This is a genomic window from Pseudomonas sp. DD1 (genome assembly GCF_044510355.1).
Lineage (GTDB): Bacteria > Pseudomonadota > Gammaproteobacteria > Pseudomonadales > Pseudomonadaceae > Aquipseudomonas > Aquipseudomonas shahriarae.
This window is the reverse complement of record NZ_MSAJ01000002.1, coordinates 1-57,671: the sequence shown is the minus strand read 5'-3', so window position 1 is coordinate 57,671 and position 57,671 is coordinate 1. Positions and strand designations below refer to the sequence as shown.

45 protein-coding genes and 2 pseudogenes (1 of these 47 running past the window's edge) are annotated in these 57,671 nt (G+C 61.8%); 31 read left to right on the top strand and 16 right to left on the bottom strand.

Annotated features, from left to right (window positions below):
- The 5 genes in view from PSFL_RS01345 to PSFL_RS01325 are tightly spaced (at most 28 nt apart) and all read right to left on the bottom strand, a layout consistent with a single transcriptional unit that may run on beyond the window.
- A protein-coding gene (locus PSFL_RS01345; RefSeq protein WP_115128036.1) for a CoA ester lyase crosses the window boundary here: on the bottom strand, positions 1-176 show its start. Its footprint begins 634 nt before the window's first position; only the first 176 of its 810 coding nucleotides appear in the window; the start codon lies at positions 174-176; its stop codon lies off the left edge, out of view.
- Positions 177-190: 14 nt separating this feature from the next.
- Positions 191-1,387 (bottom strand): CaiB/BaiF CoA-transferase family protein, encoded by a 1,197-nt coding sequence (locus PSFL_RS01340; RefSeq protein WP_057439647.1) that lies wholly within the window; start codon positions 1,385-1,387, stop codon positions 191-193.
- A gap of 9 nt (positions 1,388-1,396) precedes the next feature.
- A complete protein-coding gene (locus tag PSFL_RS01335) occupies positions 1,397-2,746 on the bottom strand; it encodes an MmgE/PrpD family protein (protein WP_169961387.1) in 1,350 nt (449 codons plus the stop codon).
- A 10-nt stretch (positions 2,747-2,756) separates the two neighbouring features.
- Positions 2,757-3,920 carry an acyl-CoA dehydrogenase family protein gene (locus tag PSFL_RS01330; protein WP_057439649.1) on the bottom strand — a complete coding sequence of 388 codons (1,164 nt, stop codon included), beginning with the start codon at positions 3,918-3,920 and terminating at the stop codon, positions 2,757-2,759.
- 28 nt (positions 3,921-3,948) lie between these two features.
- A complete protein-coding gene (locus PSFL_RS01325) occupies positions 3,949-4,767 on the bottom strand; it encodes a MaoC family dehydratase N-terminal domain-containing protein (RefSeq protein WP_397469573.1) in 819 nt (272 codons plus the stop codon).
- 131 nt (positions 4,768-4,898) lie between these two features.
- On the opposite strand from PSFL_RS01325, the gene PSFL_RS01320 reads away from it, so the two are divergent.
- Entirely contained in the window at positions 4,899-5,786 is an 888-nt protein-coding gene (locus PSFL_RS01320) for a LysR family transcriptional regulator (protein WP_057439675.1), read from the top strand.
- Between the two features lie 92 nt (positions 5,787-5,878).
- The gene (locus tag PSFL_RS01315) at positions 5,879-6,670 is read left to right on the top strand and encodes a MipA/OmpV family protein (protein ID WP_057959828.1); all 792 of its coding nucleotides are present in this window, start codon (positions 5,879-5,881) and stop codon (positions 6,668-6,670) included.
- 591 nt (positions 6,671-7,261) lie between these two features.
- On the opposite strand, the gene PSFL_RS01310 is transcribed toward PSFL_RS01315, so the two are convergent.
- Positions 7,262-8,542, bottom strand: a complete 1,281-nt coding sequence (locus PSFL_RS01310; protein WP_170045078.1) for an ATP-binding protein — start codon at positions 8,540-8,542, stop codon at positions 7,262-7,264.
- A 4-nt stretch (positions 8,543-8,546) separates the two neighbouring features.
- Entirely contained in the window at positions 8,547-9,254 is a 708-nt protein-coding gene (locus PSFL_RS01305) for a winged helix-turn-helix domain-containing protein (RefSeq protein WP_057439652.1), read from the bottom strand.
- 157 nt (positions 9,255-9,411) lie between these two features.
- Between PSFL_RS01305 and PSFL_RS01300 the strand changes: the two genes are divergently transcribed.
- Positions 9,412-10,611, top strand: coding sequence for an MFS transporter (locus PSFL_RS01300; protein ID WP_198792524.1), 1,200 nt, complete (start codon positions 9,412-9,414; stop codon positions 10,609-10,611).
- On the opposite strand, the gene PSFL_RS01295 is transcribed toward PSFL_RS01300, so the two are convergent.
- Entirely contained in the window at positions 10,567-11,169 is a 603-nt protein-coding gene (locus tag PSFL_RS01295) for a tRNA-(ms[2]io[6]A)-hydroxylase (protein ID WP_057439654.1), read from the bottom strand. The genes PSFL_RS01300 and PSFL_RS01295 overlap by 45 nt on opposite strands.
- Before the next feature lie 157 nt (positions 11,170-11,326).
- On the opposite strand from PSFL_RS01295, the gene PSFL_RS01290 reads away from it, so the two are divergent.
- Complete coding sequence (locus PSFL_RS01290) at positions 11,327-12,193, top strand: universal stress protein (protein ID WP_397469572.1); 867 nt, start codon at positions 11,327-11,329, stop codon at positions 12,191-12,193.
- 442 nt (positions 12,194-12,635) lie between these two features.
- On the opposite strand, the gene PSFL_RS01285 is transcribed toward PSFL_RS01290, so the two are convergent.
- Positions 12,636-13,106 carry a DUF1289 domain-containing protein gene (locus tag PSFL_RS01285; RefSeq protein ID WP_057439656.1) on the bottom strand — a complete coding sequence of 157 codons (471 nt, stop codon included), beginning with the start codon at positions 13,104-13,106 and terminating at the stop codon, positions 12,636-12,638.
- Between the two features lie 395 nt (positions 13,107-13,501).
- Between PSFL_RS01285 and acnB the strand changes: the two genes are divergently transcribed.
- From acnB to PSFL_RS01260, 5 genes are all read left to right on the top strand, one after another.
- Positions 13,502-16,111 (top strand): bifunctional aconitate hydratase 2/2-methylisocitrate dehydratase, encoded by a 2,610-nt coding sequence (gene acnB, locus PSFL_RS01280; protein ID WP_057439657.1) that lies wholly within the window; start codon positions 13,502-13,504, stop codon positions 16,109-16,111.
- A 315-nt stretch (positions 16,112-16,426) separates the two neighbouring features.
- Entirely contained in the window at positions 16,427-17,320 is an 894-nt protein-coding gene (locus tag PSFL_RS01275; RefSeq protein ID WP_057439658.1) for an alpha/beta fold hydrolase, read from the top strand.
- A gap of 25 nt (positions 17,321-17,345) precedes the next feature.
- Positions 17,346-18,617 (top strand): glycosyltransferase, encoded by a 1,272-nt coding sequence (locus PSFL_RS01270; protein WP_397469571.1) that lies wholly within the window; start codon positions 17,346-17,348, stop codon positions 18,615-18,617.
- A gap of 119 nt (positions 18,618-18,736) precedes the next feature.
- Positions 18,737-19,462 (top strand): autoinducer binding domain-containing protein, encoded by a 726-nt coding sequence (locus tag PSFL_RS01265; protein ID WP_115128031.1) that lies wholly within the window; start codon positions 18,737-18,739, stop codon positions 19,460-19,462.
- Between the two features lie 27 nt (positions 19,463-19,489).
- Positions 19,490-20,068: an acyl-homoserine-lactone synthase gene (locus PSFL_RS01260; RefSeq protein WP_057439660.1), complete on the top strand. Its 579-nt coding sequence runs from the start codon at positions 19,490-19,492 to the stop codon at positions 20,066-20,068.
- 42 nt (positions 20,069-20,110) lie between these two features.
- On the opposite strand, the gene PSFL_RS01255 is transcribed toward PSFL_RS01260, so the two are convergent.
- A complete protein-coding gene (locus PSFL_RS01255; protein ID WP_057439661.1) occupies positions 20,111-21,388 on the bottom strand; it encodes an HAAAP family serine/threonine permease in 1,278 nt (425 codons plus the stop codon).
- Between the two features lie 237 nt (positions 21,389-21,625).
- Between PSFL_RS01255 and PSFL_RS01250 the strand changes: the two genes are divergently transcribed.
- The 7 genes from PSFL_RS01250 to PSFL_RS01220 all read left to right on the top strand — a co-directional run bounded on the left by PSFL_RS01250 (position 21,626) and on the right by PSFL_RS01220 (position 27,834).
- Positions 21,626-21,820, top strand: a complete 195-nt coding sequence (locus PSFL_RS01250) for a hypothetical protein (protein WP_057439662.1) — start codon at positions 21,626-21,628, stop codon at positions 21,818-21,820.
- 317 nt (positions 21,821-22,137) lie between these two features.
- Positions 22,138-22,632: a DUF4822 domain-containing protein gene (locus PSFL_RS01245; RefSeq protein WP_169961410.1), complete on the top strand. Its 495-nt coding sequence runs from the start codon at positions 22,138-22,140 to the stop codon at positions 22,630-22,632.
- A gap of 79 nt (positions 22,633-22,711) precedes the next feature.
- Positions 22,712-23,143 (top strand): hypothetical protein, encoded by a 432-nt coding sequence (locus PSFL_RS01240; RefSeq protein WP_397469570.1) that lies wholly within the window; start codon positions 22,712-22,714, stop codon positions 23,141-23,143.
- Positions 23,144-23,299: 156 nt separating this feature from the next.
- On the top strand, positions 23,300-24,253 hold the full coding sequence (locus PSFL_RS01235) for a 2-hydroxyacid dehydrogenase (protein ID WP_397469569.1): 954 nt from the start codon (positions 23,300-23,302) through the stop codon (positions 24,251-24,253).
- Between the two features lie 129 nt (positions 24,254-24,382).
- Entirely contained in the window at positions 24,383-25,450 is a 1,068-nt protein-coding gene (locus tag PSFL_RS01230) for a phosphotransferase family protein (RefSeq protein ID WP_273872567.1), read from the top strand.
- 17 nt (positions 25,451-25,467) lie between these two features.
- Complete coding sequence (locus PSFL_RS01225; protein WP_057439666.1) at positions 25,468-26,235, top strand: SDR family oxidoreductase; 768 nt, start codon at positions 25,468-25,470, stop codon at positions 26,233-26,235.
- A gap of 165 nt (positions 26,236-26,400) precedes the next feature.
- Positions 26,401-27,834 carry a PLP-dependent aminotransferase family protein gene (locus PSFL_RS01220; protein ID WP_216312497.1) on the top strand — a complete coding sequence of 478 codons (1,434 nt, stop codon included), beginning with the start codon at positions 26,401-26,403 and terminating at the stop codon, positions 27,832-27,834.
- 29 nt (positions 27,835-27,863) lie between these two features.
- Here the strand turns inward: PSFL_RS01220 and PSFL_RS01215 are convergent, their stop codons facing one another.
- Complete coding sequence (locus PSFL_RS01215; RefSeq protein ID WP_252117854.1) at positions 27,864-28,493, bottom strand: DNA-3-methyladenine glycosylase I; 630 nt, start codon at positions 28,491-28,493, stop codon at positions 27,864-27,866.
- A gap of 232 nt (positions 28,494-28,725) precedes the next feature.
- Between PSFL_RS01215 and PSFL_RS01210 the strand changes: the two genes are divergently transcribed.
- The 3 genes from PSFL_RS01210 (at position 28,726) to PSFL_RS01200 (ending at position 31,521) form a co-directional block, all read left to right on the top strand.
- Positions 28,726-30,036 carry a C4-dicarboxylate transporter DctA gene (locus PSFL_RS01210; RefSeq protein ID WP_057439668.1) on the top strand — a complete coding sequence of 437 codons (1,311 nt, stop codon included), beginning with the start codon at positions 28,726-28,728 and terminating at the stop codon, positions 30,034-30,036.
- A 90-nt stretch (positions 30,037-30,126) separates the two neighbouring features.
- The gene (locus tag PSFL_RS01205; protein WP_057439669.1) at positions 30,127-30,828 is read left to right on the top strand and encodes a FadR/GntR family transcriptional regulator; all 702 of its coding nucleotides are present in this window, start codon (positions 30,127-30,129) and stop codon (positions 30,826-30,828) included.
- Positions 30,829-30,843: 15 nt separating this feature from the next.
- Complete coding sequence (locus PSFL_RS01200) at positions 30,844-31,521, top strand: GntR family transcriptional regulator (protein WP_200657002.1); 678 nt, start codon at positions 30,844-30,846, stop codon at positions 31,519-31,521.
- Positions 31,522-32,282: 761 nt separating this feature from the next.
- Here PSFL_RS01200 and PSFL_RS01195 read toward each other — a convergent pair.
- Positions 32,283-37,142, bottom strand: a complete 4,860-nt coding sequence (locus PSFL_RS01195; protein WP_057439671.1) for an NAD-glutamate dehydrogenase — start codon at positions 37,140-37,142, stop codon at positions 32,283-32,285.
- A 494-nt stretch (positions 37,143-37,636) separates the two neighbouring features.
- On the opposite strand from PSFL_RS01195, the gene PSFL_RS01190 reads away from it, so the two are divergent.
- The 8 genes from PSFL_RS01190 to PSFL_RS01155 all read left to right on the top strand — a co-directional run bounded on the left by PSFL_RS01190 (position 37,637) and on the right by PSFL_RS01155 (position 46,809).
- A complete protein-coding gene (locus PSFL_RS01190; RefSeq protein ID WP_397469568.1) occupies positions 37,637-39,274 on the top strand; it encodes a dermonecrotic toxin domain-containing protein in 1,638 nt (545 codons plus the stop codon).
- Positions 39,275-39,368: 94 nt separating this feature from the next.
- Positions 39,369-39,722 (top strand): hypothetical protein, encoded by a 354-nt coding sequence (locus tag PSFL_RS01185; RefSeq protein WP_057959831.1) that lies wholly within the window; start codon positions 39,369-39,371, stop codon positions 39,720-39,722.
- Positions 39,723-39,969: 247 nt separating this feature from the next.
- The gene (locus PSFL_RS01180; protein WP_057959832.1) at positions 39,970-40,929 is read left to right on the top strand and encodes a MoxR family ATPase; all 960 of its coding nucleotides are present in this window, start codon (positions 39,970-39,972) and stop codon (positions 40,927-40,929) included.
- A 5-nt stretch (positions 40,930-40,934) separates the two neighbouring features.
- Positions 40,935-41,867 carry a DUF58 domain-containing protein gene (locus PSFL_RS01175; protein ID WP_057438643.1) on the top strand — a complete coding sequence of 311 codons (933 nt, stop codon included), beginning with the start codon at positions 40,935-40,937 and terminating at the stop codon, positions 41,865-41,867.
- Entirely contained in the window at positions 41,864-42,358 is a 495-nt protein-coding gene (locus PSFL_RS01170) for a DUF4381 domain-containing protein (protein WP_057438644.1), read from the top strand. The genes PSFL_RS01175 and PSFL_RS01170 overlap by 4 nt, the downstream gene beginning before the upstream one ends.
- Positions 42,351-43,439, top strand: a complete 1,089-nt coding sequence (locus PSFL_RS01165) for a VWA domain-containing protein (protein ID WP_057959833.1) — start codon at positions 42,351-42,353, stop codon at positions 43,437-43,439. The genes PSFL_RS01170 and PSFL_RS01165 overlap by 8 nt, the downstream gene beginning before the upstream one ends.
- Positions 43,436-45,172 (top strand): tetratricopeptide repeat protein, encoded by a 1,737-nt coding sequence (locus PSFL_RS01160; protein WP_057959834.1) that lies wholly within the window; start codon positions 43,436-43,438, stop codon positions 45,170-45,172. The genes PSFL_RS01165 and PSFL_RS01160 overlap by 4 nt, the downstream gene beginning before the upstream one ends.
- Positions 45,169-46,809: a BatD family protein gene (locus tag PSFL_RS01155; protein ID WP_057959835.1), complete on the top strand. Its 1,641-nt coding sequence runs from the start codon at positions 45,169-45,171 to the stop codon at positions 46,807-46,809. Before PSFL_RS01160 ends, PSFL_RS01155 begins: the two co-directional genes overlap by 4 nt.
- Positions 46,810-47,386: 577 nt before the next feature.
- On the opposite strand, the pseudogene PSFL_RS01150 reads toward PSFL_RS01155, so the two are convergent.
- Positions 47,387-47,507 (bottom strand): annotated as a pseudogene (locus PSFL_RS01150) (nucleoid-structuring protein H-NS); the annotation flags it as partial.
- A 322-nt stretch (positions 47,508-47,829) separates the two neighbouring features.
- Here PSFL_RS01150 and PSFL_RS01145 point away from each other — a divergent pair.
- The 3 genes from PSFL_RS01145 to PSFL_RS01135 are packed head-to-tail and all read left to right on the top strand — an operon-like array spanning position 47,830 to position 53,308.
- Positions 47,830-49,071, top strand: a complete 1,242-nt coding sequence (locus PSFL_RS01145) for an exonuclease SbcCD subunit D C-terminal domain-containing protein (RefSeq protein ID WP_397469567.1) — start codon at positions 47,830-47,832, stop codon at positions 49,069-49,071.
- Positions 49,068-52,706 carry an AAA family ATPase gene (locus PSFL_RS01140; protein ID WP_397469566.1) on the top strand — a complete coding sequence of 1,213 codons (3,639 nt, stop codon included), beginning with the start codon at positions 49,068-49,070 and terminating at the stop codon, positions 52,704-52,706. Before PSFL_RS01145 ends, PSFL_RS01140 begins: the two co-directional genes overlap by 4 nt.
- Complete coding sequence (locus tag PSFL_RS01135; RefSeq protein WP_057959837.1) at positions 52,703-53,308, top strand: glutathione S-transferase; 606 nt, start codon at positions 52,703-52,705, stop codon at positions 53,306-53,308. Before PSFL_RS01140 ends, PSFL_RS01135 begins: the two co-directional genes overlap by 4 nt.
- A 13-nt stretch (positions 53,309-53,321) precedes the next feature.
- Here PSFL_RS01135 and PSFL_RS01130 read toward each other — a convergent pair whose 3' ends face one another.
- The 3 genes from PSFL_RS01130 to PSFL_RS01120 all read right to left on the bottom strand — a co-directional run bounded on the left by PSFL_RS01130 (position 53,322) and on the right by PSFL_RS01120 (position 55,109).
- Positions 53,322-53,501, bottom strand: a complete 180-nt coding sequence (locus PSFL_RS01130; protein WP_057438649.1) for a hypothetical protein — start codon at positions 53,499-53,501, stop codon at positions 53,322-53,324.
- A gap of 155 nt (positions 53,502-53,656) precedes the next feature.
- Entirely contained in the window at positions 53,657-54,832 is a 1,176-nt protein-coding gene (locus tag PSFL_RS01125) for a lactonase family protein (protein WP_057438650.1), read from the bottom strand.
- On the bottom strand, positions 54,819-55,109 hold the full coding sequence (locus PSFL_RS01120) for a DUF5629 family protein (protein WP_057438651.1): 291 nt from the start codon (positions 55,107-55,109) through the stop codon (positions 54,819-54,821). The genes PSFL_RS01125 and PSFL_RS01120 overlap by 14 nt, the downstream gene beginning before the upstream one ends.
- A 141-nt stretch (positions 55,110-55,250) precedes the next feature.
- Here PSFL_RS01120 and PSFL_RS01115 point away from each other — a divergent pair.
- Positions 55,251-57,671 (top strand): annotated as a pseudogene (locus PSFL_RS01115) (hypothetical protein); the annotation flags it as partial.

Here is a 57,671-nt window from a genome sequence, read left to right as displayed (position 1 = left end):
GCATCGGGGTTGGCCGTTAAAAACGCACCGAGGTTATCCCGGGCCTGGCGCTTGAGCGGTTCTTCCACCGCGTCTTCAAAATCCACGATCACCGCATCGGCACCACTGGCCAGCGCTTTGGCAAAGCGCTCCGGGCGGCTGCCCGGCACGAACAAGGCAGAACGAATCAAAGGCATCACTGAACTCCTTTTTAGATAACGCCGCGCGCGCGCAGGTTGTCGATGGCCTCGCCCGAGTAGCCAAGCGCTTGGAGAATCCCCTGGCTGTGCTGACCCAGCCCCGGTACACCGTCCATACGCGGGGTAAACGCGGCGTTACGCGCCGGTGGCAATAACGACGGCAACGGCCCGGCCGGGCTGTCGACGTCACGCCAGCTGTCGCGGGCCTTGAGTTGCGGGTGGTCCCACACGCCTTGCATATCGTTGACCCGCGCACTGGCGATCTGCGCGTGTTCCAGGCGCTGGATCACGGCTTCGGTGTCGAGTTGGGCAAAGCTGTCAACAATGATCTGGCGCAGCACTTCGCGGTTGGCCGAACGCTTGAAGTTGGCCGAGAAGCGCTCATCCGTCGCCAGCGTCGGGGTGAGCAGCACCTTGTCGCAGAACGCCGCCCATTCGCGCTCGTTTTGCAAACCCAGCATCACTGTGCCGCCGTCGCCCGTGGGGAACGGCCCGTAGGGGTAGATCGTCGAATGCGCCGCGCCAGCACGCGGTGGCTGCGGGGCACCGTCGAAGGCGTAGTACATCGGGTAGCCCATCCACTCCACCAGGCTTTCCAGCATGCTCACGTCAATGCGGCTGCCCTTGCCGGTCTTGCCGCGCAGCAGCAGTGCCGACAGGATGCCGCTGTAGGCGTACATGCCGGCGGAGATATCCGCGATGGAACAACCGGCCTTGGCCATCTGCTCGTCACCAGGGCCACCGGTCACCGAAAGAAAACCACCCTCGCTTTGGATCAGCAGGTCATAGGCTTTCTTCTTCTCGTAGGGCCCGCCTTCACCGTAGCCGGAAATATCGCAGACAATCAGCCGTGGAAAGCGCGCCTGCAGCGCCTCGAACGACAGCCCCATACGCGCCGCCGCGCCGGGCGCAAGGTTCTGCACCAGCACGTCGGCATCGGCCAGCAAGGTGTCGAGGATAGCGCCGGCCTCCTCCTGCTTGAGGTCCAGGGTCAGGCTTTCCTTGGAGCGGTTGGTCCACACAAAATGCGAGGCCAGGCCGCGCACGCGCTCGTCGTAGCCACGGGCAAAATCACCGCTGCCCGGGCGTTCGATCTTGATCACCCGCGCCCCCAGGTCGGCCAGTTGGCGGGTACAGAACGGCGCAGCAATCGCGTGTTCCAGGCTGACCACGGTGATGCCGTCCAGCGGTCGTTGATTAGCAGTCATGACAATTCCTCAAAGCCAATGGGCCATGGATACGGCGCTGCGCAGGTTCCAGACTTTTTCGATCAAGGCGCTGGCCTGGGCCGGTGTGCGGGCGCCGCTGAACTGGCAGAGGCGCTGGAACTTGTCCGCCAACTGCCCACGGTCCAGGGTGTTGCCGGGGTCGCCCTTGGGTTCGTCAATCGCGCCGTGCAACGTGCGGCCATCGACGCTGGTAACGGTGACGCGGCCCAGCCAGCGTTGCGGATAGGCATCGTCGACTTCGCGGTCGAGGCGCATGCTGACCTTGTCGCGGAACGCAGCGACGGCCGGATCGCTCAGGGCCAACTGGTGAAACTCAGTGAGCCCGGCCTTGCCATGCACAGCAATCAGGCCGAGCACGGTGCCCATGGAGAATTTGGCCTGGTGTACGGTGGCCGGCACTGTCACGCGGCCGAGCACATCAATGGCGCCTTGGTAGACGCGGGTTTCGACCTTGGCGATATCCGCAGCGGCCAGGCCTTCGCGCTGCATCAAGTCCAGCAACGCGTCGGCGGCCGGATGGGTATGGCGGCACGAAGCGTGGAACTTGAACGAGGTTTCCAGCAGCGCCCAGCGGCTACCGAGGCCCGCGGACAATTTGCCCGGCTCGGCGTCAGTGGACATGCCGGCCGCCAAACCCTGGTCGCCTTCGAGGATATTGCGCGCACCGCTCAGGCCATCCGCCGTCAGGTACGCGGCCAGCAAGCCATCCGCGGCAGCCTTGGCAGTGTGCAACTGCTTGGAATCAGCCGCATCGCGCAGGAACTCCCAGAGCCCGGCAGCCTGGGTGCCGGCGCTGCCGAGCAGGTTGATGAATTGTTCTTCGTTGAAGTCCAGCAACTTGCCCACGGCCACCGCCGCCGCCAGGGTGCCGACCGTCGCCGTGGTGTGGAAGATGCGGTAATGGGAACGGCCCATGAACTCGCCGATGCGAATCCCGGCCTCATAACCGGCCACCGAGGCCAGCAACAATTCGCGGCCGGATTTGCCGAGGTCTTGCGCGGCGGCCAGGGCGGCGGGAAACACCACCGTCGCCGGGTGCAGTACCGAGCTGTTGTGCAGGTCATCCTGCTCCACCAGGTGCGACGAGGCGGCGTTGACCAACGCGGCAAAATACGCGCTGCTGCTGCCACCGTTGACGATTATCTGCGAAGGCCCGGTGGCCGGGCCCATCTTTTGTGCATAGCGCTCAAACAAGGGAATCGGGTGCGAGCCTTGGCTGGCCAGCGCCGAGGCCAGCCAATCCAGATACAGTTCTTCGGTACGCGCCAGCACCGCGTCGGGCAATTGCGCGTCATTCAACTCGGCGAGGAACCGGCACAAGGCTTGGGTATGGCTCATGCTCAGGCCCTCAGAAGCTGCGTGGCAGCTCGAGCAGATGCTCGGCCACGTACGACAGGATCAGGTTGGTGGAGATCGGCGCCACCTGGTACAGGCGCGTCTCGCGGAATTTGCGCTCCACGTCGTACTCGCAGGCAAACCCGAAGCCGCCGTGGGTTTGCAGGCAGGCGTTGGCCGCTTCCCAGGATGCCTTGGCTGCCAGGTACTTGGCCATATTGGCACTGGCCCCGGCATTGGCGCCGCGGTCGTATTCCTCACAGGCACGCCAGCGCATCAGGTCCGCCGCCTCGATTTCGATATGGGCTTCGGCAATCGGGAACTGCACCCCCTGGTTCTGCCCGATGGGCCGGCCAAACACCACGCGGTCGCGGGCATAGGCGCTGGCCTTTTCGATAAACCAGCGGCCGTCGCCGATGCATTCGGCGGCAATCAGCGTACGTTCGGCGTTGAGACCGTCGAGGATGTATTTGAAGCCCTTGCCCTCCTCACCGATCAAGCTGTCGAGGGGCAGTTCGAGGTTGTCGAAGAACAGCTCGTTGGTCTCGTGGTTGACCATATTGGCGATGGGCTGCACGGTCAGGCCGTTGCCGATGGCCGCGCGCAGATCCACCAGGAAGATCGACATGCCTTCGGACTTTTTCTTCACCTCGGCCAGCGGCGTGGTACGCGCCAGCAGGATCATCAAGTCAGAATGCTGCACCCGCGAGATCCACACCTTTTGCCCGTTGATCACGTATTTGTCGCCGCGCCGAATCGCGGTGGTCTTGATCTTGGTGGTGTCGGTGCCGGTGGTGGGCTCGGTGACGCCCATGGACTGCAGACGCAGTTCGCCGCTGGCCAGCTTGGGCAGGTAGAAGCGCTTTTGCGCCTCGCTGCCATGGCGCAACAGGGTGAACATGTTGTACATCTGCCCGTGGACGGTGCCGGAGTTGCCGCCGCAGCGGTTGACCTCTTCAAGGATCACCGAGGCTTCGGCCAGGCCCAGGCCGGAGCCGCCGTATTCCTCGGGAATCATCGCCGACAGCCAGCCGGCGTCCGTCAGGGCCTTGACGAAGGCTTCGGGGAAACCCTTTTCTTCATCGACTTTGCGCCAGTAAGCGGCGTCGAATTCAGCGCACAAGGCACGCACGCCTTCGCGGATGGCGTTGAGTTCTTCGTTGTCATTGGGGTTCATTAACGGCTCTCCGCCTGTTGTTCTTGGATTATTCGAAATGCACTTCAGCCTGCTGCGCCAAGCCAGCAGCGTTACCGGCCCACAGCTGTGCGACACCTGACGCCGTCACCCGCCCGCCCACCTCAAACGGCTGCGGCGCAATCAACGGGCGCACGCCGCGATAGGCAAAACGGCGCAAGGTGGCTTCGGGATGTGTCCGGCAGAAGGCGCGCAGGCTCAAGGTGGCGATCAGCGGCCCATGCACCACCAGCCCTGCATAGCCTTCACTGCCGGTCACGTAGGGGTAGTCGTAGTGGATGCGGTGACCGTTGAAGGTCACGGCGCTGTAGCGGAACAGCAAGGTGGGCGTGGGCTCGATCACCTCAACCCACTCGCCCCGGGCCAGGGCATCGCCGCTGCCGGCCTTGGGCGGTGTGGGCTCGCGGTAGACGATGTCCTGTTCCTCACGGATTGCCAGGCGGCCCTCCTGGGAGTAGTGGTGGCGCACGGTGACAAACAGCAACGAACCGCTGCGCCCGGTCTTTTCCTCGACCTGGGTGATGGTCGACACGCGGGTCGCCGACTCACCGGCACGCAAGGCGTGCAGGAACTCGATACGCCCACCGGCCCACATGCGGTTGCGGTTATCGGCCGGCGGCAGGAACCCGCCACGGGCCGGGTGGCCGTCGGCGCCCAGGGCGGTTTCCGCCAGCGGGTCCTGGAAGAAGCACCACTGCCATAGCGGCGGTAAATCTGCTCCGTCGTCCGGCACCGCCTCGCCGAAGGTGGCGGCAATACGCTTGAGTAGGTTACGGCTCAAATGGTCGTGGGCGGTTTCGCTTCGGCCAATCCAATCAGTGGCGCTCATCGGGGGCAGGTCCTCGGGCAGTGAGTGTCTGCCCCGGATAATGCAAGCGCCTGGCCGTTCTGAGAATTTGCATTTCAATAAACCAGCGTTCGGTTATGCTGAACGCCGCTATCCTCACCTGGGAGCCTTGCATGCACTTCGACCTGGCCGACCTGCGCCTGTTTATCCATATCGCCGAATCCCCCAGCCTGACCCAGGGCGCCAAGCGTGCGTTCCTCTCGCCGGCAGCCGCCAGTGCACGGATCAAGGCCCTGGAGGGCCAGTTGGATACGCGCCTGCTGTACCGTGACAGTCGCGGCGTGGAAGTCACCCCGGCCGGTGAACGGCTGCTGCATCACGCGCGACTGATCATGCGCCAGGTCGATTACCTGAAAAGCGAATTCACCCAATATGGCGCCGACTCTGCCGGGCATATCCGCATCTTTGCCAATACCACCGCAGTCACCGAGTTTCTCCCGGAAATCCTCGCCGGCTTCCTCTCCCAGCGCCCCGGCGTAACGGTCGACCTGCAAGAACGCCTGTCCCGCGACATCGTGCGCGGGGTGCTCGACGGCACCAGCGACATGGGCATCATCGCCGGCCCTGTGCAGGCGCCGGGCTTGCAGGTCTTGCACTTCAGCACTGACCACCTGGTGCTGACGGTGCCGGTGGGCCATCCCCTGGCCAACCAGCCGTCGGTGACCCTGGAGCAGACCCTGGCCTATCAGCATATCGGCCTGCACGAGGGCAGCACCTTGCTCAGTTTCTTGCGTGAACACGTCGAGCGCCTGGGCAAGCAACTGTCCCTGCGCATCCAGATGTCGAGTTTTGAAGCGATCTGCCGCATGGTCGAGGCCGGGGTCGGCATTGGCATCATCCCCGAGTCCGCCGCCGTGCGGCACAGCCGGACCATGCAACTGGTGACCATCAAGCTTGATGAAAGCTGGGCGGTGCGCGAACGCAGCATCCTGGTACGCGAACTGGATGCCCTGCCGGGCGCGATCCGCGCACTGATTGCGACCCTGATGCCCGCCGCTTAACAGTCTTTGACAGTTTCCCGACAAAGCTGTCAAAGACCCCTGCCCACGCCGTCCCTAGGATTTGAGCCTTCCTTGGAATGACGAAGGCCATCATGCGTTCAAAAACGATTTACCTCGCTGCCACTTCTGTGTGCCTGATCACCTGCACCCAACTGTCAGCCGCCGCCGACTGGCAATACAGCCTGCAAGCCGGGGCGGCCAACCTGCCGCGTTACAGCGGCAGCAATGAGCGTATGACCGCGCCATTGCTGGGCGCAAACGTCGTCAGCCCATGGGGGATTTTTCTCGATACCAACAAAGGGCTGGGCTGGGGTTATGAGGATGACAACCTCAGTTTCAGTGCCTATGTCGGCGCCAGCACTGCGCGCAAGGACCAGAAGAAAAGCACCAGCCTGGGCTCCGACCGGCTCAAGGGCATGGGCCAAATCAAGTCGCGACCGCAGTTCGGTGTGAGTGCCAGCTACACCTTGGGCACGGCCGTGCTGGGCGCGACCCTGGAGCATGCGCTGGAGCAAGACGATAAAAAAGACAGCGGCAAGGCGTTTACCTCCCTGGAGCTGAGCATTGGCACCAACCTGTATGACGGTGACTACGGCACTGTGGACGCCAGCCTCAATAGCCTCTTTGGCGATGGCAACTATGTGCGCACCTGGTACGGCGTCACCCCCGGCCAGGCCCAGCACAGCCGCTTTCGCGCGTATGACGCCAAGGGTGGGATGGTCAGCCGGGGCTTGAACCTCGATTGGAGCGTGCCGCTGGGCGACCACACAACGTTCTCTACCTTGCTGGATGTGCAGTATTTGTCGGGGGATGCCGGCAAAAGCCCGATTGTGGAACGCCGGATGCAAACCTCGGTGATGGGTGTGCTGAACTACAGCTTTTGATTTGCAAACCCGATCAGACAGGGGGGGCTGGCTTGCCGGTCGCTCCATTACTGCGATGGTCATTCGCTCTTTTTGGGTTGTTGGGGGGGTGTACATATCCGTTGCTGCGGTCACGGCGGCTATTGGTTCCGCCCTTACGGCGGCTCACTTTGGAGAAGCGCCAAAGTAAGCAAAACGCTTTTGCCCCACCACTCGGTGCCTCGCCTAGGCTCGGCATGCCCGCAGTCAGGCCTTGCTCCGTGGGCCCGCCGCGATCGGCCATCCATGGCCGTGTCGCGGCTACCCCGGCATCCATGCCGGGGTGCCCACTGCGCAATACCTGCCTGCGGCCATCGTGGTTTAACGGGGCGCCTGAGATCAAGATCAAAAGCCAGATCAAAAGCAGAGCATCAGCAACAGCAAAGCCGGGGTGCGAAGCTGCATTCCCCTGTGGGAGCTGGCTTGCCTGCGATGACGGCCCAATAGATCGCCACAGAGTGTCAGGTACCCAACGTCATCGTTTACGACCATCGCAGCGAGGCGGCGACCCGACTAGCCAGCTTCCACACCCGCCAGCCCCCACATTTACAATCTTCATGGGTTTGCAGAGGATCAGTCGGCGTACGCCCAGGTCATCCGGAACGACGCCCCGCCCCACTGCGAGTCCAGCACCTGCACCTGCCCGCCATGCCACTGGCTGACCCGCTGCACCAGCGCCAGGCCCAGGCCAAAGCCGCCGGTGCGGCGGTCGCGGCTGGCGTCCAGGCGCATAAAGGGTTGGAAGATTTTCTCCCGGCCGTCCTCGGGTACGCCGGGACCGTCGTCGCAGACGCGTACTTCATAACCACTGCCGAACTTGACCAGCGACACCTCGACCCGATGCTCGGCGTAACGAATGGCATTGCGCAGCAGGTTGATCACCGCGCGAGCCATAAACCGCGGTTCGATCTGGATGAAGTCGACTTCACAGGTACCCAGGGACAGTTGCACGCCTTCGGCCTCGGCTTCCAGGGCCACGCTGCCGATCACACTGTCGAGCCAGCTGTGGGCCTCGATGTTCTCGCGGGTGACCTGTGTCGCGCCACGTTCAAGGCTGGCGTAGGTCAACAGTTCGGAAACCATGTCCTCCAGTTCGCCTAGGTCGGCGTACATATCGCCGATCAACGCGCGGCTCTGGCGCGGATCGGCCTCCTGTTTGAGTTGGTCGAGTTCAAACGACAAGCGTGCAATCGGCGTGCGCAGTTCATGGGACACCGCATTGGTCAGCTCGCGCTGGTTGGCGATCAGGTGTTCGATGCGCTCGGCCATCTGGTTGAAGTGCCCGGCCAACTCGCGCACGCTCGAGCGCCGTGGCAGGAGGATGCGCGAACCCAGGTCATTGTCACCAAATCGCTGGGCCGCCAGGCGAATATGCTCCAAGTCGCGCCAGTGCGGGCGCACCCAGAAATACAGGACAATCGCCAGGCACAGGCCCAACAAGCTATAGGCCCACAGGTACAGCCAGCGCGGCTCCACCGGCAGCTTGATCTGAAGCAGCTGCGCGCCACCGTCGATTTCGGTGATGAACTCCATAAAGTCGCCGCGCACCACCAGCTTGCCGTCAGTCAGCAATTGTTGCTCGCGGGAGGTGAGTGCCGCAGCGTCCCGGGCAATCAAGGCCAGGCGCAGGCCATAGTGCTGCTGCAGCTCGGCCAGGCGTGCTTCGCGGGCCGCGCCAGCGGGCAGCGGGCGCAACTGCTCCACCAGGCCGTAGGCCGGGCCGCGCATGGCTTCGCGGTTGTAGGTTTCGTTGGCTTCGGGCAGCAATTCGTCGAAGGTGTAGTTCACCAGCCAGATTGCCCCGGCCAGGCCCAGGGCCAGGATGATGTACAGACGCAGAAACAGGCGCAGCATCGGGCTAGGCCTCCCAGGCAAACGGGTTGAACAGGTAGCCCTTGCCCCAGATGGTCTTGATGCACACCGGCTCGCGGGGGTTGTCATTGAGCTTGTTGCGCAGCTTGCTGATATACACATCGACACTGCGGTTGAGCCCATCGAAGGCGATCCCGCGCATGCGGTTGAGGATATCGTCCCGCGAGAGGATCTTGCCCGCGCTGCTGGCCAACAGCCACAGCAGCTCGAACTCCATGGTGGTCAGGTCGATCTTCTCGTCACCCAGGCTTACCCCCCGACAACTGCGGTCAATCGCCAGTTGGCCGAACGCCAGGGAACCACGCACCGTCGGCTCCGGCAGATGGCGGCGCTGCAAGGCGCGCAGGCGTGCCAGCAACACCGGCGGCTTGATCGGTTTGATCACATAGTCATCGGCGCCGGATTCCAGGCCGAGGATATGGTCCAGGTCGTCTTCCTTGGCGGTGAGGATCACGATGGGGGTGTCGGACACATTGCGGATCTCGCGACACACATGCAGGCCGCTCTGGCCCGGCAGCATCAGGTCGAGCACGACGATCTTCGGTTTGAACGCCAGGAACACCGCCAACGCCTCATCGCCCCGGTGCACCACGCGCACTTCAAAGCCATGCTGTGACAGAAAATGCGCGATCAGCCCTGCCAGCTTCTCATCGTCCTCAACGAGTAGGACCTTGCCCAGACCCAGGTTTTCCATACGTTCTCAGTGTGCAAAAGCGGATTGAAGAGCGAGCATTATAGGTGGCAAGCTGTCCGGCAAAAGCGCCTGGCCAGCAGCGGCTGACGAAGCTTCATGTTTTTAAGAGTTTTTAACAATTAGCCTGCAATGTTTAACGCCACCCACAGGGAGTTGTATGCGCAAGGATTACCTGGCGTTCTTTGTTTCGCTGTTCCTGTCCCGGCTGGCGGACCAGATTCTGCTGTTTATCGTGCCGCTCATCGTATTTCAGACCACCAACAGCGTAGCGTGGGCCGGGCTGGCGTTCTTTATCGAGTCGCTGCCGCGATACCTGGCGTTCCCGGTGTGCGGGGCATTGTGCGACAAGTTTTCGCCCGTGCGCATCCTGCATATCAGCCAGGCCTACCGAGCGCTGGCGTGCCTAGTGGCCGTGGCGCTGTACGCGATGTTCGGCGGCATCCATTGGCTGGTGATCCTGTCGGCGCTGTGTGGAGTGCTGACGACCCAGGGCATCATGGCGCGAGAAGTCGTCATGCCGCATATTTTCAAGCATTACACCTACGCCAAGACCCTCTCCTACTCGCAAATCGCCGACCAGAGCGGCCTGGTGCTAGGGCCACTGATTGCTGCGCTGATGCTGGAGGTGTGGGCCTGGCATTGGGTGGTGCTGGGGATTGCCGGGCTGTTTGTGCTGGCAGACCTGGCAATGCTGGTCTGGCAGCGCACTACCACGGTGAATCTCGAAAACCACGCGCAACACCGGGATATCTGGCTGCAACCGCTACGCATCGCGCTCGGGCATATCCGTAACCTGGCGGAGCTCAAGCGCATTATCGCCCTGGCAGTCGGCGTGAATTTGATTATTGGCGTGACGCTGGCCACCTCCGCCGCCATGGTGACCGGCCTCTACGCGGCCGACAAGGATGCCTATGCACTGCTGCAGGCCGCCGGCGCGGTGGTGACCATCGTCATCCTGTTTTACCTGGCGCGCTCGAGCCTGGCGTTGAAAGTGCTGGGCGGGCTGTCGTATTCGGTGATTGCGCTTGGGGCATTGATCATGGCGATCAGTCCCAACCTCTGGCTGTACACCCTGGGTTTTCTGCTGGTCACCGGTTTCGACAAGATGTTCAACGTGTACATGCGCAGCACCCGTCAGCGGGTCATTCCCGTGCAGGACTTCGGCAAGACGGTGGGCGTGATCACCTTGCTCAATAACCTCGCGCAGCCATTGGCGGGCCTGGCAATTGCCGTGCTGGCGGCACCTTTTGGCACGCAAACGGTGATCCTGCTGCTGACCGGGATCACCGCGCTGATCGGCGTGGCCGTGGCCTCAGGCTGGCACGCCACTGTGAAAGCGGAACTCGATATCGGGTGATTCGATCAATTCCTGCTCGGCCGCCCTCACCCGCTCGATGACCTGGGCAACATCCTTGGCATCGCCGTATTGATAGGCCAGCTTCAGATAGCCCTGGAAATGCCGTGCCTCGCTTTTCAGCAGACCAAAGTAGAACTTGCCGAGTTCTTCGTCCAAATGCGGCACCAGTGCTTCGAAACGCTCGCAACTGCGCGCTTCGATAAACGCCCCGACCACCAGGGTGTCCACCAGTTTCACCGGTTCGTGGCTGCGTACCACCTTGCGCAAACCCGAGGCATAGCGGCTGGCATGCAGCTGGCGCAGCTCGATCTTGCGCTTTTTCATCAGGCGCATGACTTGCTCATGGTGCACCAGCTCTTCGCGGGCCAGGCGCGACATCATGTTGATCAGGTCGACATGGGAGTGGTACTTGGCAATCAGGCTCAAGGCCGTGCTGGCGGCCTTGAATTCGCAGTTTTTGTGGTCGATCAGCAGGGTTTCCTGGTCGGCCAGTGCGGCCTGGACCCAGGCATCGGGGGTGCGGCAACCGAGGAAGTCATGGATTTCGGGCAGGTTCATCGGGCTCACGAGCAAAGGGTCACAAAAGGCCGCCGATTATACCGCCCCCGCCGCAGACCACCAGTCACGGGGTTTGATGTGCATCAACATGCTGTACGGCGGGCAACAACTATAGTTGTTCGAAGCCTTGCCCTTCCCACCCTTGGAGATCTCGCTCATGAACGAAATTGGCAAAATCCTGGTGATCATTGAGCCCGAACACTCGGAAAGCCTGGCCCTCAAGCGCGCCAAGCTGATCGCTGGGGTGACAGGCGCTCATTTGCATCTGCTGGTGTGCGACAAAAAGCATGAGCATTCGGCGCTATTGGCCTTGCTCAAAGAGCAATTGTCGGCCGATGGCTACAACGTCACAACCGAACTGGCCTGGAACAACAACCTGCACGAAACCATCATCGGTGTGCAGCAGGCCGAAGGTTGCGCACTGGTGATCAAGCAGCACTACCCCGACCGCCCGCTGAAAAAGGCCCTGCTGACGCCAGCGGACTGGAAACTGCTGCGCTTGTGCCCGGCCGCTGTGCTGTTGGTCAAGACCGCGACCCCATGGACCGACGGGGTGATCCTGGCGGCCATCGACGTGGGCAACCTGGATAACGAGCATAAAGACCTGCACGCGGCCATCATCGACCATGGCTTTGACATCGCCAGCCTGGCCAAGGGCCAGTTGCATGTCATCAGCGCCCATCCCTCGCCCATGCTGTCGGCAGCCGATCCGGTGTTCCAGCTCAAGGAAACCATCGAGGCCCGCTATCGCGAGCAGTGCAAGGCGTTCCAGGCCGAATTCGACATTGACGACAGCCGCCTGCATATCGAAGAAGGCCCGGCGGATGTGCTGATCCCCCATACCGCCTATAAGTTGAGGGCGGCCGTCACGATCATTGGCACCGTGGCACGCACCGGGATTTCCGGGGCGCTGATCGGCAATACGGCGGAAGTGGTGCTGGATGCGCTGGAGAGCGATGTGCTGGTGCTCAAGCCCCAGAGCATCATCGACCACCTGGAGGAACTGGCCAGCAAGGCACAGTGAAGATCAGACATGTGCGAGCGGGCTTGCTCGCGATAGCGGTGAGTCAGTTGATACATCCCTGACTGAACTGGCGCTATCGCGGGCAAGCCCGCTCCCACAAGGGATCTTGGCAGGGCAGGATATTTTGACCACACCCCAGCTCCCAAAGGGGATCTTGGCAGGGCAGGATATTTTGGCCACACCCCAGCTCCCACAGGGGATCTTGGCAGGGCAGGATATTTTGGCCACACCCCAGCTCCCACAGGGGATCTTGGCAGGGCAGGATATTTTGGCCACACCCCAGCTCCCACAGGGGATCTTGGCAAGGAAGGATATTTTGGCCACACCCCAGAACAAAAGTGGGAGCTGGCTTGCCTGCGATAGCGGTGGGTCAGTTGATAGATGCCTGACTGACACGCCGCCATCGCGGGCAAGCCCGCTCCCACATGTTGATCGGCGACAGTCAGTGACCTAGTGCATCCTTGAGGAAGCCAGGGGCGATATAGCGCTGGTAATGCGCCTCGGACAGGATAAAAAACTCCCGATCAATGGCATCACGCAGTTCCGGCAGGTTCCAGTCGCGAAACTCCGGCATCAGCACCATGCCATAGGCTTCCAGGTTGTTGATCACCCGCGCGCCACGGGCGATCAACTGGTAGGCCCAGCAGTATTCCGACTGGTGCGGCACAAAGCGGATTTTTCGCTGTTCGAGTTGCCAGCGCAGCCGTTTGGGGTCGAATACTTCCAGCTTGCCCGCCATGACCTGCACCAGCAGTTGCTCAAGCCGCAGCCAAACTGCGCGTTTTTCTTCCTCGCCATAGCCGTTCCACTGGATCACTTCGTGGTGGAAACGCTTGCAGCCGCGGCACACGAGATCGCCGTAAACCGTGGAGCACAGGCCGATGCAGGGGGTCTTGATGGTTTGGTTGGGCATGGGTGACAACGCACAAATCAGCGAAACAGTGGCCCATGTTAGCCCTTTGTCTAAGGTTCATCACCCTGCAAACTTGCTGCGGCAACTTACCTTTAGAAATTTTTTGCCGTAGAATCATCCGGCCTTGTAAGGCGCCAAATAATCCGTTGGAAGCTGTTTTCAAAGCGTCACGAGCACAGTCGTTCCTTCAGAACGGTGTTGGCGCTGGTTATTTACCCTCCAAATGACCAGCACCAACCCTCATCAGCTCCGTTCTGCAGGCGTAAAACTTTGAAAGCAGCTTCTGTGAGAAATGCCGGCAGCGCTGGCTCTACGGCCCAAAAAGCCCCCGAGCGCATGCGTGCCGTGCATGTCTGGATGAGCGTCCCGTGGGACCACTGATGAGGGTAATAACTGTGCTTGAAGCCTACCGCAAACATATCGAAGAGCGTGCAGCCCTGGGTATCGTTCCCCAGCCGCTAAACGCCGAACAAACCGCAGGCCTGGTCGAGCTGCTGAAAAATCCCCCGGCTGGCGAAGAAGAGTTTCTCGTTGACCTGATCACCAACCGCATTCCACCAGGCGTTGACGAAGCTGCCTACGTCAAGGCCGGTTTCCTGTCTGCCCTGGCCAAGGGCGAAGTGTCTTCCCCCCTGATCGACAAAAAGCGCGCGGTTGAACTGCTTGGCACCATGCAAGGCGGCTACAACATCGTGACCCTGGTCGAGCTGCTGGACGACGCTGAACTGGCCGCCGTTGCTGCTGCCCAGCTCAAGCACACCCTGCTGATGTTCGATGCATTCCACGACGTCGCGGAAAAAGCCAAGAACGGCAACACGCACGCCAAGGAAGTGATCCAGTCCTGGGCCGACGGCGAGTGGTTCAAGAACCGCCCGACCCTGGCCGACAAGATCAGCCTGCGCGTGTTCAAGGTCACCGGCGAAACCAACACCGACGACCTGTCCCCTGCTCCCGATGCCTGGTCCCGTCCTGACATCCCGCTGCACGCCCTGGCCATGCTGAAAATGGCCCGTGAAGGCATCGTGCCGGACGAGCAAGGCAAGACCGGCCCGATGAAGCAGATCGAAGAAATGCGCGGCCAGGGCTTCCCGATCGCCTACGTCGGTGACGTGGTCGGTACCGGTTCGTCCCGTAAGTCGGCAACCAACTCGGTACTGTGGTTCTTCGGCGACGACGTCCCGTACGTGCCTAACAAGCGCGCTGGTGGCTTCTGCTTCGGCAGCAAGATCGCTCCCATCTTCTACAACACCATGGAAGATGCTGGCGCACTGCCAATCGAATTCGACGTCACCAACATGCACATGGGCGACGTGATCGACCTGTACCCGCATGCTGGCAAAGTCTGCAAACACGGCACCGACGAAGTCCTGACCACCTTCGAAATGAAGACCCCGGTCCTGTTGGACGAAGTCCGTGCCGGCGGCCGTATCCCGCTGATCATCGGCCGTGGCCTGACCGACAAGGCTCGCGCTGAGCTGGGTCTTGGCCCTACCGACCTGTTCAAGCTGCCTGAAGCACCTGTCGACACTGGCAAGGGTTTCACCCTGGCCCAGAAAATGGTCGGCAAGGCCTGCGGCCTGCCGGAAGGCAAAGGCGTTCGTCCAGGTACCTACTGCGAACCGAAGATGACCACCGTGGGTTCCCAGGACACCACCGGTCCAATGACCCGTGACGAACTGAAAGACCTGGCGTGCCTGGGCTTCTCCACCGATCTGGTGATGCAGTCCTTCTGCCACACCGCGGCCTATCCAAAGCCGATCGACGTGACCACCCACCACACCCTGCCTGACTTCATCATGACCCGTGGCGGTGTATCGCTGCGTCCAGGCGACGGCATCATCCACAGCTGGCTGAACCGCATGCTGCTGCCGGACACCGTGGGTACCGGTGGTGACTCCCACACCCGTTTCCCGATGGGCATTTCGTTCCCGGCCGGTTCTGGCCTGGTAGCGTTCGCCGCAGCCACTGGCGTAATGCCACTGGACATGCCTGAGTCGATCCTGGTGCGTTTCAAAGGCAAGATGAAACCTGGCATCACCCTGCGTGACCTGGTTCATGCCATTCCTTACTACGCAATCCAGTCCGGCCTGCTGACCGTTGAGAAGAAAGGCAAGAAAAACGCCTTCTCCGGCCGCATCCTGGAAATCGAAGGCCTGAACGACCTCACGCTGGAGCAGGCTTTCGAGCTGTCCGACGCCTCGGCCGAACGTTCGGCTGCCGGTTGCACCATCAAGCTGTCGAAAGACTCCGTCACCGAGTACCTGAACTCCAACATCACCCTGCTGCGCTGGATGATCGGTGAAGGCTACGGTGATGCGCGTACCCTGGAACGTCGTGCCCAAGCGATGGAAGCCTGGGTTGCCAACCCTGAGCTGATGGAAGCCGATGCCGACGCCGAATACGCCGAAGTCATCGAGATCGACCTGGCCGAAATCAACGAGCCAATCCTCTGCGCGCCAAACGACCCGGACGACGCCCGTCTGCTGTCCAGCGTTGCTGGCGAGAAGATCGACGAAGTGTTTATCGGTTCGTGCATGACCAACATCGGTCACTTCCGCGCTGCCGGCAAGCTGCTGGAACAGGTCAAGGGTCAGCTGCCAACCCGTCTGTGGCTGTCGCCGCCGACCAAGATGGACGCTCACCAACTGACCGAAGAAGGCTACTACGGCATCTACGGCAAGGCTGGCGCGCGCATGGAAATGCCGGGGTGCTCGCTGTGCATGGGTAACCAGGCACGTGTTGAGCCGAATTCGACCGTAGTGTCGACTTCGACCCGTAACTTCCCGAACCGTCTGGGTGATGGCGCGAACGTCTACCTGGCATCGGCCGAGCTGGCGGCAGTCGCCTCCACCCTGGGTCGCCTGCCGACCGTCGAAGAGTACATGGGCTACGCAGCGAAACTGGACACCATGGCCAGTGACGTCTACCGCTACCTGAACTTCGACCAGATCGCCGAGTTCCGTAAAATCGCAGCAAGCGCCAACATTCCGGTGGTTCAAGCCTAACGGTGTGTTGATGTGAAGAACGCCGCGTATCGCAAGATACGCGGCGTTTTTTTATGCCTGGAAAAACCTGACGGGCACTGGCTGTCGACGGCCTTTCTCCAACGACCTACCAGATCAGGTAGTTGTCCCGCCGCGCCTTGAAGGCCGAAACTCTCTACACCCTGATGCCCGCGTCATGGGATCCGCCTGCTTTGGATGTACTCGCGCTGTATGCCGTACGACTTCTAATAAAAACAGCCAAGCCTCGTCGTCGATGCCCGTACCCGGTGGCAGGGGCGCTCTCACCCGTTTTTAAGTGCTTAATGGAGGTGTGTTATGTGGCGCAATCAATATGTGATCAAGAACGTCTTCAAGGACTATGCGGTGTCGGTGGAACAAATCGGCGATGCCCCCGATAAAAAGAATGTACTGCTGGTCAATGGCGCCATGGCCACAACCTCGGCCTTTGCCCGTACCAGCAAGTGCCTGGCCGAACACTTCAACGTGGTGCTGTTTGACTTGCCATTCGCCGGAAACTCCCGGGCTCACAACCCGAATCGGTGCCTGGTGACCAAGGACGATGAAGTCCAGATCCTGCTGGCCTTGATCGAAGGCTTCAATATTCACCATCTGGTTTCCGCATCCTGGGGCGGCCTGTCGACCTTGCTGGCCCTCGCCCAGAAGCCGGACAACGTCGAAAGCTCGGTAGTGATGTCATTCGCTCCCGGCCTCAATGGCCCGATGCTCGACTACGTCAGCGGCGCCCAGGCACTCATGGCCCGGGATGACAACGCGGGTATCGGGCACTTGCTCAACCAGACGCTGGGCAAGCACCTGCCGCCCCGCCTCAAGAGTGCCAATCAACAGCACATGGCGCAGTTGATCAACGCCGAGCAGCATCAGGCGCGATTCCATATCGACCAGGCCCTCAAGCTCAATGAAGGGGCGTACCTGCCCCAGCTTTCGAACATCGACAGCCACGTGCACTTTTTGAACGGTGCCTGGGACGAATACACCAGCGCCATGGACGTGCAGCGCTTCAAGCAGTACATCCGCGACTGCAGCTTCTCCACGGCCGAGAGCAGCGGGCACTTTCTGGATCTGGAATCCAGGGCTGCGGCCAACGGCGTGCACCGCGCGTTGCTCGGCCATTTGCTGACGCATCGCGACGCCCGGCCAGAGGCGTTTTGCATGTCGCCTCCTCACCGAGCGCAGTTGAGCTTCGCCTGAGCACTTTTGAACAAGGATGTGGATGATGCGAGTAATCATGATTGCCATCGGTTCGGCCGGTGACGTTTTTCCCTTTATCGGCCTGGGCGCAGCACTGACCCTGCGCGGTCATCAGGTGACCTTGTGCAGCATGCCGGCGTTTCAACACACCATCGAGGCCCGGGGCCTGGACTTCGTGCCGTTATGCGATGAGGCGACCTACAACGCTGCCATGGGCGATCCCCGCCTGTGGGATCCGAAGACTTCCTTCAGCGTGTTGTGGCAAGCCATCGCAGGCCTATTAGAGCCGGTCTACGATTATGTAACCGCGCATAACACTGACGATATGGTAGTGGTCGGCTCGCTGTGGGCCCTGGGTGCACGTATTGCCCATGAAAAATACGGTTTCCCCTACCTCTCGGTCCAAGTGTCCCCTTCAACCCTACTGTCGGCACATTTACCGCCTGTACACCCCACTTTCAATGTGTCACGTCGCCTGCCCTTGACGGTGCGCAAATTGCTCTGGCGCGGGATCGAATACCTGAGCCTGGACCGGACCTGTGCCCCACAAATCAATGCACTGCGCCGCAAACACGGATTGCCGGGCGCGGTGAAGAACATCTTCAGCCAATGGATGCATGCCCCCCAAGGCGTGATTTGCCTGTTCCCCGAATGGTTCGCCCCCGTCCAGCAAGACTGGCCGCAGCCCCTGCACATGGCCGGCTTCCCACTGTTCGACGGTGGCACCCTGGGGCTCGATGAACAGACTCGGGCCTTCCTCGATGCCGGACCGGCCCCCGTGGTTTTCACCCAAGGTTCCACTGAGCACTTTGACCAGCAGTTTTATCGCTTTGCCCTGGAAGCGCTGCACAGGGTCGGCGCACGCGGTATTTTTCTGACCAGTGATCGGCCGGTCACCAGCGATTTGCCGCCCACGGTGATGCAACGTCCGTTTTTGCCGATGAGTTCGCTGCTGCCTCGCGCAGCTGGGCTGGTCCACCCCGGCGGCATTGGCGCCATGAGCCTGGCGCTGGCTGCCGGCATCCCACAGATTGTCCTGCCGATCGCCCATGACCAGTTCGATAACGCCGAACGACTGGTGCGCATGGGGTGCGGAATACGTCTTGCCCTGCCCTTGGACAGACAAGACCTGCAAGGGGCGATCACAGCGCTGCTACACGACACCCGATTGCAACAGGCCTGTGCTCGGGCGAGCAGCCTGATGCCCGCCGATGCGGCGTCCTGTGAAACAGCGGTCAAGGCCATTGAACAGTGCCACGCGCACCATTCAATACCTCGCCTGTGCCAAGCGTCATAAACACCGGCCTCTTGGGCAAAAGTGCCGTGCCAGAGCCGTCGGCAAAGCACCGGAAAAGTTTGACAGAAAGATCACGTGGGCTAGATTGCCAAAGGTTCCAGGAATCGAGGCGACTGTCCATGGAGAAGGAAAACGACCTCATCCGCTGGTGGAATCGCTTGCGGATAGAGATGCTCAAGCAACAGGGAGGAGCACAAGTGTTCGCGCTGCTGGAGCGGGAAGTGTTGCAATTGGGGTTCGAGTATTACGCCTATGCCGTACGCCACCTGACCCCTTTTACCCGACCAAAAACCGAGATTCACGGCTCTTACCCCGAAAGGTGGCTGGAACATTACCAGGAGCAAAACTACGCGGCTGTCGATCCGTCGATCCTCAGTGGCTTGCGTTCCACCGAGATGGTGCTGTGGAACGACGCACTGTTTGAAAACAGCCGCAAGCTATGGCTGGAAGCTCGGGATTGGGGTCTGTGCATCGGCGCCACGCTGCCGATTCGCAGCCACGATCATTCGCTGCGGGTACTGTCCGTGGCCCGGCGCCAGGATCCTATTTCGCGGGCTGAAAGCGACGAGATTCAATTGCGCCTGCGCTGCATCCTCGAACAGGTGACGCTGCGCCTGACAGATCTGGGCCATAGCGAACGCGCCCACCCGTCGGTCTGCCTCAGCCTGCGTGAGCGGGAAATTTTGCAGTGGACCGCCGACGGCAAGAGTTCAGGCGAGATCGCGCTGATCCTGACCATCTCCATCAACACGGTGAACTTTCACCTCAAGGCCATCCAGAAGAAATTCGGCGCAGCCAACAAGACACTGGCGGCTGCCTATGCCGCCGCACTGGGCCTGATCTAGGCCCGACGATCACGATAAGGACATCCAATGATCAGCATCATCACCCGCCATCACCATGAACTGTCTGCAGCCCTTGAGGACGACCTGGGCCGCTATCGACACGAAGTGTTCATCGAGCAACTGGGTTGGCAGCTGGACTCCACCCACGCCCGGCCCCAACGCGAATTCGATCAGTTCGACCAGGCCGACACGCGCCATATCCTCGCCCTGGACACAAAAGGCCAGGTCTGCGGTTGCGCACGGCTGTTGCCGACCACCCAACCTTATCTACTGTCGGAAGTCTTCGGGTTTCTGTGCGACCAGCCAAGCCCGCGCAGCCGTGACACCTGGGAAGTGTCGCGCTTTGCCGCCCGCGCCCTGGAGAAAGGTACCCTACCGATGCGCGTCTGGTGGAACAGCCTGCACCATGCCTGGAGCCACGGCGCCAATCAGGTGGTGGCAGTGACCACTCCAGCGCTGGAGCGTTATTTTCTGAAAAATGGCGTGCAATTGAGTCGCCTCGGCGCCCCGCAACGCGTGAACAACGACCATGTGGTAGCACTGAGTTTTCCGGCCTGGCAGAAAAATGGCCGAATCGCGCTGCACGCTGATTCGGCCGTTGCCTAGCTAGAGATATGAGTAACGCCGAGGTCGCCGGCGCTGATCACATCAAGGGATCAGCGAGTAAATCAGCGAGGAGATGGCGACCAGGCCGACCAGGGTCACGAACACATTGGACATCTGCCCACGGTACTTGGCCATGGCCGGCACCTTGCGGATCGCGTACATCGGCATCAGGAACAGGATCGAAGCAATGATCGGCCCACCCAGGGTCTCGATCATCCCCAGGATGCTCGGGTTCAGGGTGGCGATGATCCAGCACACCACCAGCATAAAGCCAGCAGTCATGCGGTCCAGGGCCTTGGCGCCCGGGCGGCGGCCGCTCTTGACGATCAGGCCCTTGAGGCCTTCGCTGGCGCCGATGTAGTGGCCCAGGAAGGACTTGGCAATCGCCACAAACGCAATCAATGGCGCAGCAAAGGCGATGGTCGGGTTATCGAAGTGGTTGGCCAGGTAAGACAGGATCGACAGATTCTGCGCCTTGGCTTCGGCCAGTTGGGCCGGTGACAGGGTCAGCACACAGCTGAACACGAAGAACATCACCATCGCCACCATCAACAAGTGGGCACGGGACAGGATCTGCGAGCTGCGCTCTTCGGCGTGGGCGCCGTACTGGCGTTTCTGGTCAACGGCGAAGGCCGAGATGATCGGCGAGTGGTTGAACGAGAACACCATCACCGGAATCGCCAGCCACAGGGTGTGCAGCAGCGCCGACGGTGCCGGAACGGTGCTGGCCGTGCTGAGGATGCCGCCATTCCAGTGCGGAACCAGGTACACCGCCAGAAACAGCAAGGCAACAATAAACGGATAGACCATCAGGCTCATGGCCTTGACGATCACCTGCTCGCCGCAACGCACCACGGCCAGCAGGCCCAGGATCAGCACAAACGACAGCAGCGCCCGTGGCGGTGGCTCGATGTGCAGTTGGTGCGACATAAAGCTTGCGACGGTGTTGGTCAGCGCCACGCTGTAGATCAGCAGGATCGGGAAGATCGCAAAGAAGTACAGCAAGGTGATCAAAGCACCGGCCTTGATGCCGAAATGCTCTTCAACCACCTCAGTGATGTCCGAGCCCGCACGCCCCGACAGCACAAAGCGGGTCAGGCCACGGTGTGCGTAGTAGGTCATGGGGAACGCCAACAGCGCGAGGATCAGCAACGGCCAGAAGCCGCCCAGGCCTGCGTTGATGGGCAGAAACAAGGTGCCGGCGCCAATCGCCGTGCCGAACAGGCCAAGCATCCAGGTCGTGTCCTGGCGGCTCCAGCCCGTGAGGGTTACAGGTGTCGTTGCGTAGCGTTCATCGACGCTATTGGCCTGATCATTCATCCGCTCGGTTCTCCACTTTCATACGATCGCGGCGAGTCAGAAAAACCTGACAGGCAGCGCCACGACCGTAACAGGGGCGCGATTGTCCGGGATTCACTTGAATAAGCAAAGACTTAGCTGAGGAATGGTTGTACGGAGCAGAGCCAGTCGATTGACCACAAATTGTTGGAATCAGGAACGTTACGCCCCCATCGCCCACTCAATGCAAGCTCTACTACAAAACCTGGAGATTCAAGCATGACGACTTCAAGCCTGAACATTTTCAACGCTGGCCAGTTGGTCGATAGCGTATCGACCCACATCGCCGATCAAATCGCCGCCCAAGACAAGCCCAAGCAACAACAGTCTGACACCTTCACATTCAACGGCATTGAATACGCCGCCGCGCCCAAGCCTCGCAACACACTGATACCCACACCGCGAATCGGCTAAAGATTGGCGAAACTGAGGAATGGGGGTGGCGCAAATGCGTTTAATCAGGCAACAACCCTATAGATAGCCGCCCCTTTAAACATAAAATTTATATACCTATCGCAATTTATATCTCACCAGGTTACTTGTAGGAATCCCCCTACTTCACAGCGAGCATTTGAATATTTTTTAAATGATTGCCCGTGGATTTGTTACAAACATATACCCAGGCATTGATAGCACCTGCCAGGTGCATTTATATTCCGTCACTGCCGGGCCCAAGCAATACCCAACCAAATACAAGAATAAAAACCCACGCCCCATGTAGGAATTATCTAATGCGAAAATGCCATGCCGTTTTTACAGGTCTACTTCTCGCTGGACTGCTCGCTCCACTTTCCAGCCAGGCACAATCGACAAACTCCGACATCCGCGCACTCGCTTCTTCGCCCCAGTGGCTGACCACCAAAGTCTATATAGAAGGCGCCCCGCAAATTGACGTCAAGGACAAGTATCCGGGCGTGGTTGGCATCTCCATGTGGGACCCCGAGCGCAATCGCTATGAGTTTTTCTATGCCGACACCGGGCTGTCAAAGTATGACCATGGCGGTGGCGGTTACTTTCTGGTCACAGGCGACAAAACCACCCATATCCTGGTACCAGACAAGGGCCCTGCCAGAACAGTGGTCAGGCGGCTTGAGGTCCTCAACAACCAAGAGTTCACCTATTCGCGGGAAGTGCCCCGGGACATGGTCGAGACCAACGAGAAAGTTCGTATCTACGTGGTCCATGCGCCTTACAACGGGCCGATCAAAACCTCCACCTCCCACTGAGTATTCTTGACCTGCCAGATACCATCAGGCTTTGACTACTTACTTCAAAAATCCATAAAACAATAAAAAGACGCCTCTTATGAAAACTCAACTCAAGTCGTTATTAATATCCACCGTATGGTTGTCCGCCCTTCTTTCCAGCGGCGCCAATGCGCAACCCTCAGCCCCCGCGACAGCAAAAATACCGCACGCCACACCCGAAAATGCAATTATGTTGACGGTATTTCTCAAACATGATCAATCCCGCCCATTAAGCGAACTAAGGGCGCAACTCGCCAAGCAGGATTTCTACAAAGTATTTCCACCGGAGGGAGTAGAAGTCGTCAGTTGGAACATCACCATGGGAATCGGCCAAGTCATCGTCCTGCGCCTACCCGCCTCTCGGTTGTCAGCGGTCAATCTGGCACTGGAAAATACTGCATGGGGCACCTACCGGACCGAGTTTTTCCCCACCTATGATTTCCGGGAAATCGCCCAGGCAGAACAGAACAAGGTAAGACAAACCCAGTAACGCCCCCCACGGATGCCCAGCGTCTGCAGCCTGCGCCGACGCTGGCATCCCCATGCCAAGGCCTCCCATCGAGGAAGCATCTTTCATCTGCGGGCATTCGTACTACAAAAAATACCGCATACTCCAGAGATCAAACCCCACAACAAGAGCTGCCCCATGCCCGCCACTGTTCTGGTCCTGGTTGAAACCATCAATGAATACCTGCCCATCATCGAGAGCAACGACTTTCATGTGATTCTGGCGCCAACCCCCGCAGAACGCGCTCAGGCGATCAAAACCCATGGCGGGCAGATCCGTGCCGTGCTGACCCGTGGTCCACTGGGGTTGTATGCCGAGGAGATCGCCGCCCTGCCACTGCTGGAAATCATCTGCGTGATCGGTGCCGGCTATGAGCATGTCGACCTGCAGGCGGCGAGCAATCGCAAGATTGTGGTCACCAACGGTGCCGGGGTAAACGCGCCCTCAGTGGCCGACCACGCCATGGCCTTGTTGCTGGCGCTGGTACGCGGCATTCCCCAGACAGACGCGGCCGTGCGACGTGGCGAATGGCCCAAGGTGATGCGCCCGTCCCTCGCCGGCAAACAGCTGGGCATCCTCGGCCTCGGCGCGGTAGGCCTGGAGATCGCCAGGCGCGCCGCCCTCGGGTTTGGCATGGAAGTCAGTTATCACAACCGTCAGCCCCGCGATGACGTGGACTACACCTACTGCGCCAGCGCCGTGGAACTGGCGCGTAACTCGGACTTCCTGGTGCTGGCCACCCCCGGCGGCGTCGGCACGTACAACCTGATCGACCGCCAGGCCCTGGACGCACTGGGGCCCCACGGCTACCTAGTGAACATCGGACGCGGCAGCGTGGTGGTGACCGCCGACCTCGTCGCCGCCCTTGAGCAACGCCGTATCGGCGGCGCGGCCCTGGATGTGTTCGACGACGAGCCCCAGGTGCCCGACGCCCTCAAGCGCCTGGGCAATACGGTGCTCACCTCCCATGTCGCTGGCCTGTCGCCCGAAGCGGCCCATGACACCGTGCAAAGGGTCGCCGAAAACCTCGTGGAACACTTCGCCGGGCGCCCGGTACTCACACCGGTTGCCTTGCCCCCGCCCGAAAAATGACCGATCAGGCACGCTGATTGTCGTCCAACACGCTAGCCTATTAAGCCACCACAGCCTTGTGGCAGGTTGGCTGTGCGCATTAGATTAGCCAATAGTCCAAGGCCTCAAGAATAAGCAAAAGGGATAAGCATGGCGCTCAATGACCAATCCACCCAGATTCGCCCAGGCGAAGAACTGGATGCCAGCCTCATCGACCCCTACCTCAAGGCCCATATCCCAGGCCTGAGTGGCAGCGCCAGAATCAGCCAGTTTCCAGGCGGCGCCTCCAACCTGACCTACCTGCTGGAATACCCCGAACAGGAATTCGTCCTGCGCCGCCCGCCGTTTGGCCACAAGGCCAAGTCGGCCCATGACATGGGCCGTGAGTTCCGCATCCTCAACCAGCTCAAGGATGGCTTCCCCTATTGCCCCAAAGCCTACGTGCACTGCACCGACGAATCGGTGATCGGCGCCGAGTTTTACGTGATGGAACGGGTCAAGGGCATCATCCTGCGCTCGGACCTGCCGCCGGAGCTGGGCCTGGACGCGGCGCGCACCGAAGCCTTGTGCAAGAGCTTTATCGACAAGTTCGTCGAACTGCACCAGGTCGACTACAGCGCGTGCGGCCTGGCCGACCTGGGCAAGCCTGAAGGTTATGTGCAACGCCAGATTCGCGGCTGGAGCGAGCGCTACGAAAAAGCCCTGACCCCCGACGCCCCGAAATGGGAAGCCGTGCGTGCCTGGCTCAACGACAAGATGCCGGACGATCATCCGACCTCGAGCATCGTGCACAACGACTATCGCTTCGACAATGTGATCCTCGACCCCAACAACCCGATGCAAATCATTGGCGTGCTGGATTGGGAGCTGACCACCCTGGGCGACCCGCTGATGGACCTGGGCAACAGCCTCGCCTACTGGATCGAAGCCGCCGACCCGGCGCCCGTGCAACTGATGCGCCGCCAACCGAGCAACGCCCCCGGCATGCTGACCCGCCGCCAGTTTGTCGATTACTACGCCGAGCGCTCCGGCATCCAGATCGACAATTTCGACTTCTACTACACCTACGGCCTGTTCCGTCTGGCCGGCATCGTGCAGCAGATCTACTACCGCTTCTTCCATGGCCAGACCCAGGACAAACGTTTCGCGCAGTTCATCCACATGAACACGCTGCTGGAACAGATGAGCCTGAACGTCATCCACAAATCCACCCTCTGACCCGACAAGGAACCACCATGTCCAAGACTCATCTGTTCGACCTCGATGGCAAGATCGCGTTTGTTTCCGGGGCCAGCCGTGGCATTGGTGAGGCCATCGCCAAGCTGCTGGCCCAGCAAGGTGCCCACGTGATTGTCTCGAGCCGCAAGATCGACGGCTGCCAGCACGTGGCCGATGCAATCATCGCCGCCGGCGGCAAGGCCACGGCCATTGCCTGCCACATCGGCGAGATGGAGCAGATCAGCGAGGTGTTTGCCGGCATTCGCCAGCAGTTCGGGCGCCTGGACATCCTGGTCAACAACGCCGCGACCAACCCCCAGTTCTGCAACGTGCTGGACACCGACCTCGGCGCGTTCCAGAAAACCGTCGACGTGAACATCCGTGGCTACTTCTTCATGTCAGTGGAAGCCGGCAAGCTGATGCGTGACAACGGTGGCGGCAGCATCATCAACGTGGCCTCGATCAACGGCATTTCCCCGGGGCACTTCCAGGGCATCTACTCGGTGACCAAGGCCGCCGTGATCAATATGACCAAGGTGTTTGCCAAGGAATGTGCGCCGTTCGGCATCCGCTGCAACGCCCTGCTGCCGGGCCTGACCGACACCAAGTTTGCCTCGGCCCTGGTGAAGAACGAGTCGATCCTGAACATGGCCCTGGCCCAGATCCCACTCAAGCGCGTGGCCGACCCCAGCGAAATGGCCGGCGCGGTGCTGTACCTGGCCAGCGATGCCTCGACCTACACCACGGGCGTTTCGCTGAATGTGGACGGTGGCTTCCTCTCCTGACCCACGCTTGTGTGGGAGCGGGCTTGCTCGCGAAGACGTCGGCCCAGCAAACATTGATGTTGACTGACCCACTGCTTTCGCGAGCAAGCCCGTTCCCACATTTTTGATCGGCGCGGCCTGTACATACGAGTAACCTTGGCAGAATTGGCCGCCTCGGAATGAAACATGGAACTGCACGTCGTCATCCAGGGCCGCAAGGACCTGGCCGAACAGCTTTACCAGCAACTGCGCGACGCGATTGAATCAGGACGCCTGGCCGCTGGCGCGCAGTTGCCCCCCAGCCGCTTGCTGGCCGAGCAGTTGGGGGTGTCGCGCAAGACCGTGTCCGACACCTACACCACCCTGACCTACGAAGGCCTGCTGATCGGCAAGATCGGCCGTGGCACCTTCGTCACCCCCCATGCGCTGCGGCCAAAGGGCCTGCAAAGTGCGGCCGACCTGGCCTGCGCCGCCAACCTGGCCAAGTGGCAGGCCCTGCCCTCGCCCATGCGCCATCCGACACGCGAAAGCACGTTGCGCTGCGAGTTCATCGGTGGCGCCACCACCCGCAGCCTGTTCCCCCAGGACGAATGGCGACGTTGCACCCAGGACGCTCTGCGCCGCATTGCCAAAAACAGTGGTTTCTACGGCCAGCCCGAGGGCTTGCCGGCCTTGCGCAATGCGATTGCCGGGCATATCGCCTTTTCCCGTGGGGTCAACTGCCGCGACGACGACATTGTGGTGTGCAACGGTGCCCAGCAGGCACTGGACCTGATCGCCCGCGTGGTGCTGGAACCGGGCAGCATCGTCGCCATGGAAGACCCCGGCTACGCCCCGGCGCGCCTGCTTTTCGAAGCCATGGGCGCCACGGTGGCCGGCGTGCCGCTGGACGCGCAAGGGATCCAGGTCGAGTTGATTCCCGAAGGCACCCGACTGATCTACGTCACCCCGTCCCACCAGTTTCCATTGGGTATCCCCATGAGCCTGCCGCGCCGCGAAGCGCTGCTGAAACGGGCGCTGGCGCTGGGCGCAATTGTCATCGAGGACGACTACGACAGTGAATTCCGCTACGAAGGCCGCCCCACTGACGCCCTGCAAAGCATGGATACACGAGGCATCGTCGCCTATGTCGGAACCTTCTCCAAGACCCTGCTCCCAGAGCTGCGCCTGGGCTACACGGTGCTGCCACCGGCCATCCGCGGCGCGGTACTCAAGGCCAAGCAACTGAGCGACCAGCACAGCTCGACACTGCCGCAATGGGCCCTGGCCAAGTTCATCAGCGAAGGCTATTTGCTCAAGCACATCCGGCGTTGTCATGCGGTCTACACCACCCGCCGCGAACGCATCCTCAGCCGCCTGGCCGGCGACCTGTCGCCCTGGTTCGAAGCCGTGCCCAGCGTGGCCGGGTTCCACTTGGCCGCACTGTGCAAAGTGCCCGTGAACATCCCCCTGCTGATCGAACGGGCGCGCCAGGTGGAAGTCGGCCTGTATCCACTGGACGTGTTTTTCCATCAGGCGCCGGTGCGTAGCGGCTTGATCTTCGGCTTCGGCGCCATCGAGACCCTGGATATCGACCCGTCCCTGGACAAGGTGCGCGATATCCTGTTGCAGATTGGCTGAGGAGTAAGGAGCTCCTGCCAGTTCAGAATTCAGGGGCGCCGGAACTGGCGGCGCAGGTCTTCAATCGGCTGCCGACAGGCGCAGCCTTCCAGGTGGTCATTGACCATCCCCATCGCCTGCATGAATGCATACATCGTCGTCGGCCCGACGAATGTCCAGCCGCGCGTCTTCAAGGCCTTGGACAAGCGTACCGACGCCGGCGACGTCGGGTTGCCCGTCCAATAGGCCATGTCCACCACCGCCGGGCGCTCGTCGGCCGCCGGCTCGAATGCCCACAACCAGGCCGCCAGCGAGCCATATTCATCCACCAGTTCACAGGCCCTGCGCGCATTGTTGAGGGTCGAGAGGATTTTCGCCCGGTTGCGCACAATGCCGGGGTCGGCCATCAAGCGCTGGATATCCTGCTCGGTGTACTGCGCCACCCGGCGAAAATCAAAACCCTCGAACGCCCGGCGAAAATGCTCGCGCTTGCGCAGGATGGTGATCCACGCCATGCCGGCCTGGAAGCCTTCCAAGCAGATTTTCTCGTACAGCGCCCTATCATCGGCAACCGGTACACCCCATTCGTGATCGTGGTAATCGGGGTACTCGGCAGCGGCCGTTCGCCATGTACAACGGGTCAGTCCCGTTTCATCGGTTGTCAGTCCAGGCTTGTCCATGCATCACCTCAGCAGCCAAGCCGGGGATGATAAGCGAAAAATTTTCCAGACCGCCAACCGCTCAAGCATCACGGTTACCGAGCAACTGGTAAGACCGGACAACCTAAACAGCCCCTCCCCCCCTTGTAGTTTGCAAAAAACCGAGCGTAGACTGGCCGCGCACTGGACTTACCGGTAAGACCACAACAATTAAGCCCTGGACCCACCAGGGCACCGAATAGAGATCCTTCCCATGCTCAGATGGTGCTCGCGTTCGATTTTCCTGCAAGTCGTCATAGGCCTGATGCTCGGCATCGCGTGCGGCTTGGCCCTTCCCGAATTCTCCTCACAACTCAAACCCCTGGGTGACGGCTTTATCAAGCTGATCAAGATGCTGATCGGCCTGATCGTGTTCTGCGTGGTGGTCAGCGGCATTTCCGGTGCTGGCGACCTGAAAAAAGTCGGGCGCATCGGCCTCAAGTCGGTGATCTATTTCGAAATCCTCACCACCATCGCCCTAGTACTGGGCCTGGTGCTGGCCTTCAGTACCGGGATCGGTAGCGGGGCCAATATCCATCTGGAACAGCTGTCTTCCGCCGGCCTCAATGAATTGGCGGATCGTGGCCAACATATCAAGGGCACTAGTCAGTTCCTGATGGACCTGATCCCCAACTCGGTGATCGGCGCCTTTGCCGACAACAACGTACTGCAAGTGCTGTTGTTCTCGGTGCTGTTCGGCAGTGCGCTGAACCTGGTAGGGGAAGCGGCGTCGGGCATTTCACGACTGATCAACGAACTGAGCCATGTGATCTTCCGCATCATGGGCATGATCGTGCGCCTGGCGCCCATCGGCGTATTCGGTGCCATCGCCTTTACCACCAGCACCTATGGCCTGGATTCGCTACAGCACCTGGGCAGCCTGGTGGGTCTGTTCTACCTGACCTGCATCGCGTTTGTCGCGCTGATCCTGGGCGCGGTGATGCGCCTGTCGGGCCTGCGCATGCTGCCGCTGCTCAAATACCTGCGCGAAGAGCTGCTGATCGTGATGGGCACCGCGTCATCCGATGCAGTGTTGCCACAGATCATGCGTAAACTGGAGCACCTGGGCATCGGCAGTTCCACCGTCGGCCTGGTGATCCCCACCGGTTACTCGTTCAACCTCGATGGTTTCTCGATCTACCTGACCCTGGCCATTGTGTTTATCGCCAACGCCACCGGTACGCCGTTGTCGATGACCGATCTGCTGACCATCCTGCTGGTGTCGCTGATCACCTCCAAGGGGGCCCACGGCATACCGGGTTCAGCCCTGGTGATTCTGGCCGCGACCCTCACCGCCATTCCCGCCATCCCGGTGGTGGGCCTGGTGCTGGTGTTGGCCGTGGACTGGTTTATGGGGATTGGCCGTGCACTGACCAACCTGATCGGCAACTGCGTGGCGACCGTGGCCATTGCCCGCTGGGAAAAGGACATTGATCTGCAACGGGCCAACAAGGTGCTGGAGGGGCAGCAAGGGTATGCGTTCCAGGCCAAGAAGCCGGTGTTGCCGGCTCACCAGGAGTTCTAGCGCAGATCGAGTGTGGGAGCGGGCTTGCTCGCTCCCACCGTTAATCGTCGCCATTTTTACCGTTTGTGTTTGCAACATAAGGAGCCCGGCGTGATCAGCACCTCAACCGTCGTCAATTCAGTCGTAGAAAAACTACGCGCCGCCCTGGCCCGAGGCCAATGGCGGCGTGGCGAAATGCTCCCCGGCCAGCGCGAACTGGCCGAACAATTGGGCATCAGCCGCCCGAGCCTGCGCGAAGCCGTGATCGTCCTGGAAACCCTCGGCCTGGTGCGCTCGATGCCCGGCAAAGGTGTGGTCGTGCTGGAAACCAGCGTCAACGAGCCCCAAGCCCATGATGCCGTGGCCGACGCCAGCCTCGCCGACATCCTGCAACTGCGCTACACCCTGGAGCCGTTTATCGTCGGCCTGGTGGCCCAGTCCATCACCAGCAAGGAAATCGGGCAACTGCGCCTGACCCTGATGGACATGCGCGAAGCCCTGGACGCCAACGACAGTGAAGCGGGGATGAACGCCTACATCGCCTTCCACGAAGAACTGTTCGCCCTGACTTCCAACCCGATCTTCCAGAACGTGGTGCAGCAAACCAGCAACGCCCTCAAGCAAAGCGCCCAGGTGTTGCGCAACTCCCCCGAACACCTGGCCGAGCGCCTGCAGGAAAACGAAGCGGTGGTGCGCGCGATCCGCAGCAAGAACAGCGCCCAGGCCAGCGCCGAAATGCGCCGCCATATCCTCAACGAAGGCCAGCGCATGGGGACCGCCCTGAACATTCCCGACGACCATCTCGGCAACTGACTTTGGAGGCTGGCCATGAGCGCTCATGCCCTGCAACGCACTAACGTTGTCACCGCCCCGCCCCCCATGCGCCTGGTGCCCGGTAAACGGCCCTCGGTGGATGACCTCTACCCACGGCTGTTCGATGCCATCCTCGAACAGCGCATCGTGCCCACCAGCCGCTTTACCGAAGAAGGCCTGGCCGAACAATTTGGCGTCAGCCGCAGCGTACTGCGCCGGGTCCTGGCGCGCCTGGCCGAGCAGCAAGTGATCATCCTGCGCCCCAACCTGCGTGCCCAGGTGGCGGCGCCCGATGCGCAGCAGGTGCAACACATTCTCGAGGCGCGGCGCTTGATGGAAGTGACCGTGGTGCAATTGGCATGCGCACAGGCCAGCCCCGGCCAGATGCGGCGCTTGCGCGAACTGGTGGCGCGCCAACGGGCGTGCGTCGAACAGGGCCAGCAAGGCCCGGCCATCCGCCTGTGTGGCGAGTTTCACCTATTGCTGGCGAGCATTGCGGGGAATCGGCCACTGGCGCAGTTTCTCAATAGCCTGGTGCCGTTGACCTCGCTGGTCATTGCGCAACAGGGAGCGTTCGCCGGGACCTGGCGTGAGCAGTCGGAGATGATCGAGGCACTGGAGCGCAGGGATGGGGGCACGGCCGTAAGCCTGATGACCCAACATCTGGATCATCTGCAAGCACAACTCTCGTAAGCCAATGGAGATTCAACTGTGGGAGCTGGCTTGCTTGCGATGGCGGTGGGTCAGCTGCCAGCAACAGTGACTGGACTGCCTCTATCGCGGGCAAGCCCGCTCCCACAGGGGATCTGCGCGGCGCAGAGAATGTTGGTACCACCACAAATCAAATGTGGGAGCTGGCTTGCCTGCGATCGCGGTGGGTCAGCCGCCAGCAACAGTGACTGGACTGCCGCTTTCGCGAGCAAGCCCGCTCCCACAGGGGACCTCACTGGCGCAGAGAATGTTGGTACAACCACAAATCAAATGTGGGAGCTGGCTTGCCTGCGATGGCGGTGTATCAGCCGCCAGAAACAGTGACTGGACTGCCGCTTTCGCGAGCAAGCCCGCTCCCACAGGGGATCTGCGCGGGGCAGAGAATTTTGGCCCCACCACAAATCAAATGTGGGAGCTGGCTTGCCTGCGATGGCGGTGGATCAGTTGCCAGAAGTAGTGACTGGACTGCCGCTATCGCGGGCAAGCCCGCTCCCACAGGGGACCTCACTGGCGCAGAGAATGTTGGTACAACCACAAATCAAATGTGGGAGCTGGCTTGCCTGCGATGGCGGTGGGTCAGTTGCCAGAAGTAGTGACTGGACAGCCGCTATCGCGGGCAAGCCCGCTCCCACAAGGGGCACCAGGGGCAGCAAATTTTGCATACACCCCACATTGAATCGAGTGAAAACAAAAAGCCCCGTCTCTCGCGAGACGGGGCTTTGTTTTAACGCGCTAGCAGCCGATTACAGCACCGCTTGACCACTCATGGCCAGGTCCAGCAGTTCCCGGTTGGCCACCGCGTACATGGCGTAGTCCGTGCCGACCGCAGCCCGGATTTCCACCATCATCGCGCGCCAGCGTTCGACCATGCTCGCGTTCTGCTCAAGCCACAGGGCCACGCGGGCTTCCATGTCTTCTGGCGCATCGGCCATTTGCAGAACCTTGATGGTGATCGCCCGTTGCTGCCAGTCCACGTCATCGCGGAAGGCTTCGCGGGCCTGGGCCTGCCAGTTGTTGCCCACCGGCAGATCGCTGATCTGCTGCAGGTACCACGGCAAGTCCAGGGCGCTGCCCACGGCGAAGTAGGCCTTGGCCACATCGGCAGCGCTCTGACCGGTAACGTCAGCAGCCTCGATGATCGGCAGCAAGGTGTACAGGTGCGTGGTGCCGGCAACCATGCGCGCCAACAGCTCAGGCACACCGGCTTCGACATAGGCCTGGTAACGGTTCTGCCAGCCTTCGCGGGTCGGGCCTTCCAGCAGTTCGTCGAGCTTGAGGCCCAACGCCGCCAGGTGCGGACCGAAGTGCGCCACGTCACGCGCGGCATCCTGCTCGTTGCGACGGCTGCGCAGGAACCAACGGGTAGCCCGACGGCCCAGGCGCATCAGTTCGTCCATCAGCGCCAGTTGCACTTCAGCCGAGACCTGGTGATCCAGGGCTTCGATCTGACGGAACCAGTGCGGGAGGTGGAAGATGTCGCGCACGATCACATAGGCGCCCGCCACGTTCGCCGGGCTCATGCCGGTCGACTCTTTGAGGCGTTGCACGAAGGTGATGCCCATGTGGTTGACCAGGTCGTTGGCGATCTGGGTGCTGACGATCTCGCGCTTGAGGCGGTGGCGACGCATGGCCTCGCCGAACTTGGCCACCAGGCTCGGCGGGAACGCGGTCTCCATGTCGCGGGTCAGGTAGTCGTCATCCGGTACCAGGGACTTGAGCAGCGCTTCCTTGAGGTCGATCTTGCTGTAGGAAATCAGCACCGACAGTTCCGGACGGGTCAGGCCCTTGCCGGTCGCGGCGCGCTCGACGAGCTGCTCCTCGGTCGGCAGGTACTCGATGGCGCGGTCCAGCTTGCCGCGGCCTTCCAGGTCGCTCATCAGACGCTTGTACTCGGCCGCACGCTCGTAGGCTTTGCGCGCCGCCAGGGACAGGGCCTGGGTCTGCTTGTAGTTGTTGCCCAACACCAGGCTGCCGACTTCGTCGGTCATGCTCGCCAGCAACTGGTTGCGTTGCTTGTCGGTCATGTCGCCAGCCTGCACCACTTCGTTGAGCAGGATCTTGATGTTCACTTCGTGGTCGGAGCAGTCCACACCACCGGCGTTGTCGATAAAGTCGGTGTTGGAACCGCCGCCATTGAGGCCGAATTCCACGCGACCCAGCTGGGTCATGCCCAGGTTACCGCCCTCGCCCACTACTTTGCAGCGCAACTCGTTGCCGTTGACGCGCAGCGCGTCGTTGGCCTTGTCGCCGACATCGGCGTGGCTTTCGGTGCTGGCCTTGACGTAGGTGCCGATACCGCCGTTCCACAACAGGTCCACCGGCGCCTTGAGCAAGGCGTTCAGCAGCTCGGTCGGGGTCAGCTTGTCGGCCTGGATGTCGAAGCGTTCTTTCATCTGGGGCGAGATGGCAATGCTTTTGGCGCTGCGTGAGAAGATCCCGCCACCTTCAGACATGATGCTGGTGTCGTAGTCCGACCAGGCCGAACGCGGCAGCTCAAACATACGCTGGCGCTCGATGAAGCTGGTTTCCGGGTTCGGGTTTGGATCGATAAAGATATGCAGGTGGTTGAAGGCCGCGACCAGTTGCAGCTTGTCGGACATCAACAAGCCGTTGCCGAACACGTCACCGGCCATGTCGCCGACGCCGACCACGGTAATGCTGTCTTTCTGCACATTGATGCCGCGCTCACGGAAGTGACGCTGCACACCGACCCACGCGCCCTTGGCGGTGATGCCCATTTTCTTGTGGTCGTAACCGGCCGAACCACCAGAGGCAAACGCATCGCCCAGCCAGAAGCCGTAGTCGATGGCGATGCCGTTGGCGATATCGGAGAAGGTCGCGGTACCTTTGTCGGCCGCCACTACCAGGTACGGGTCGTCGTTGTCGTGGCGGACCACGTTCAACGGCGGCACCAGGGCACCGTCTTTCAGGTTGTCGGTAATGTCCAACAGACCGGAAATGAAGATGCGGTAGCAGGCGATGCCCTCGGCCGCGATCTCGTCCCGGCTGCCGCCCAATGGCAGGCGACGCGGCAGGAAGCCGCCCTTGGCGCCGACCGGCACGATCACCGAGTTCTTCACCTGCTGGGCTTTCACCAGGCCCAGCACTTCGGTGCGGAAGTCTTCTTCACGGTCGGACCAGCGCAGGCCGCCACGGGCAACGTTACCAAAGCGCAGGTGCACGCCTTCGACCCGCGGCGAGTAGACGAAGATTTCAAACTTCGGCACTGGCTTGGGCAACTCGGGAATAGCGTGGGGGTTGAACTTGAAGCTGAAGTACGACTTGTTCTGGCCGTTGGCATCCGCCTGGTAGAAGTTGGTGCGCAGGGTGGCCTTGATCAGGTCCAGGTAGCGCCGCAGGATCCGGTCTTCGTTAAGCACCTGCACATCGTCCAGGGCGTTGAGGATCGCTTGCTCCAGGCGCTGCTGCTTGTCTTCCAGGTCGTCGGCAGTCAGCTTGCGCGCCAGGTAGAAGCGCGTCTTGAACAACCGGGTCAACTCGCGGGCGATGTCGGTGTGGTTGTTCAGGGTGCTGGCGATGTAACCCAGGTCGAAGCCCAGGCGGATCTGCTTCAGGTAACGGGCATAAGCACGCAGCAGCGCCACGTCACGCCATGGCAAGCCGGCAGTCAGTACCAGGCGGTTGAATGCATCGTTCTCGGCATCGCCATTGACGATGTGCACGAACGCATCCTGCAGGGTGTCGTTGAGCTGCTGGATATCGAGGTTCAGGCCTTCGGCGGCGGTGAACGCAAAGTCATGGATCCAGAACTCGCGGCCATTGGCGTGGCGCAGGCGGTACGGGAACTCACCGAGCACGCGCAGGCCGAGGTTCTCGAGGATCGGCAGTACATCCGACAACGCCAGCGGGGTGTCAGCGTGGTACAGCTTGCAGTGCAATTCCTGCTGGCCGGTCACGTGGCCCAAAGGCTGGTAGAAGCTCATCACCAGTGGCTTGGCTTCGGTCAGGTTCAACAGGTGCTGCATGTCGACCACGGCCGAGTGCGCGGCAAAGCGCTCGCGGTAGCCTGCCGGGAAGCCTTTCGGGAAATCCGCCAGCACGTTGGTGCCGTGGGCTTCGCCGAAGCTCTCGACCACCAGGCTCGCGTAGTCGTCCTGCCAGCTGCGGCAGGCCTGCACCACTTCTTTTTCCAGGAGCAGCGGGTCGATATCCAGGCGGTTCTTCGGATCGACCCGCAGAATCAGCTGGACACGGGCCAGTACGGACTCGGAGAAAAACGTCCAGAATTCGCAGTCCGAGGCTTTCAGGCGATCCATCAGCACTTGCTGGATCTTCTGGCGCACTTCGGTGGAGTAGATATCGCGCGGCACGTAGGCCAGGCAGTAGCAGAAACGGCCGTACGGGTCTTTGCGCAGGAACACGCGGATCTTGTTGCGTTCCTGGATCTGCACGATCGACATCACGGTGCTGAACAGCTCGTCCACCGGGGTCTGGAACAGGTCGTCGCGGGGCAGCACTTCAACCACCTGGGCCAGCTCCTTGCCCAGGTGCGCCTTGGCCTGGAAGCCCGAGCGGCGCTCGATTTCCGCGACCTTGCGGCGGATATAAGGAATCACCCGCACGCTTTCGCCGTACACCGAGGAGGTGTAGAGGCCCATGAAGCGGCATTCCTTGACGACCTTGCCATCAGCATCAATCTGGCGGATCGACACGTAGTCAGGGTAAGCCGGACGGTGTACACGGCTTGGGTGCGCGGCCTTGGCGAACGACAACACGGTCGGCTCGCGCAGGTAGGCCACGGCGTAATCTTCGATGCGCAGGTCTTCAGCGGTGAGGCCGGCGCGCAGCAGTTTGGTCAGGCCGAGGAAGGAGTTGGCGTCATATTCCAGATGACCGCCGTCCTTCTCGTCACGTACCACAAATTCTTCATAGCCGAGGAAGGTGAAGTGGTTGCCCACCAGCCATTCCAGGAAACTCTTGATCTCGGCCTTTTCTTCACCGTCGATGGTCAACGGGCTGTTGTCGATGCTGTCCAGCAGCTCCTGGACCTTGGCTTTCATCGGCTCGAAATCAGCCACGGCCACGCGCACTTCGCCCAATACCTGCTCAAGTTCCTTGCTCAGGACGTTCAGCTCGGCGGCGTTGGCGCAGCGGTCGATCTCCAGGTACATCAGGGATTCTTGCAGGACGTCTTCGCCCTGGGTGCCCTTGGGCAGGATTTCCAGCAACTCGCCCTTCTTGCCACGGCGCACGCTGAGTACGGTGGTTTGCAGGGTATGGATGCTGTAGCCGCGACGGTTCAGCTCAGTGCGCACCGAATCCACGAGGAACGGCAGGTCATGGTGCAAGACCTCGACCGCAGTGTGGGTCGACTGCCAGCCGTGGCGTTCGTAGTCGGGGTTGTAGACCCGCACTTGCGGCTGGGTGTGATCAAAGCGCTCAAGCAGGCGCCAGGCAGACAGGGTGCAACCGGCCAGGTCGGACATGCGACGCTGGGTCAGCTCGTCCAGGGAAATGATGCCGAAGAATTGTTCAGCGAACAGCGCCACTTGTGGCAGTGCCTGTTCACTGATGTGCTGCGCCAGTGCCGCTTGCAGTTGATGCTGGAAGTCGGCTTTGCTGGCTGCGGTGAAGAACGCCATCTGTGGTACTCCGCTTGGGCTTGTTATTGATGGAAGCGTCGCGTGTTGTCCCCTGATGGGGAGGCCGTCATGTCTGTTCGCAGGTGCTGATGATAAGCACCATAGACGAATCAGGGTGACAGGTGGGTGAAGCTGGACAAGACCCTGAGGTCACATTCGACGTCCACTGGATGCACCACCGGCGGATGACGACACGACGGGCAGGCCAGAGTCACGCAGAAGGTACACCCGTTGCGCAGCTTAACGAGTGCGGCGAGCAGGCTGCTTACTGCACTGCGACATATTCGGTCAACACCCGGCAATGGGCGGTTGCACCAAGAGCAACCCCTCCCGCCAGTAAAGGGGTGGCTAGCGATTGAAAGTGGGTGGCCATGCAGGCACGGCGAGAGTGCTGACAGGTAAATATTCATACACTCGTACAATCTAATTCCCAGCTCCACGCAGGAACCGTATTTCAAAATTCAGTCACTTAGTGTGCGTAGGCAGTCATACCCATGAAGGCCCTATTACCACTCAACGAGGCTCAATTGAACGTACACTCTTCCTCCCTTAACGTCCCACCCGGTGGGAACCGTGGCTCTTTCTTCCAGCCCACTGCACGATCAAGTTCGGACAATGCCCCCGTTGCCTCCACGCCGCACTTTCCGGTGCCCTATTTCAAAGCGCCCCTATCCAGCAACAAGGCCGTCGAACAACTCATCAGCCAGTACAAGCAGCCCAAGACGGCAGATGAAATTACATCCATGGAAGTAAAGCGTCAGATAAAGGAAAAGTTCGGTAAAGATATTGACCCCGATAACACCTACTTAGTGAGCATTCAGTATGATCACCGCACCAATACCCCACCTTACAGCGGGGTCATTGTTCAAAAAATATCCCTGACTCAGGCAGCGAGGCTCAACCAGCAGGAAGAGCCTGACTTCCACGGGGCGATACGTTCAAAAGAGGACGGCCCTTTTGAAATAAGGAAAAGTTCAAAACATACAGATAAGCCTGACGCCTTTGGTAGGTTCCCGCGCCCAAATGAGACGGGGTTCACCAGCCACTTTCAAGGGATTTACACGGAGCCGCAGCAGGGGTCTGCGAATACCTATGATGCGAGCAACAGAGTCGATATCCCGGCAACTGAGTTCAAACAGATGGTATGGGATAACAGTTATAAATCCCCTTATGACCAGTACCTTAACAATTACTGGAACGGCAACTCCCGCCATGCCTACTCCGAAGCGGCGAGAGGTGCGTTTTTGAAAGCGTCACACGTTCAACACCATGACAAGTCTCTTACCGAAAACGATCGCCAGATTGCCATGGGTGTCGCGGGCATGCCGGCCGACAAAAGTTACCTATCCCTTAATCAAAATGACCTGACACAGCCCTACAAGGCTGACCCGAATCTGGAAACCAAATTCCTCACGTTCAAAGGTTTCCCCCTGCGCGCTTTTTATACCCAGGATAAGACCACGGGCAGGGTCTTGTTGTATCTACCTGGCCAGGCGTCTCCGTTGAAAGGCTTCGACTCCAAGAAAGAAATGAATAAATGGCTGGCCGAGCAAATGAAAGATCCGCAATTCGTCGAAAGTTTCAAACTTTACTTCCGCCCCGAAGACCTCGGTAATGAATTCCTGTCCAAAGGCATTGATGCACTCGTGGACAACACCCGCAATGTACTTAACGGTGACCTTCCTGCCTCCACGCAAGAAAAGCTCGGTTATTTTGACGAGGGTGGCCTATTCGATGGCCAGGTTGTCCAGGGAAGTCCATTCGAGGAACTCCAGCATCGCACCGAGGTAGACCTGAAAAGCGCCACTCGTTTTCAATTCGTCCTCAATCGCGACGTCAACGCGAAGACTGCGTTCAAGTACTTGAACTGGGCAAAATATGGGCTACTTCTTTTAGCCCCACTCGGAATCGCTTTCCCGCCGCTGGGCATTGCCCTGACGGCCACAAGCACAGCGGTGGGCACCGCGCAACTCGGCATTGGCATAGACAGCTATATCCACAGGCGCCCTGGGGCAGACAAGCTCATTGGCGAAGGTTCCGTGAAAACCCTTCTTCCTGTGTTCACCAGTGGTTTGGGGAATGCCTTTAAACCGTTAAGCAGCGCAATCAGTGCCTGGGCCTCCAAAACCTGATGCCCGCTTGATACAAAAGCCGACACAAAGCCCGATGCAATGGCAGAATCAAGGCCTGCCGGCCTTGAAGCCGCCTTTCCAGACAGGACTCTACATGCAACTGACCACCACCCACCTGCTCGCCACCCCCTGCGACGACGAAGAAGACAACATGGCCATGCTCTGCTGCCACGGTACCCATGGCGAGATGTTCATGCTGTCGCGTTATCCAGATGAGGACGAGGTTGAACTGACCTGGGACTACGAGCCTTCGACCCTGGAAGGCTTGAAGATCACCCTGAGCGCGACCACCCTCCTGGTGGAAATCGGTGCGGCGGACAAGGACGCATTGGGCGGCAGCGACCACCTGCAGATCAATCACGGTACCGCTGAGGCGGACCTGGCCGAGGTAGAAGAAACCCTGCAGAACATTCTCAAGGGCACTGGCACTTACATCCGCACGCCTTGATGGGCACCTGCTAAATCGCCATCGCGGCGATGCGGCGACCCGACAAGCCCGCCCCCACCTGTGGGAGGCCGGGCTTGCCCGCGATGAGACCCTTATAAACGCCAAAAACCTCAGACCTTTCCTACAGATCGCAAAAAAATACCCCCTGGTTCATTAGTCGCCAGCCCCTCCAATGCATTAAAGTAGGCCCCCCAGGCCTTGGCATTTTTCCCAATCCCCAGGCTCATCTTTCCAGGAACCGTCTTTGATGGAACATCGTGAAGCGCTGCTCGCGCTGCGAACCTTTCTTTCTACGCAGATTCTCGGCCAGGAAAAACTCATCGAGCGTTTGCTCATTGCCCTGCTCGCCGACGGCCATATGCTGGTAGAGGGCGCTCCCGGCCTGGCCAAGACCAAGGCCATCAAGGAGCTTGCCGAAGGGATCGAAGCACAGTTCCATCGTATCCAGTTCACCCCCGACCTGTTGCCCGCCGACATCACCGGCACCGAGATCTATCGTCCGGAAACCGGCAGTTTCGTGTTCCAGCAAGGGCCGATCTTCCACAACCTGGTGCTGGCGGACGAGATCAACCGTGCTCCGGCCAAGGTCCAGTCGGCCCTGCTCGAAGCCATGGCCGAGCGCCAGGTCAGCGTCGGCCGCAGCACCTACGAGCTGTCGCCGCTGTTTTTGGTAATGGCCACGCAGAACCCCATCGAGCAGGAAGGCACCTATCCCCTGCCCGAAGCCCAGCTCGACCGCTTCCTGATGCACGTCAAGATCGGCTTCCCCGATGCCGCCGTGGAGCGGCGCATCCTGCAACAGGCCCGTGGCGAAGCGCTGAATGGCGAGACAAAGCCCGAGCGGCGGGTCAGCCAGCAGGCGATTTTCGCCGCGCGCAAGGAAATCCTCGGCCTGTACATGGCCGACGCCGTGGAGGAATACCTGGTGCAACTGGTCATGGCCACGCGCACCCCGGCCAAGTTCGACGCGGAAATGGCCGAGTGGATTGCCTATGGCGCCAGCCCCCGGGGCTCGATTGCCCTTGATCGCTGCGCCCGCGCCCACGCCTGGCTGGCCGGGCGTGACTTTGTCAGCCCGGAAGATATCCAGGCGGTGCTGTTCGATGTACTGCGCCACCGCATCATTCTGTCGTTCGAGGCCGAAGCGGCCGGCATCGACCAGGACCGCGTGGTGCAGCGTATTCTCGACGTCGTAGCCGTCGCTTGATCTCCATGAATGCCGGCGACGGGATCCATGTCAGCCTCAGCGAATTGATCGAGATGCGCCATCGCGTGCGCGAAGTACAGCTGTTTTCCACGCCCAGCCAGCGCAGCCCGTTGATCGGCCTGCACCACTCCAAACTGCGCGGGCGCGGCGTGGACTTCGATCAGGTGCGGGTGTACCAGGCCGGCGACGATGTGCGCACCATCGACTGGCGCGTCACCGCCCGCACCCAGGAGCCCCACACCAAGCTGTTCCACGAAGAGCGCGAACGGCCGATCTTTATCATGGTGGAGCAAAGCTGCCGGCTGTTTTTCGGCTCCGGGCTGATGTTCAAGTCGGTCCTCGCCGCCCAGGCCGCCAGCCTCATCGGCTGGGCCGCGCTGGGCCACAACGACCGGGTCGGCGGCCTGGTGTTCGGCGATAACGAGCACTACGAAATCAAGCCCCGGCGCAGCAAGCAAAGCCTGCTGCAACTGCTCAACCGCCTGGTACGGGTCAACCAGAGCCTCAACACCGAGAGCCGCCCCGAAGCCGACGCCCTGGGCATGGCCCTGCGCCGAGGCCGCGAAGTGCTGCGCCCCGGCAGCCTGGTGATTGTGATTTGCGACGAGCGCGCCCTGACCGAGGGCGCGGAGCAGCAACTGAGCCTGTTGTCGCGCCATTGCGACCTGTTGCTGCTGCCGGTCTCAGACCCGCTGGACCACGCACTGCCCGCCGCCGGGCTGCTGCGTTTCGCCGAGCGCGGCGCGCAATTGGAAATCGACACCTTGAACTTCGAGCTGCGCCAGGCCTACAAGGCCCAGGCCGAAGCACGCATCGCCCGCTGGGAATTGCTCGCGCAAAAACTGCGGGTACTGCTGATGCCATTGAGCACCCAGAGCGAAATGGTCGAGCAACTGCGCGAATACCTCAACCCGCAACGCCCGGTGAAAAAGCCATGAGCAGCCTGGACCAGTTGCAACCGCTGATCGCCCCACCGGCCATTGGTTTCTGGCCGCCGGCGCCGGGCTGGTGGCTGTTGCTGGCGCTGATCCCCCTGGCGGGCTGGGGCTTGTGGCGGCTGCGGCGCTTCCTGCCGAGCAAACGCCCCCTGGCCCGGGCCGAACAGCCCCTGGACCCGCTGCGTATTGCCGCCCTCGCGGAACTGGCGCTGATGCCCAAGCCCTACGACGGCGCACCGGCCGGCGCCTGGCTGCAGCAGCTCAACGGCCTGCTCAAGCGCCTGTGCCGCAACGACTACCCCTACAGCCAGAGCCACACCCTCAACGGGCGCAAATGGCTGGCCTTTCTCGACAACCGCTGCCCCGCCGCCGGCCTCACGCGCTGGATGGTCCTCGTCGAGGGCGCCTACAAACCCGAATGCAAGCTCGACGACAAGGCCATCGCCGGCCTGACGCAAGCGGTCGACACCTGGATTCGCAAACATGTTTGAGTTCGCCTGGCCGTGGGTCTTTGCCCTGCTGCCCCTGCCCTGGCTGATGCGGCTGATCCTGCCGGTGGCCGACAGCGGCGAGCCGGCCTTGAAAGTCAGCTTTCTCGGCGACCTCGAAGGCCTGGCCCGGCGCCGCGCGCGCATCAACCTGCCAGGCTGGCGCCAACAAGCGCCGTTCGTGGTGCTGTGGTTGTTGCTGCTGACCGCCGCCGCCCGCCCGGAATGGCTCGGCGAACCGTTGCCGATTGCCGCCAGCGGCCGCGACCTGTTGGTGGCGGTGGACGTGTCCGGCTCCATGGACTTCCCCGATATGCAATGGCAGGACGAAGACGTCAGCCGCCTGAACCTGGTCAAGCACCTGCTTGGCGACTTTCTCGAAAGCCGCGAGGGCGACCGTGTTGGCCTGATCCTGTTTGGCAGCCAGGCCTACCTGCAGGCACCGCTGACCTTCGACCGGCGCACCGTGCGCACTTGGCTGGATGAGGCACGCATCGGCATCGCCGGGAAAAACACCGCGATTGGCGACGCCATTGGCCTGGCCCTCAAACGCCTGCGGCAACGCCCGGCACAAAGCCGGGTGCTGATCCTGGTCACCGACGGGGCCAACAATGGCGGCGAAATCGACCCATTGACCGCCGCCCGCCTGGCCGCCGAAGAAGGCGTGAAAATCTACCCCATCGGCATTGGCGCCAGCCCCGAACAGACCGGCAGCCTGGGCATGCTCGGCCTCAACCCCAGCCTGGACCTCGACGAGCCGGCGCTCAAGGCCATCGCCCAGACCACCGGCGGGCAGTATTTCCGCGCCCATGACGGCGCCGAGTTGCAAGCGATCAAACAAACCCTCGACCAGTTGGAGCCGGTGGCTCAACAACCAACCCAGGCCCGCCCGACCCAGGCGCTGTATAGCGGGCCGCTGGCCCTGGCGCTGTTTCTCAGCCTGCTGCTGGTGATCCAGGAACGCTGGCCGGACAACGCCCTGCAACGGCTGCTCAATAAACTCTCGACCAAGGGCCATTTCCTGCAACAGCACCCGCAATGGCGGCAACGCCTTAAACGCCTGCGCTTGCGGAGGCGTCGATGATCGCTTTATGGCCGCACTGGTTCCGCCCCTGGTGGCTGTTGCTGCTGCCCGTCCTCGGCTGGTTGCTGTGGCAACTGTGGCATCGGCAAAAACGCGCCGGGCGCTGGCAGATGATCCTGCCGCCGGCCTTCCACGCCGCCCTGCTCAGTGGCGGCAATGGCCGGGAAAGCAAGTCACCATGGCTGTTGCTGGGCCTGGCCTGGCTGCTGGCGGTGCTGGCCTTGCTCGGCCCCGGCTGGCAACGGGTCGAACAGATCAGCCAGAAGCCCGCTGACCCGCTGGTGGTGCTGCTGGAGCTGACGCCGGAGATGCTTGCCACCGACAGCCCGCCCAACCGCCTGGAGCAGGCGCGGCGCAAGCTGGTGGATCTGCTGCAGGCGCGCAGCGATGCGCAGACCGCCATCGTCGTGTATGCCGGCAGCGCCCACACGCTGGTGCCACTGTCCGACGACCTGGCCACCAGCCGCAACCTGCTGGAAGCCCTGCGCCCGTCGATCATGCCCGAGGCCGGCCATCGTGCCGACCTGGCAGTAGAAAAAGCCCTGGGCCTGCTCAAGCACGGCGGCCTGGGCCAGGGTCGCCTGTTATTGATTGGCTCGTCGCTGTCCAAGCAGGAGCGCCAGGGCATTCGCCTGCTGCTGCAAGGCCAGGCGCCGAGCCTGTCGATCCTCGGCATCGGCAGCCGCGAAGGCACGCCAGTGACCCAGGAAAGTGGCGAGTTCCTCAAGGACGAACAAGGCGCGATCCTTATCCCGCGCCTGGACAGCCCGACGCTCAAGGCCTTTGCCAGCGAAATGGGCGGCCGCTATCGCCAGGCCCGCCTGGACGACAAGGACCTGCGCGGACTGGGCCTGCTGGACGGCCCGCAAAACCTGCGCGACGACGGTCAGCGCCTGCAACTGGACACTTGGGCCGACCAGGGTTACTGGCTATTGCTGCCCTTGCTGCTGCTTGCCGCCTGCGCCGGGCGCCGTGGCTGGCTGTTCTGCCTGCCGTTGCTGCTCCTGGCCGCGCCGCAGCCGAGCTACGCGTTCAGCTTTGACGACCTGTGGCTGCGCCCCGATCAACAGGGCCAGTACCTGCTCAAGCACAAACGCCCGGCCGAAGCCGCCGAACACTTTGAAAACCCGCAATGGCAGGGTGTCGCCCTGTACGAGGCGGGCAACTATGCCGAGGCGGCCCGGCGTTTTGCCGAAGGCAGTGATGCCTATTCCCACTACAATCGTGGCAATGCCCTGGCCCGCACCGGTGAGCTGGAAGCCGCGATAGACGCCTATGAGCAAGCCCTGGAAGCCCAGCCGGACTTGCAGCCCGCCCTGAAAAACAAAGCCCTTGTCGAGAGCCTGCTGCTGGAAGAGCCAGAACCTGAGCCGCCCGCACCGGAAAAAAACGAGGATGACGAATCCACCCAACCCGGCCAAACTGCACAACCGGGCGACAGCGGCCAACAGGCCAACGGCGGCGAGCAATCGCCCCAGGGCGCGGGCCAGGCAGGCACGGCTGACACACAAACCGGCACCCCGCCCGTTGCCGGCAACAACGAAGTACCCGGCAGCGAACTGGGCGACGAACAAACCACGACGCCGCCCTTGCGCCCCACCGAGAGCAACCTCGACGAGGAGCACCGCCAGGCCCTGGAACAGTGGCTGCGACAGATCCCGGACAACCCCGGCGAGTTGTTGCGACGCAAATTCTGGTACGAACAGCAACAACATCAGGACAAGACTCGATGAGCCGCTGCACCCCCTTTGTCTTATTGCTAGCGCTGTGGGCCGGTCACGCCCAGGCGGCCGACCTGGCCGCCAGTATCGACCGCAGCCGAGTCAATTCCGGGGAAACGGTGGAGCTGACAATCGAGTCCAACGACGTCACCCAGTTCGGCAAGCCGGACCTGGCGCCCCTGGACCCGCTGTTCGACGTGCGTGGCACCCGCCAGATCAACCAACTCACCACCCTTGACGGCAGCAACCACGCCACCACTCGCTGGATCATCACCTTGCAGCCCAAGACCACCGGCACCGTGGTGATCCCGCCGCTGCAACTGGGCGAACTCAAGACCCAGGCGATCAGCCTGCAAGTGGACGAAACCCTGGGCCAGGACAGTGACAATCAACTGGAACCGGTATTCATCGAAGCCAGCCTCGATGAGGGCAGCGTCTATGTACAGGCCCAGGCCCTGCTGACGGTGCGCATCTACCACTCGGTGGCGCTGTATGACGACAGCAGCCTGACGCCGTTGCAGTTGTCTGACGCGCGGGTCGAGCAGGTGGGCGATTCGCGCACCTATGAAAAAGTCATCAACGGCGTGCGCCACGGCGTGATCGAAATGCGCTATGGGATCTACCCGCAACACAGCGGGCAACTGCTGATCCCGGCGCAAATATTCAGTGCCACCCAAGTCGAACCGCGCCCGGCCCAGGGCACCACGCCCCAGGCACCCAGGCCCGGCAAGCTGTTGCATGTCAATTCCACCGAAATCCCCCTGACGGTCAAGCCCAAGCCGGCCCTGTACCCCGCAGACGCCCCCTGGCTGCCGGCGCGCAGTCTGAGCCTGGGTGAAAGCTGGAACCCGGAACCTACGAACGTGCAGGTCGGCGACTCCCTGACCCGCATCCTCACCCTCAAGGCCGAAGGCTTGGCCAGTGCCCAGTTACCGGCGCTGCCGAGCACCGAAATCGCCGGCCTGCGGCGTTACCCCGACCAGCCGGTGTTGAGCAACCAGAGCAGCGAGCGCGGGGTGATCGGCAGCCGCGAAGACCGCGAGGCCCTGGTGCCCAACCGCGCCGGCGCCCTGGAGCTGCCGGCGGTGGAGGTGGTGTGGTGGAATACCCATGAAGACCATCTGGAACGCACCAGCCTGCCGGCCCGCACCCTGCAAGTGGCGGTCAACCCGAGCCTGGTGGTCGACACCCCGGCCACCCCCACCGTAATCACCGCACCGGACGATGGCCGCCTGTGGATCTGGCAACTTACCAGCCTGCTCCTCGCCGGCACCACCCTGCTCGGCTTCGGCCTGTGGTGGCGGGCCCGCTCCCGCCCGGCAATCCAGCGCGCCGCCCAGACGGGGCCCAGCCCCCGCACCTTGCTCGACGACCTCAAGCGTGCGAGCCAGGCCAATGACCCCCAGGCCACACGCCAGGCGCTGGATGCCTGGGCACGCCAACAACCGGAAACCCTGGCGGACATGGCGGCGCGGTTTGTGCCCTTGTCCGATGCCCTGGATGGGCTGAACGGCGCGCTCTACAGCGAAACCGGCCAGTATTGGCAGGGTGAGGAGCTGTGGCGGGCGATCAAGGCCATTCCCATGGCCGAGCGCGAACAGGCGCCGGTGGCCGACAGCACCAGCTTGCCGCCGCTGTATCCCAAGTAACTGGCCATGCTGTAGCGACATTGAGCTCGGCGCAGGCATATTCGTTGGGGCATGCGTGGACTGCTGTGGGAGCTGGCTTGTCGGTGATGGCGGGGTTGTGTACATATCCGTTGCTGCGGTTACGGCGGCTATTGGTTCCGCCCTTACGGCGGCTCACTTTGGAAAGCCCCAAAGTAAGCAAAGGGCTCTTGCCCCACCACTCGGCACCTCGCCTAGGCTCGGTGTGCCCGTCATCCGACATTGATTTGGGGGGCCGCCGCGATGGGCCATCCATGGCCCAGCGCGGCTAAACCGGCGTCCTGCCGGTTTACCCCCCAAATCAAAATCGGATAACGGCCAGCGTGGTTTAACGGGGCGCCTCAGATCAAAAGCAAAGCGAGGCGGCCTGACAGCCGACCTGATCGTCAAAGCGTGCGCGTACTCCTGTGGGAGCTGGCTTGCCTGCGATGGCGGTGTATCAGTCGATAAATGTATTGGCTGATGAACCGCCATCGCAGCGATGCGGCGACCCGACAAGCCAGCTCCCACAGGGGAATGCAGCTTCCCGCTCTGGCTTTGCTGTTGCTCTGTTTTTGATCTGGCTTTTGATCTTGATCTCAGGCGCCCCGTTAAACCACGATGGCCGCAGGCAGGTATTGCGCAGTGGGCACCCCGGCATGGATGCCGGGGTAGCCGCGACACGGCCAGGAATGGCCGATCGCGGCGGGCCCACGGAGCAATGCCTGACTGCGGGCATGCCGAGCCTAGGCGAGGCACCGAGTGGTGGGGCAAGAGCCCTTTTGGTTACTTTTGGCTGGGCCGGCACTCCGGGCTCTTTTCCAAAAGTGACCCGCCGTAAGGGCGGAACCAATAGCCGCCGTGACCGCAGCAACGGATATGTACACAACCCCACCATCACCGACAAGCCAGCTCCCACAAAGCCCCGTAGCTTTGCGCTCTGGCTTTGCTGTTGATCTTGGGCGCCCCATTACCATTTACAGGTAAACTCCCCTCCTTTCCCTATTCCCCACGGAGTTCGCCTTGCGTCTGTTTCACACCTCCGACTGGCACCTGGGCCAAAACCTCCACGGCCAGGAACGCGACTTCGAGCACGCCTGTTTTCTCGAGTGGCTGCTGGGCCAGATCAAGCTGCACTGCCCCGATGTGCTGTTGATTGCCGGCGATATCTTCGACACGGTCAACCCGCCGCTCAAGGCCCAGGAGCGTCTGTATGACTTCATCATCAACGCCCATGAACAAAACCCCGACCTGACGATTGTGATGATCGCCGGCAACCACGACTCCGGCTCGCGCATTGAGCTGCCGGCGCCGTTGATGCGGCGTTTGCGCACCCATGCCCTGGGCCGGGTGCTGTGGCTGGATGACGGGAAACTGGATGTGGAGCGCTTGCTGATTGCTCTACCGGACAAAACCGGGGCTGTGGCCGGCTGGTGCCTGGCGCTGCCGTTCCTGCGCCCGGCCGAGGTCACTGGCGCACTGCTGGGCGACGATTACCTCAAGGGTATCGGCCAGGTGCATGAGCGCCTGATCGCGGCGGCCAACGCCAAGCGCCAGCCGGGCCAGGCGCTGGTTGCCATCAGCCACGCACATATGGCCGGCGGCTCGGTGTCGGAAGACTCCGAGCGCAGCCTGATCATCGGCAACGCCGAAGCGCTGCCGGCCAGTCTGTTCGATGCCAGTGTCAGCTATGTCGCCCTCGGCCATTTGCACAAGCCGCAGCGGGTCAATGGTGAGGAGCGCATCCGTTATTGCGGCTCGCCGATCCCGCTGTCGTTCTCCGAAATCGGCTATCAACACCAGATTCTCGACGTGCAACTGGACGGCGACACCCTGATCAGCGTCGAATCGCGCCTGATCCCCCGCGCCGTGCATCTGCAACGCCTGGAAGCCGCACCCCTGGCCGAGATCCTCAAGCAACTGGCGGAGCTGCCCGATGTCGACCTGCTGGCCGAAACCCAGCGCCAGCCGTGGCTGGAGGTGCGGGTGCGCCTCGACGAACCCCAGCCCGACCTGCGCCAGCAAGTGGAAAACGCCCTGCTGGGCAAGGCCGTGCGCCTGGTGCGCATCGCCGCCGAGTATGCCGGCAGCGGCGCAGGCCAGGACCATGGCCAAGAGCAGTTGATCGAACTCGACCAGCTCACGCCCCAGGAATTGTTCAGCCGTGCCTGGCAGGAAAGCTACGGCAATGACGTGGACGAACAGACCCTCAAGGATTTCGCCGTGCTGCTCCAGGAAGTACAACAGGAGGAGCAACTGCCATGAAGATCCTCGCCATCCGCCTGAAAAACCTCGCGTCCCTGGCCGGGCCATTCGAGATCGACTTTACCGCCGAGCCCCTGGCCAGTGCCGGCCTGTTTGCGATCACCGGGCCCACCGGCGCCGGCAAAAGTACCTTGCTCGACGCCCTGTGCCTGGCGCTGTTTGGCGCCGTGCCACGCCTGGGCGATACCGGCCAGGCGAAAATGCCCGATGCCGATACCGATATCTCCATCGGCGACCCGCGCACCCTGATCCGCCGCGGTACCGGCGGCGGGTATGCCGAGGTGGACTTTATCGGCGTCAGCGGCCGGCGCTACCGCGCGCGCTGGGAAGCCAACCGTGCCCGCGACAAGGCCAGCGGCAAGCTGCAGAACAGCCGGCAAAGCCTGATCGACCTGGACAGCGAGCAACTGCTGGCCAGCCAGAAAACCGAATACAAGACCCAGCTGGAACTGGCCCTGGGCCTGAACTTCGAACAGTTCACCCGCGCCGTGCTGCTGGCGCAAAGTGAGTTCAGCGCCTTTCTCAAGGCCAACGACAACGAGCGCAGCGAACTGCTGGAAAAGCTCACCGACACCGCGCTCTACACCCAGTTGGGCCAGCGTGCGTTCGTCAAGGCACGGGAGGCCAAGGAAGCCCACAAGCTGCTGCAAGACCAGGCGACCGGCGTCACGCCGTTGCCGGCCGAGGCCCGCGCCGAGCTGGATCAACAGTTGAGCGCAGCCCAGCACCAGCTCAAGACCCAGCAGGCCCAGCTCAAGCAACTGGAACTGCAGCACACCTGGCTCAAGGAACTGCGCGAGTGGCAAGAGCGCCAGCACAGTGCAGCCGAACAGTTGCAGCAAGCCCAACAGCAATGGGACAGCCAAGGCCAGCAGCGCCAGGACTTGAACCACCTGGAGCAACTGGCACCGCAGCGTCATCATTTCGCGCGGCACAGCGAATTGACCGGCCAACTGGAACCCCTGGCCGCGCAGATCCGCCAGCACCTTGAACAACAAAGCGCCCTGCACACGCGCCAGGAGCAGCTGCAACAGCAGCAAGCCAGCGCACACAGCGCCTTGGCCGCAGCCCTGCAACAACAGACCGACGCGGTGCCGCTGCTGCGCCAGGCCTTCGAGGAACAAAGCAGCCTCGCCCGACTGACCCGCGAGCTGGCCCAAAGCAACGAACAACTGCAACTGGGGCAAACCGCCTGCACCGAGGGCCAGGCCGCGCTCGATGCCTTGCACGCCCAGCAACAGCAGGTCACCAGCCGCCTGCAACAACTGGCGGCACAGCTTGAGCGCAGCGCCGGGCTGGCGCCCTTGAGCGACGCCTGGAACGCCTACCGCGACCGCCTGCAACAGCTGATGCTGATCGGCAATCGCCTGAACAAGGGCCAGGCCGAACTGCCGCAACTGGAAGAACGCGCCAACCGCGTCAGCGAGCAATGGACTCAGCAGCGCGCGGCCCTGGACCTGCTGTATCAGGAAGCCGGCGCCGAACCCCATGCCGTGGCCGAGCAGATCCAGTTGCTCGACAGCCTGCTCAAGGACAATCGCAAGCAGCAACGGGCCTTCGAAGACCTGACGCGGCTCTGGGACAGCCAGCAGCAGCTGGACCAGCAAGCGACCTTGCTGACCCAGAGGCTCGCGCATGCTCAGCAACAACGGGAAAATTTGATTCAGTCAGGACTTCACACAAAGACAGAGCTGACCACCGCCGAACAGACATTGGCGGTCACCAAGCAACTGCTAGAGCGCCAGCGTATTGCACGTAGCGAAAGTATTGAAGAGCTAAGAACACATCTTCAGGACGACCAGCCTTGCCCTGTTTGTGGAAGCCACGATCACCCCTATCACCAACCCGAGGTGCTGTTGCAAAGCCTTGGGCGACATGATGAGAATGAGGAGGCAAATGCGCAGAAAGCTGTCGAGGCCCTTAATCAAAAACTCATCGAGTTGCGCGGTGATCTTGGTGGAGTTAACGGGCAAATAAAGGAGTTTCTGAGCCAGCAAGAACAGCTGACCAAAAGTCAAAAAAGTTCAGTGTCCAACATTGAAGCCCATTCGCTCAGTGCTTCGTTGCTGAACCAAGACAGCGACAAACGCAGCGCCTGGCTGGCGCAGCAACTGGGCCAGCTCAGCCAGAGCATCACCCAGGACGAACAGCGCCAGGGCGCCCTGCTCAACCTGCAACAAAATGCCGGGCGCCTGCAGCAACAACTGCAAGCCGCCCAGGATGCCAGCCAACAGGCCCGCCAGCAGTTGATCGACCAGCAACGGGAGCTGGCCAGCGACCGCGAGCGCCTGGACGAAGAGCTCAATGCTTTCGCCAGCCTGCTACCGGCCGAGACCCTCGAAGGCCTGCGCACGGAGCCCGCGGCCACGTTCATGCTGTTGGACCAACAGATCAGCCAGCGCCTGGAGCAGCTCGGCTACCAGAAGGATGAACTGGCCGAGCAGCAACAGCGCCAGCAAACCCTCGAAAAAGAACAGGACCGCCAGCAACATCGCCAACAACAGCTGGCCGTGTTGCAACAACAATTGGCTGAGCTGAGCGCCCAACAGCAGGCCGCCCAGGCACAACTCAGCGCCCTGGTGGGTGAGCACAGCAGTGCCGAGCACTGGCAGCAGCACCTTGAGCAGGCGGTGGAACAGGCACGCCAGAGCGAAACCCTGGCCAATCAGCAGTTGCAGGACACCCGCAGCGAACTGATCCAATTGGCCGCCGACCTCAAGGCCCGCCAGGAGCGCCAGCAAGCCCTGGACAGCGAACTCCAGGCGTTGCACAGCCGTATCAGCGAGTGGCGCGCCCAACATCCGCAGCTTGACGACGCCGGCCTGGCGCACCTGCTGGCCTTCGACGAGGCGGCTGTCAGCGCGCTGCGCCAGCAGGTGCAGCACAGCGAAAAAGCCATTGAGCAAGCCAAAGTTCTGCTGCAAGAGCGCGAGCAACGCCTCAAGGACCACCAGGCCCTGCACAACGGCAACCTCGACGCCGAACAGCTGGACGCGGCCCTGGCCGACCTTAATCAGCAATTGCACAACGCCGAGAAACACTGCGCCGAACTGCGCGCCCAACAAGCCGAAGACCAGCGACGCCAGGACGCCAACCAGAGCCTGGCACTCACCACCGCCAAGGCCTATGAAGAGTGGCAGCGCTGGGCGCGGCTGGATGCGCTGATCGGCTCGGCCACCGGCGACAAGTTCCGCAAGTTCGCCCAGGCCTACAACCTCGACCTGCTGGTGCACCACGCCAACGTGCAACTGCGCCAACTGGTGCGCCGTTATCGCCTCAAGCGCGGCGGCAGCATGCTCGGCCTGCTGGTGCTGGACACGGAAATGGGCGATGAACTGCGCTCGGTGCACTCGCTGTCCGGCGGCGAGACGTTCCTGGTCTCCCTGGCGCTGGCCCTGGGGCTGGCGTCGATGGCCTCCAGCACCTTGAAGATCGAGTCGCTGTTTATCGACGAAGGCTTCGGCAGCCTGGACCCCGAATCCCTGCAATTGGCGATGGATGCCCTCGACGGCCTGCAGGCCCAGGGGCGCAAGGTGGCGGTGATTTCCCATGTGCAGGAAATGCACGAGCGGATACCGGTGCAGATCCAGGTCAAGCGCCAGGGCAATGGCCTGAGCACCCTGGAGGTCAAGTGAGCGAGACGCTGCTGTTTTCGTTCCGCCGTTGCCCCTACGCCATGCGCGCGCGAATGGCTCTGCGGTATTCAGGGGTGGCGCTGCGGATTGTCGAGGTCAGCCTCAAGGCCAAGCCGGCCGAGATGTTGGCGCTGTCACCCAAGGGCACGGTGCCGGTGTTGTGTGTGGGTGGCCAGGTGATCGACGAGAGCCTGGCGATCATGCACTGGGCGTTGGCGCAGAACGACCCCGAGGACTGGCTGCTCGAGGCTGATCCGGCGGCGCAGAGGCTGATGGCGCAATTGATTGGCGAGAATGACCAGGCCTTCAAGGTGCATTTGAATCGCTACAAATACGCCGAGCGCTACCCGGAGCAGCCGATGGAACACTATCGCGCCGAAGGCGAGGTGTTTTTGCGCCAGCTGGAGGGATTGCTGGCGCAACGTGATTACCTGCTGGCCGATCACCTGAGCCTGGCGGACGTGGCGCTGATGCCGTTCATACGCCAGTTTGCCCATGTGGATCGGGAGTGGTTTGCAACAACGCCGTATCCGCGTTTGCAGCAGTGGCTGCAGCGTTTTTTGGCGGCGCCGTTGTTTACCGCAGTGATGGCAAAAACCTGAAGCCGAGTGCTGCTCACTGCTGGGTCTTGTGATCCAGGGCGGCGTAGAAGTTGGCGCTCTGTTGCAGGTATTTCTGGGTGTAGGCGCTGGTGCTGGATTTTTTGCTGCTGATCTCCACGCTGGCGCTGGTTGGCAAGGCGACGGTGGCGGAAACAGCGGAAGCGGCAATGATCGAGAACAGATTGAAGTTCATGGCGGTAACCCTTGTGTTCAGTTGGCTGGATGGCTTGTGAAGGCCTTGGAGCAAACTTACGCCTGGGTTCCGGCTCGCTGAAATGCTTTGAAACAGTAGCCGTTATCACTGGGATTAATACAAGGAGTCAGGCCCCGCACGCCGGGGCCTGTGGCTTATTGACGCACCAGAAACTTGAGATCGCTGGGAGCATCAATCGGCAGTTTTTGTACCGTTTTGCCCAGTTGGCCGGTCTGGCTATCGCGCTCGATCACCACGATCTGGTTGCTCTTCTGGTTGGCAATCAGCAGGAACCTACCGCTCGGATCCAGGCTGAACTCACGGGGATGATCGCCGTCCACGGCGCGGCGCTGGATCTCTTTCAACTGTGCGTTGGCCGGATCAATGGCGAACACCACGATCTGATTGGCGGTGCCACGGTTACTGACGTAGAGGAACCTGCCGTCGCTGGAGGCGTGCAATGCCGCGCCGGCCTTGTCCGACAGCGGTTGCCCGGCGGCAAAGTCCACCCGTTGGCGTTCGCTCAGCTTGCCGTCCTGGTAGTCGTACACCGCGACCTGCGCGCTCATCTCGGTGGTCAGCCAGGCATGCTTGCCATCGGCACTGAACAGCAGGTGACGCGGGCCACTGCCCGGCGGCAACTGCACGGAATCCGGATCGGCGGGGGTCAGCGGCCGCTCAGGGTTGGCCTTGGGGTCGTAGCGGTAGGCAAAAATCCGGTCCGCCCCCAGGTCCTGTACAAACACGTACTTGCCATCCGGCGACGACACCACCGAATGCACATGGTTGGACGCCTGGCGCTCGGGGTTGACGCCGCTGGCCGGGTGCCCGCTCAGTTGCACCGGTGGCGCCAGCCTGCCCTCGGCATCGACCGGCAGGGCCGCCAGGCTGCCGCCCGGATCTTGCAGCACCGAGTAGTTGGCAACAAACAGGTAACGCCCATCGGCGGCCAGGCTTGAGTGGGTGGGCTCGTTGCCCAGGCTCTGCACCTGGTTGATCAGGGTCAGTTGGTGGTTGGCCGGGTCAATGCGATAGCTGCTGACACGCCCGACTTCGTCCTGCTGGCCCGGGCCGTTTTCATTGACCACGAACAGGCGTTTCTGGTCCGGGGACAAGGTCAGCCAGGACGGGTTCTGCGCCTTGGCCGCCAGCACCGGCGGGCCGCTGAACTGGCCGGTACGGCTGTCGAACTGCAGGCGATAGATGCCTTCGCTGGTGCCGGCGGTGTAGCTGCCCACCAGCAGATCAAAGGTATCGGCCGTAGCGGCCTGGACCGACATCGCACCGACACTGCCGGCCATCAGCAGGGGCCAGAATTTACGCATCAGCATGTTCGTCGTCCTCGTCTTCGTTGCTGCCGGTGATGGCGCTCAGGCACACCAGGCGGTGCTCGCCCGAGTCACCGGTGAGCGTCCAGCTTTGCAAGGCTTCATCAAACGTCGCGGCCTGCACCTGGGCGATGCTGAACGTCCAACGTTTCTCGGCCCGACCGTCCATGCTCTTGATCAGCAACTGCCGGTCATCGAAGGTGAAATCAAAAGCATGCAGGCCATCGATTTCGAGCATGTCGCTGGTTTGGAGTGCAGTAGGCAGAGTGGCAGCAGTCATCAGGATCATTCATCAGTGGAAAAACGTTGATGATAGGCCAAACCGTGTTCGCCGTCGTGTCGCGATAACCGGCTACCACACTGCGGCCCCAGCGGCTTGCCATTCTGCGGAGGAACCCCATCGCGCAGAACGGAATCTTTTATGCCGGACACTTTACCCGCCCCACCTCCTGGCCCATCACTGTTCACTCACCGCAGCAACACCCCGGCCCTGGCCGTCGCCCGCCAATTCGCCGATCGCCCGGGCTTGCGCCAGGTGCTTGAGCAACACCTGCAGGAACGCCTGCTGGAACACTTCCCGGTGCTGCGCATGGATGTGTCTACGGTCAGGCTGGCCACCCCCAACCAACGGCGCGGCTGGGATCTCAAGCGCCTGATCGACGTCGTCCTCGATCACCTGGGCAAGGGCACGGCCCTGAACCTGACCCTGGTCATCGACGAACGCCGCTGCTTCCTGTCCCAACGACCGCCGTCGCGCCTGACCTATGAGGCCAATGGCCCCCGCGAGCCGGATATGACCGTCATTGAACGGGTGATTCTGGACCTCGCCTTTACCCTGCCTATCGCTTTGCAACACGCCCTGACGAGCTACTGGAACCTCGACGCAGAAACCGGCGTCAGCCGCTGGCAATGGCTTGGCGACCTGCTGTGCGACACCCTGAAAAACACCGCAAGCCTGCTGCCGAGCGGCCCCGCCCGGAACATGCTCGATAGCGTGACCGGCGAGCCCGATCGCCGCGAGCGCCAGGCCGCGCCCGCAGGTTTCGTGCATGCCTACTGCCTGCAAGCCTGCGTGAGCAACCAGGACCGCGAAGCCCGCCTGCTAAGCACCGACCTGCTGTTGGTGCAGGGCACCCAGATCCTGCTGTGCCAGGCGTCGGGCAATGTCGAGCCCTTTGCCTCAATCGAGGCCTTCACCCACACCTGGGGCCAACGCCTGGCCAGCCGCTTGCAAGCGGACACGCTGGTGGTCAAGCGTTACGAGCCCGATGGCAATCTCTTCGATACCCAGGCCGCCTTACTGCTCAACCAGCAACTGGACGACCTTCAAGCCATCCGTTTGCCGGCTACCGAAGGGGTACGCGCCCTGGAGCAGCAGGTCGCCGACGCCAGCGACCCTGTGCCCTTGTTTATCGCCGCCCCCGCGCCGGACCCGACGCTGCAGCCTGTCCTGCAGGCGGCGCTGCCCCCCTGGCTGCTGGCAGCCGATGCCGAGCAGCGCTTTGCCTATCGCCAAGGGTTGTTGGACCAGGCGCGCCTGCAACGGCAAACCGGCGGGGCGTCCTTTCTGACCGGCGTCGAAAACCTGCAAGCCTTCACCACCCGCACCCTGCGCGAGCAGATGCGCCGCGACCACCCCGAGTCCAGCGTGGAGCCGGACAACCTGGCGCTGACCTTCCATGTCCCGGTGGGAGACCTGCGCAGCGGCTATCTGGCACAGCAGACCATGAGCCTGAGCGAACTGGCGATCAACAACCTCGCCGCCGCGCCCCAGGGTCGCCTGACCCTGCGCGACACCTCGGGGGCGGACGTTCCGCAGTGGCTGACCGAAGACTACGTCCTGGGGGAAAAGGGCCTGCTCCATAGCACCCCAGGGCTGATCCGCCAGGTGGACGTCGGCCGGCACTACCCGCAGACAATCCGCGAACAGCTGTTGGAGGACACCGCCCAAGCCCGTCGGCGTGAAGCGCTGTTCGGCCAGGAGCTGGCGGTACAGTTGCCGCGCCAAGCCCTGGAGTTGGCGATTCGCGGGCAACAGGGGTTTACCTTCCTGGGTTATCGCTACGTCAAGGCGGTACTGCACAGCAACCTGTCGGGGCGGGTGGTGGATGCCCAGGACATCGTGATCCGCCCTCTGGCCTTCGCCCATAAGCCCGGTGCCGTGCCGGATATCGTCAGCAACATGTTTATCATCGAACCGCGCGCTAGCGACGCCGGGCCGCCGATTCTCTACCGCCCGTTGTACCAGGACGCGCTGCAGCAATTCAGCAGCCGTGCGGCCCTGTTCGACGCCATCGCACAACCCGGCGCGCTACAAGACAGCGTATTGTCCTGGATGACGGACAAGGCCCGGCCGATCTACAGCCATAATGGCTTTCACAGCCCACATATCCTGCGCTTCGGCCAGGGTGACGACAGCGTGCAATGGCCTGCCCCACCGCCCGCCCAGTTGGCGCAGGACAGCCATGGCGGCGAAATCCCCGGCTCCCTGGCGCAGGCACTGGCCACGGGCAACCTGACCCAATACCTGTACGGCAGCAATGCCCGGGCACTGGTGGACCTGGCAGACCGGGACTCGGTGTCCAATGCCGAAAGCCGCTGGAAAGTACTGCTGGAAGGTGGCTGGCTGCTGTTCAACGCTCTGCTGCTGCCGCTGCTGCGCGGGCCGGCAATGGCGGCGGGCTGGATGGCACAACTGGCGGTCAGCCTGCGCCACGATATTCTCGCCCTGCAAGGCAATGACGCCGCTGCGCGGGAACTGGCCTGGGTCGATGTGCTGCTCAACATCGGCCTGATTCTGTTGCACGTGGCCTCCCGGCCCACCCCCACCCTTGAGCAGGCG

What these genes read in the sequence shown, in the direction of transcription:
- PSFL_RS01340 (WP_057439647.1), bottom strand. Translation starts at nt 1,387, where the DNA reads ATGACTGCTAATCAACGACCGCTGGACGGCATCACCGTGGTCAGCCTG.
- PSFL_RS01335 (WP_169961387.1), bottom strand. Translation starts at nt 2,746, where the DNA reads ATGAGCCATACCCAAGCCTTGTGCCGGTTCCTCGCCGAGTTGAATGAC.
- PSFL_RS01330 (WP_057439649.1), bottom strand. Translation starts at nt 3,920, where the DNA reads ATGAACCCCAATGACAACGAAGAACTCAACGCCATCCGCGAAGGCGTG.
- PSFL_RS01325 (WP_397469573.1), bottom strand. Translation starts at nt 4,767, where the DNA reads ATGAGCGCCACTGATTGGATTGGCCGAAGCGAAACCGCCCACGACCAT.
- PSFL_RS01320 (WP_057439675.1), top strand. Translation starts at nt 4,899, where the DNA reads ATGCACTTCGACCTGGCCGACCTGCGCCTGTTTATCCATATCGCCGAA.
- PSFL_RS01315 (WP_057959828.1), top strand. Translation starts at nt 5,879, where the DNA reads ATGCGTTCAAAAACGATTTACCTCGCTGCCACTTCTGTGTGCCTGATC.
- PSFL_RS01310 (WP_170045078.1), bottom strand. Translation starts at nt 8,542, where the DNA reads ATGCTGCGCCTGTTTCTGCGTCTGTACATCATCCTGGCCCTGGGCCTG.
- PSFL_RS01305 (WP_057439652.1), bottom strand. Translation starts at nt 9,254, where the DNA reads ATGGAAAACCTGGGTCTGGGCAAGGTCCTACTCGTTGAGGACGATGAG.
- PSFL_RS01300 (WP_198792524.1), top strand. Translation starts at nt 9,412, where the DNA reads ATGCGCAAGGATTACCTGGCGTTCTTTGTTTCGCTGTTCCTGTCCCGG.
- PSFL_RS01295 (WP_057439654.1), bottom strand. Translation starts at nt 11,169, where the DNA reads ATGAACCTGCCCGAAATCCATGACTTCCTCGGTTGCCGCACCCCCGAT.
- PSFL_RS01290 (WP_397469572.1), top strand. Translation starts at nt 11,327, where the DNA reads ATGAACGAAATTGGCAAAATCCTGGTGATCATTGAGCCCGAACACTCG.
- PSFL_RS01285 (WP_057439656.1), bottom strand. Translation starts at nt 13,106, where the DNA reads ATGCCCAACCAAACCATCAAGACCCCCTGCATCGGCCTGTGCTCCACG.
- PSFL_RS01275 (WP_057439658.1), top strand. Translation starts at nt 16,427, where the DNA reads ATGTGGCGCAATCAATATGTGATCAAGAACGTCTTCAAGGACTATGCG.
- PSFL_RS01270 (WP_397469571.1), top strand. Translation starts at nt 17,346, where the DNA reads ATGCGAGTAATCATGATTGCCATCGGTTCGGCCGGTGACGTTTTTCCC.
- PSFL_RS01265 (WP_115128031.1), top strand. Translation starts at nt 18,737, where the DNA reads ATGGAGAAGGAAAACGACCTCATCCGCTGGTGGAATCGCTTGCGGATA.
- PSFL_RS01260 (WP_057439660.1), top strand. Translation starts at nt 19,490, where the DNA reads ATGATCAGCATCATCACCCGCCATCACCATGAACTGTCTGCAGCCCTT.
- PSFL_RS01255 (WP_057439661.1), bottom strand. Translation starts at nt 21,388, where the DNA reads ATGAATGATCAGGCCAATAGCGTCGATGAACGCTACGCAACGACACCT.
- PSFL_RS01250 (WP_057439662.1), top strand. Translation starts at nt 21,626, where the DNA reads ATGACGACTTCAAGCCTGAACATTTTCAACGCTGGCCAGTTGGTCGAT.
- PSFL_RS01245 (WP_169961410.1), top strand. Translation starts at nt 22,138, where the DNA reads ATGCGAAAATGCCATGCCGTTTTTACAGGTCTACTTCTCGCTGGACTG.
- PSFL_RS01240 (WP_397469570.1), top strand. Translation starts at nt 22,712, where the DNA reads ATGAAAACTCAACTCAAGTCGTTATTAATATCCACCGTATGGTTGTCC.
- PSFL_RS01235 (WP_397469569.1), top strand. Translation starts at nt 23,300, where the DNA reads ATGCCCGCCACTGTTCTGGTCCTGGTTGAAACCATCAATGAATACCTG.
- PSFL_RS01230 (WP_273872567.1), top strand. Translation starts at nt 24,383, where the DNA reads ATGGCGCTCAATGACCAATCCACCCAGATTCGCCCAGGCGAAGAACTG.
- PSFL_RS01225 (WP_057439666.1), top strand. Translation starts at nt 25,468, where the DNA reads ATGTCCAAGACTCATCTGTTCGACCTCGATGGCAAGATCGCGTTTGTT.
- PSFL_RS01220 (WP_216312497.1), top strand. Translation starts at nt 26,401, where the DNA reads ATGGAACTGCACGTCGTCATCCAGGGCCGCAAGGACCTGGCCGAACAG.
- PSFL_RS01215 (WP_252117854.1), bottom strand. Translation starts at nt 28,493, where the DNA reads ATGGACAAGCCTGGACTGACAACCGATGAAACGGGACTGACCCGTTGT.
- PSFL_RS01210 (WP_057439668.1), top strand. Translation starts at nt 28,726, where the DNA reads ATGCTCAGATGGTGCTCGCGTTCGATTTTCCTGCAAGTCGTCATAGGC.
- PSFL_RS01200 (WP_200657002.1), top strand. Translation starts at nt 30,844, where the DNA reads ATGAGCGCTCATGCCCTGCAACGCACTAACGTTGTCACCGCCCCGCCC.
- PSFL_RS01195 (WP_057439671.1), bottom strand. Translation starts at nt 37,142, where the DNA reads ATGGCGTTCTTCACCGCAGCCAGCAAAGCCGACTTCCAGCATCAACTG.
- PSFL_RS01190 (WP_397469568.1), top strand. Translation starts at nt 37,637, where the DNA reads ATGAAGGCCCTATTACCACTCAACGAGGCTCAATTGAACGTACACTCT.
- PSFL_RS01185 (WP_057959831.1), top strand. Translation starts at nt 39,369, where the DNA reads ATGCAACTGACCACCACCCACCTGCTCGCCACCCCCTGCGACGACGAA.
- PSFL_RS01180 (WP_057959832.1), top strand. Translation starts at nt 39,970, where the DNA reads ATGGAACATCGTGAAGCGCTGCTCGCGCTGCGAACCTTTCTTTCTACG.
- PSFL_RS01175 (WP_057438643.1), top strand. Translation starts at nt 40,935, where the DNA reads ATGAATGCCGGCGACGGGATCCATGTCAGCCTCAGCGAATTGATCGAG.
- PSFL_RS01170 (WP_057438644.1), top strand. Translation starts at nt 41,864, where the DNA reads ATGAGCAGCCTGGACCAGTTGCAACCGCTGATCGCCCCACCGGCCATT.
- PSFL_RS01165 (WP_057959833.1), top strand. Translation starts at nt 42,351, where the DNA reads ATGTTTGAGTTCGCCTGGCCGTGGGTCTTTGCCCTGCTGCCCCTGCCC.
- PSFL_RS01160 (WP_057959834.1), top strand. Translation starts at nt 43,436, where the DNA reads ATGATCGCTTTATGGCCGCACTGGTTCCGCCCCTGGTGGCTGTTGCTG.
- PSFL_RS01155 (WP_057959835.1), top strand. Translation starts at nt 45,169, where the DNA reads ATGAGCCGCTGCACCCCCTTTGTCTTATTGCTAGCGCTGTGGGCCGGT.
- PSFL_RS01140 (WP_397469566.1), top strand. Translation starts at nt 49,068, where the DNA reads ATGAAGATCCTCGCCATCCGCCTGAAAAACCTCGCGTCCCTGGCCGGG.
- PSFL_RS01130 (WP_057438649.1), bottom strand. Translation starts at nt 53,501, where the DNA reads ATGAACTTCAATCTGTTCTCGATCATTGCCGCTTCCGCTGTTTCCGCC.
- PSFL_RS01125 (WP_057438650.1), bottom strand. Translation starts at nt 54,832, where the DNA reads ATGCTGATGCGTAAATTCTGGCCCCTGCTGATGGCCGGCAGTGTCGGT.
- PSFL_RS01120 (WP_057438651.1), bottom strand. Translation starts at nt 55,109, where the DNA reads ATGACTGCTGCCACTCTGCCTACTGCACTCCAAACCAGCGACATGCTC.